Origin of the sequence: Allobosea sp. Leaf344 (genome assembly GCF_001426225.1) — a bacterium.
Taxonomy (GTDB): Bacteria; Pseudomonadota; Alphaproteobacteria; order Rhizobiales; family Beijerinckiaceae; genus Allobosea.
This window is the reverse complement of sequence record NZ_LMRT01000013.1, coordinates 447,539-502,576: the sequence shown is the minus strand read 5'-3', so window position 1 is coordinate 502,576 and position 55,038 is coordinate 447,539. Positions and strand designations below refer to the sequence as shown.

General features: G+C 68.4%; 50 protein-coding genes, 1 tRNA gene, 1 other RNA gene and 1 pseudogene (1 of these 53 running past the window's edge). 22 read left to right on the top strand and 31 right to left on the bottom strand.

Features of this window, described 5'->3' with window-relative positions; all coding sequences use genetic code 11:
* A pseudogene (locus tag ASG72_RS11035) lies at positions 1 to 208 on the top strand (NAD(P)/FAD-dependent oxidoreductase); the annotation flags it as partial.
* Positions 209 to 272: 64 nt separating this feature from the next.
* Here the strand turns inward: ASG72_RS11035 and ASG72_RS11030 are convergent.
* Together ASG72_RS11030 and ASG72_RS11025 are read right to left on the bottom strand one after the other, a co-directional pair.
* Positions 273 to 2,759 carry a hypothetical protein gene (locus ASG72_RS11030; protein ID WP_156395902.1) on the bottom strand — a complete coding sequence of 829 codons (2,487 nt, stop codon included), beginning with the start codon at positions 2,757 to 2,759 and terminating at the stop codon, positions 273 to 275.
* 167 nt (positions 2,760 to 2,926) lie between these two features.
* Positions 2,927 to 4,168, bottom strand: a complete 1,242-nt coding sequence (locus ASG72_RS11025; RefSeq protein WP_056712141.1) for a urate hydroxylase PuuD — start codon at positions 4,166 to 4,168, stop codon at positions 2,927 to 2,929.
* A gap of 213 nt (positions 4,169 to 4,381) precedes the next feature.
* Between ASG72_RS11025 and uraH the strand changes: the two genes are divergently transcribed.
* Both uraH and puuE read left to right on the top strand, forming a co-directional pair.
* Positions 4,382 to 4,738, top strand: a complete 357-nt coding sequence (uraH, locus tag ASG72_RS11020) for a hydroxyisourate hydrolase (protein WP_056712139.1) — start codon at positions 4,382 to 4,384, stop codon at positions 4,736 to 4,738.
* Between the two features lie 8 nt (positions 4,739 to 4,746).
* The gene (gene puuE, locus ASG72_RS11015) at positions 4,747 to 6,162 is read left to right on the top strand and encodes an allantoinase PuuE (RefSeq protein ID WP_056712136.1); all 1,416 of its coding nucleotides are present in this window, start codon (positions 4,747 to 4,749) and stop codon (positions 6,160 to 6,162) included.
* A gap of 54 nt (positions 6,163 to 6,216) precedes the next feature.
* On the opposite strand, the gene ASG72_RS11010 is transcribed toward puuE, so the two are convergent.
* The 3 genes from ASG72_RS11010 to ASG72_RS11000 form a co-directional block, all read right to left on the bottom strand.
* Entirely contained in the window at positions 6,217 to 6,978 is a 762-nt protein-coding gene (locus tag ASG72_RS11010; protein WP_056712131.1) for an SDR family oxidoreductase, read from the bottom strand.
* A 132-nt stretch (positions 6,979 to 7,110) separates the two neighbouring features.
* Positions 7,111 to 8,589 (bottom strand): UdgX family uracil-DNA binding protein, encoded by a 1,479-nt coding sequence (locus tag ASG72_RS11005; RefSeq protein ID WP_056712127.1) that lies wholly within the window; start codon positions 8,587 to 8,589, stop codon positions 7,111 to 7,113.
* The gene (locus ASG72_RS11000; RefSeq protein ID WP_056712123.1) at positions 8,589 to 9,833 is read right to left on the bottom strand and encodes a putative DNA modification/repair radical SAM protein; all 1,245 of its coding nucleotides are present in this window, start codon (positions 9,831 to 9,833) and stop codon (positions 8,589 to 8,591) included. The genes ASG72_RS11005 and ASG72_RS11000 overlap by 1 nt, the downstream gene beginning before the upstream one ends.
* A gap of 162 nt (positions 9,834 to 9,995) precedes the next feature.
* Here ASG72_RS11000 and ASG72_RS10995 point away from each other — a divergent pair, with 162 nt between their 5' ends.
* The 5 genes from ASG72_RS10995 to malQ all read left to right on the top strand — a co-directional run bounded on the left by ASG72_RS10995 (position 9,996) and on the right by malQ (position 18,482).
* The gene (locus tag ASG72_RS10995; RefSeq protein WP_056712119.1) at positions 9,996 to 10,175 is read left to right on the top strand and encodes a hypothetical protein; all 180 of its coding nucleotides are present in this window, start codon (positions 9,996 to 9,998) and stop codon (positions 10,173 to 10,175) included.
* Positions 10,176 to 10,336: 161 nt separating this feature from the next.
* On the top strand, positions 10,337 to 12,757 hold the full coding sequence (locus ASG72_RS10990; RefSeq protein WP_200939935.1) for a glycogen/starch/alpha-glucan phosphorylase: 2,421 nt from the start codon (positions 10,337 to 10,339) through the stop codon (positions 12,755 to 12,757).
* A 5-nt stretch (positions 12,758 to 12,762) separates the two neighbouring features.
* Positions 12,763 to 14,748 (top strand): glycogen debranching protein GlgX, encoded by a 1,986-nt coding sequence (gene glgX / locus ASG72_RS10985; protein ID WP_162246232.1) that lies wholly within the window; start codon positions 12,763 to 12,765, stop codon positions 14,746 to 14,748.
* 132 nt (positions 14,749 to 14,880) lie between these two features.
* A complete protein-coding gene (gene glgA / locus ASG72_RS10980) occupies positions 14,881 to 16,413 on the top strand; it encodes a glycogen synthase GlgA (protein ID WP_056712116.1) in 1,533 nt (510 codons plus the stop codon).
* Between the two features lie 50 nt (positions 16,414 to 16,463).
* The gene (gene malQ / locus ASG72_RS10975) at positions 16,464 to 18,482 is read left to right on the top strand and encodes a 4-alpha-glucanotransferase (protein ID WP_056712114.1); all 2,019 of its coding nucleotides are present in this window, start codon (positions 16,464 to 16,466) and stop codon (positions 18,480 to 18,482) included.
* 1 nt (position 18,483) lies between these two features.
* On the opposite strand, the gene ASG72_RS10970 is transcribed toward malQ, so the two are convergent.
* Positions 18,484 to 19,902 carry an SNF2-related protein gene (locus tag ASG72_RS10970; RefSeq protein WP_056712111.1) on the bottom strand — a complete coding sequence of 473 codons (1,419 nt, stop codon included), beginning with the start codon at positions 19,900 to 19,902 and terminating at the stop codon, positions 18,484 to 18,486.
* Between the two features lie 212 nt (positions 19,903 to 20,114).
* On the opposite strand from ASG72_RS10970, the gene ASG72_RS10965 reads away from it, so the two are divergent.
* Positions 20,115 to 21,503, top strand: a complete 1,389-nt coding sequence (locus ASG72_RS10965) for a M20 family metallopeptidase (RefSeq protein WP_056712105.1) — start codon at positions 20,115 to 20,117, stop codon at positions 21,501 to 21,503.
* Here ASG72_RS10965 and ASG72_RS10960 read toward each other — a convergent pair whose 3' ends face one another.
* The gene (locus ASG72_RS10960) at positions 21,504 to 21,758 is read right to left on the bottom strand and encodes a hypothetical protein (protein WP_056712102.1); all 255 of its coding nucleotides are present in this window, start codon (positions 21,756 to 21,758) and stop codon (positions 21,504 to 21,506) included.
* Positions 21,759 to 21,858: 100 nt separating this feature from the next.
* On the opposite strand from ASG72_RS10960, the gene ASG72_RS10955 reads away from it, so the two are divergent.
* Positions 21,859 to 22,635 (top strand): potassium channel family protein, encoded by a 777-nt coding sequence (locus tag ASG72_RS10955; protein ID WP_056712099.1) that lies wholly within the window; start codon positions 21,859 to 21,861, stop codon positions 22,633 to 22,635.
* Between the two features lie 139 nt (positions 22,636 to 22,774).
* The gene (locus ASG72_RS10950) at positions 22,775 to 23,278 is read left to right on the top strand and encodes a hypothetical protein (protein ID WP_056712095.1); all 504 of its coding nucleotides are present in this window, start codon (positions 22,775 to 22,777) and stop codon (positions 23,276 to 23,278) included.
* A gap of 177 nt (positions 23,279 to 23,455) precedes the next feature.
* Here ASG72_RS10950 and ASG72_RS10945 read toward each other — a convergent pair.
* The 3 genes from ASG72_RS10945 to ASG72_RS10935 form a co-directional block, all read right to left on the bottom strand.
* Positions 23,456 to 23,531 (bottom strand) — tRNA-Lys (locus ASG72_RS10945).
* A gap of 124 nt (positions 23,532 to 23,655) precedes the next feature.
* Positions 23,656 to 24,927: a solute carrier family 23 protein gene (locus ASG72_RS10940; protein ID WP_056712092.1), complete on the bottom strand. Its 1,272-nt coding sequence runs from the start codon at positions 24,925 to 24,927 to the stop codon at positions 23,656 to 23,658.
* 245 nt (positions 24,928 to 25,172) lie between these two features.
* Positions 25,173 to 26,738, bottom strand: coding sequence for a 2-isopropylmalate synthase (locus ASG72_RS10935; protein ID WP_056712089.1), 1,566 nt, complete (start codon positions 26,736 to 26,738; stop codon positions 25,173 to 25,175).
* 414 nt (positions 26,739 to 27,152) lie between these two features.
* Here ASG72_RS10935 and pdxY point away from each other — a divergent pair, with 414 nt between their 5' ends.
* The 4 genes from pdxY to ASG72_RS10915 all read left to right on the top strand — a co-directional run bounded on the left by pdxY (position 27,153) and on the right by ASG72_RS10915 (position 32,131).
* Complete coding sequence (pdxY, locus tag ASG72_RS10930) at positions 27,153 to 28,001, top strand: pyridoxal kinase PdxY (protein WP_056712086.1); 849 nt, start codon at positions 27,153 to 27,155, stop codon at positions 27,999 to 28,001.
* A gap of 141 nt (positions 28,002 to 28,142) precedes the next feature.
* Complete coding sequence (locus tag ASG72_RS10925) at positions 28,143 to 29,276, top strand: hypothetical protein (protein WP_056712083.1); 1,134 nt, start codon at positions 28,143 to 28,145, stop codon at positions 29,274 to 29,276.
* Complete coding sequence (locus ASG72_RS10920; protein ID WP_082540266.1) at positions 29,273 to 30,022, top strand: hypothetical protein; 750 nt, start codon at positions 29,273 to 29,275, stop codon at positions 30,020 to 30,022. The genes ASG72_RS10925 and ASG72_RS10920 overlap by 4 nt, the downstream gene beginning before the upstream one ends.
* A 39-nt stretch (positions 30,023 to 30,061) precedes the next feature.
* Positions 30,062 to 32,131: a M3 family metallopeptidase gene (locus ASG72_RS10915; RefSeq protein ID WP_056712080.1), complete on the top strand. Its 2,070-nt coding sequence runs from the start codon at positions 30,062 to 30,064 to the stop codon at positions 32,129 to 32,131.
* A 60-nt stretch (positions 32,132 to 32,191) separates the two neighbouring features.
* Here ASG72_RS10915 and ASG72_RS10910 read toward each other — a convergent pair whose 3' ends face one another.
* The 4 genes from ASG72_RS10910 to ASG72_RS10895 all read right to left on the bottom strand — a co-directional run bounded on the left by ASG72_RS10910 (position 32,192) and on the right by ASG72_RS10895 (position 35,515).
* Complete coding sequence (locus tag ASG72_RS10910) at positions 32,192 to 32,521, bottom strand: hypothetical protein (RefSeq protein ID WP_056712077.1); 330 nt, start codon at positions 32,519 to 32,521, stop codon at positions 32,192 to 32,194.
* Between the two features lie 159 nt (positions 32,522 to 32,680).
* Positions 32,681 to 33,712: an ABC transporter substrate-binding protein gene (locus ASG72_RS10905; RefSeq protein WP_082540265.1), complete on the bottom strand. Its 1,032-nt coding sequence runs from the start codon at positions 33,710 to 33,712 to the stop codon at positions 32,681 to 32,683.
* A 95-nt stretch (positions 33,713 to 33,807) separates the two neighbouring features.
* Positions 33,808 to 34,596, bottom strand: a complete 789-nt coding sequence (locus tag ASG72_RS10900; RefSeq protein ID WP_056712073.1) for an ABC transporter permease — start codon at positions 34,594 to 34,596, stop codon at positions 33,808 to 33,810.
* A gap of 55 nt (positions 34,597 to 34,651) precedes the next feature.
* Entirely contained in the window at positions 34,652 to 35,515 is an 864-nt protein-coding gene (locus ASG72_RS10895; protein WP_056712067.1) for an ABC transporter ATP-binding protein, read from the bottom strand.
* Between the two features lie 209 nt (positions 35,516 to 35,724).
* On the opposite strand from ASG72_RS10895, the gene ASG72_RS10890 reads away from it, so the two are divergent.
* Positions 35,725 to 36,249, top strand: a complete 525-nt coding sequence (locus ASG72_RS10890; protein ID WP_244488766.1) for a DedA family protein — start codon at positions 35,725 to 35,727, stop codon at positions 36,247 to 36,249.
* Positions 36,250 to 36,307: 58 nt separating this feature from the next.
* Here the strand turns inward: ASG72_RS10890 and ASG72_RS10885 are convergent, their stop codons facing one another.
* The 4 genes from ASG72_RS10885 to ASG72_RS10875 all read right to left on the bottom strand — a co-directional run bounded on the left by ASG72_RS10885 (position 36,308) and on the right by ASG72_RS10875 (position 38,628).
* On the bottom strand, positions 36,308 to 36,514 hold the full coding sequence (locus tag ASG72_RS10885) for a hypothetical protein (RefSeq protein ID WP_056712059.1): 207 nt from the start codon (positions 36,512 to 36,514) through the stop codon (positions 36,308 to 36,310).
* 24 nt (positions 36,515 to 36,538) lie between these two features.
* On the bottom strand, positions 36,539 to 36,712 hold the full coding sequence (locus ASG72_RS20725; RefSeq protein WP_156395900.1) for a hypothetical protein: 174 nt from the start codon (positions 36,710 to 36,712) through the stop codon (positions 36,539 to 36,541).
* A 219-nt stretch (positions 36,713 to 36,931) separates the two neighbouring features.
* A complete protein-coding gene (gene ilvC / locus ASG72_RS10880; RefSeq protein WP_056712058.1) occupies positions 36,932 to 37,951 on the bottom strand; it encodes a ketol-acid reductoisomerase in 1,020 nt (339 codons plus the stop codon).
* A gap of 14 nt (positions 37,952 to 37,965) precedes the next feature.
* A complete protein-coding gene (locus tag ASG72_RS10875; RefSeq protein WP_056712055.1) occupies positions 37,966 to 38,628 on the bottom strand; it encodes a TetR/AcrR family transcriptional regulator C-terminal domain-containing protein in 663 nt (220 codons plus the stop codon).
* Positions 38,629 to 38,773: 145 nt separating this feature from the next.
* Between ASG72_RS10875 and ASG72_RS10870 the strand changes: the two genes are divergently transcribed.
* The gene (locus ASG72_RS10870) at positions 38,774 to 39,319 is read left to right on the top strand and encodes a DUF924 family protein (RefSeq protein WP_056712595.1); all 546 of its coding nucleotides are present in this window, start codon (positions 38,774 to 38,776) and stop codon (positions 39,317 to 39,319) included.
* A gap of 7 nt (positions 39,320 to 39,326) precedes the next feature.
* Here the strand turns inward: ASG72_RS10870 and ASG72_RS10865 are convergent, their stop codons facing one another.
* Genes ASG72_RS10865 through ASG72_RS10845 form a run of 5 tightly spaced genes read right to left on the bottom strand, consistent with a single transcriptional unit; the run spans position 39,327 to position 43,314 of the window.
* Complete coding sequence (locus tag ASG72_RS10865) at positions 39,327 to 39,539, bottom strand: hypothetical protein (RefSeq protein WP_056712051.1); 213 nt, start codon at positions 39,537 to 39,539, stop codon at positions 39,327 to 39,329.
* A gap of 18 nt (positions 39,540 to 39,557) precedes the next feature.
* Positions 39,558 to 40,094, bottom strand: a complete 537-nt coding sequence (gene ilvN, locus ASG72_RS10860) for an acetolactate synthase small subunit (RefSeq protein WP_056712049.1) — start codon at positions 40,092 to 40,094, stop codon at positions 39,558 to 39,560.
* On the bottom strand, positions 40,091 to 40,804 hold the full coding sequence (locus tag ASG72_RS10855) for a glutathione S-transferase family protein (protein WP_056712045.1): 714 nt from the start codon (positions 40,802 to 40,804) through the stop codon (positions 40,091 to 40,093). The genes ilvN and ASG72_RS10855 overlap by 4 nt, the downstream gene beginning before the upstream one ends.
* Positions 40,801 to 41,511: an aspartate/glutamate racemase family protein gene (locus tag ASG72_RS10850; RefSeq protein WP_056712042.1), complete on the bottom strand. Its 711-nt coding sequence runs from the start codon at positions 41,509 to 41,511 to the stop codon at positions 40,801 to 40,803. The genes ASG72_RS10855 and ASG72_RS10850 overlap by 4 nt, the downstream gene beginning before the upstream one ends.
* A 39-nt stretch (positions 41,512 to 41,550) precedes the next feature.
* A complete protein-coding gene (locus ASG72_RS10845; RefSeq protein ID WP_056712039.1) occupies positions 41,551 to 43,314 on the bottom strand; it encodes an acetolactate synthase 3 large subunit in 1,764 nt (587 codons plus the stop codon).
* Between the two features lie 396 nt (positions 43,315 to 43,710).
* On the opposite strand from ASG72_RS10845, the gene ASG72_RS10840 reads away from it, so the two are divergent.
* Entirely contained in the window at positions 43,711 to 45,168 is a 1,458-nt protein-coding gene (locus tag ASG72_RS10840) for a GGDEF domain-containing protein (RefSeq protein ID WP_082540264.1), read from the top strand.
* Here ASG72_RS10840 and miaA read toward each other — a convergent pair whose 3' ends face one another.
* Positions 45,169 to 46,083 (bottom strand): tRNA (adenosine(37)-N6)-dimethylallyltransferase MiaA, encoded by a 915-nt coding sequence (miaA, locus tag ASG72_RS10835; RefSeq protein ID WP_082540263.1) that lies wholly within the window; start codon positions 46,081 to 46,083, stop codon positions 45,169 to 45,171.
* Between the two features lie 18 nt (positions 46,084 to 46,101).
* Here miaA and serB point away from each other — a divergent pair, with 18 nt between their 5' ends.
* On the top strand, positions 46,102 to 46,983 hold the full coding sequence (serB, locus tag ASG72_RS10830) for a phosphoserine phosphatase SerB (protein ID WP_056712031.1): 882 nt from the start codon (positions 46,102 to 46,104) through the stop codon (positions 46,981 to 46,983).
* A gap of 84 nt (positions 46,984 to 47,067) precedes the next feature.
* On the opposite strand, the gene ASG72_RS10825 is transcribed toward serB, so the two are convergent.
* From ASG72_RS10825 to ASG72_RS10795, 7 genes are all read right to left on the bottom strand, one after another.
* Positions 47,068 to 48,594, bottom strand: a complete 1,527-nt coding sequence (locus ASG72_RS10825) for a Do family serine endopeptidase (RefSeq protein ID WP_056712028.1) — start codon at positions 48,592 to 48,594, stop codon at positions 47,068 to 47,070.
* A gap of 130 nt (positions 48,595 to 48,724) precedes the next feature.
* Positions 48,725 to 48,910, bottom strand: a complete 186-nt coding sequence (locus ASG72_RS10820; protein ID WP_056712022.1) for a DUF2065 domain-containing protein — start codon at positions 48,908 to 48,910, stop codon at positions 48,725 to 48,727.
* An 18-nt stretch (positions 48,911 to 48,928) separates the two neighbouring features.
* Positions 48,929 to 49,885 (bottom strand): protease modulator HflC, encoded by a 957-nt coding sequence (locus ASG72_RS10815; protein ID WP_056712020.1) that lies wholly within the window; start codon positions 49,883 to 49,885, stop codon positions 48,929 to 48,931.
* Positions 49,882 to 51,054: an FtsH protease activity modulator HflK gene (hflK, locus tag ASG72_RS10810; RefSeq protein ID WP_056712018.1), complete on the bottom strand. Its 1,173-nt coding sequence runs from the start codon at positions 51,052 to 51,054 to the stop codon at positions 49,882 to 49,884. Before hflK ends, ASG72_RS10815 begins: the two co-directional genes overlap by 4 nt.
* A gap of 141 nt (positions 51,055 to 51,195) precedes the next feature.
* Positions 51,196 to 51,708 carry a dihydrofolate reductase gene (locus ASG72_RS10805; protein WP_244488765.1) on the bottom strand — a complete coding sequence of 171 codons (513 nt, stop codon included), beginning with the start codon at positions 51,706 to 51,708 and terminating at the stop codon, positions 51,196 to 51,198.
* Positions 51,705 to 52,193, bottom strand: a complete 489-nt coding sequence (locus tag ASG72_RS10800) for a GNAT family N-acetyltransferase (protein WP_056712015.1) — start codon at positions 52,191 to 52,193, stop codon at positions 51,705 to 51,707. The genes ASG72_RS10805 and ASG72_RS10800 overlap by 4 nt, the downstream gene beginning before the upstream one ends.
* A gap of 46 nt (positions 52,194 to 52,239) precedes the next feature.
* Positions 52,240 to 53,049, bottom strand: a complete 810-nt coding sequence (locus tag ASG72_RS10795; RefSeq protein ID WP_056712013.1) for a thymidylate synthase — start codon at positions 53,047 to 53,049, stop codon at positions 52,240 to 52,242.
* 151 nt (positions 53,050 to 53,200) lie between these two features.
* Between ASG72_RS10795 and ssrA the strand changes: the two genes are divergently transcribed.
* The 3 genes from ssrA to fumC form a co-directional block, all read left to right on the top strand.
* Positions 53,201 to 53,588, top strand: a transfer-messenger RNA (tmRNA) gene (ssrA, locus tag ASG72_RS20315).
* Positions 53,589 to 53,649: 61 nt separating this feature from the next.
* Positions 53,650 to 54,294 carry an SspB family protein gene (locus tag ASG72_RS10790; protein WP_056712010.1) on the top strand — a complete coding sequence of 215 codons (645 nt, stop codon included), beginning with the start codon at positions 53,650 to 53,652 and terminating at the stop codon, positions 54,292 to 54,294.
* A 10-nt stretch (positions 54,295 to 54,304) separates the two neighbouring features.
* A protein-coding gene (gene fumC / locus ASG72_RS10785; RefSeq protein ID WP_056712008.1) for a class II fumarate hydratase crosses the window boundary here: on the top strand, positions 54,305 to 55,038 show its 5' portion. Its footprint extends 661 nt past the window's final position; 734 of the gene's 1,395 nt are visible here — the first part of the coding sequence; it begins with the start codon at positions 54,305 to 54,307; its stop codon lies off the right edge, out of view.

Below are 55,038 nucleotides of genomic sequence, written 5' to 3'. Positions count from 1 at the left end.
CGAGAAATTCGAGACCTCGACCCCAGGCATCTTCGCCATCGGCGACATCAACACCTATCCCGGAAAGCTCAAGCTGATCCTCTCGGGCTTCCACGAGGCCGCCCTCGCCGCGCAGAAGATCCACCGCTACGTCTATCCCGAGAAGCGCCTGACCTTCCAGTACACGACCTCCTCCTCGTCGCTGCAGAAGAAGCTCGGCGTCGCCTAGGAAGGCGAAGCGCCGGCTGTGAGCGAGGCGCGCCGGGACTGCCGGAGCAGCCCCGCGCCGGCGCTCAGAAGGCTCGCGACGAGACCTGCTGGCGGTCGCCGGCCGGCACGGGCGGTGCGCCCAGCCGCAGGGAATCGAGGGTTTCGCGCGAGGGCACGGCGAGAGACGGGCGGAACGGCGCCCCCTGCCCGGCCACGGCCGGCGCGGTCACGGGCGCAGGAACGGGAACCTCCTCCTCGACCGGCGGATCGACCAGATCCCTGAGCTCGGCCAGCGCACCTTCGACCGGCTTGAAGCTGAACGTCACCTTGTGCGAGCCGGCCGGCACCTGCACCGCGCGGAACAGCACGTTCGCCTTGAGGATATCGGTCTCGACCCCGTCGATCGCCGCCCGCCACCAGGGGTGCCAGATGTCGTTGAGCACGACGAAGCCGGGCAGAGCGGAGGTCACCGTGATCTCGACCTCGGTATTCTCGTAGCGGGTCAGCTTCACCTCCGCCTGCGCCAGGACCGGGCCCTCGCTCAGCGCGACCGGAGGCACCGCATCGAGCAGCACCACAGCGTGGGGATCGATCTCCGGCCAATGGCCGGCCGTCTTCATCGAGTCGAAATCGGCGAGCTGCCAGCCGCCGACGAACTGCACGCGCGGCAGCGCCCGCGGATTCTCGTAGACAAAGCCCTGTTTCGTCCGGGCGACGAGCGTCAGATCGCCCTCGCGCAGCGAACGGTCCACCTGCTCGATCGGCACCGGCGAGGCGATGTAGCGCAGCCCGAGATAATCGGCGAGCGGACAGCGATAGGAGGGGAAGAGCGGCGTGAATTTGCGCTGGTCGGGCCCGGCGATGGTGTCGCGCGTGCCGACGGCCTCCGAAAAATCGGCGAGCCGCAAAGGATTATAGCCGAGCGTATGGTCGAAACCGTGCACCATCCCGGCATTGGGCCATTCGAAGCCCATGCCGAGCAATTCCACCCGGTCCCGCCGCGGCGAGCCGGAAGGCTGCGCGGTCAGCCGTTTCAGCACCTGCACCGTCTCGTTCTTGGTGTCGTGGCGCAGCACGTCGTAGATCTCCGGCGCCAGCGCGGTCGATTCATTGGGGCCGTTATTGGCGCCGAGATCGGCGGCGACGACGCCGGTGACCAGCAGCGCCGCCACGGCCGGCCCGAAGCCGTTGCGCAGCCGCGCCAGGCCCCAGACCAGCCCCAAGGCGAGGCCGAACCAGATCGTCGCGGCGGCCATCGGCTTCAGCGCCTCGACCAGCCGGTTCTGCTCCCCGGCCACCAGCACCGTGGTGACGGCGAGCGCCAGCACTAACCCGGCGGCGCAGGCGAGATCGCGCTTGGTGAGCTTCAGCCCCTCCTCGGTGAACAGCCGGTGCAGCACATAGCCGGCCATCACGGCGCCGAGCGCCCCGATCAGGAAGGTGGCGTCGGCCGGGCGGCGGAAGGCGTTCACACCCGGAAGATAGTGGTAGAACAGGCTGAAGGCCGGGGTATAGCGCCCGAGGGCGAAGAGCAGCATCAGCACGAAGAGCACCGACAGGCTGCGGATGCCCCGGTCGAGCAGCCAGCCGCGGCTCGCGCCGGGCACGATCAGCAGCAGGGCCGGCAGCGCGCCGAAATAGACCTGCCCCATATTCTGGGACAGGAACAGCTCGCTGGCGTTCCAATGCGGCGAATAGGGCCCCCAGAAATCGACCTTCGCGTCATGCGCGCCGAACAGATCGGCGACGAAGGCGGTCAGCAGCGAGGCCGGGTGCAGCGAGCCCCGCCCGGCTTCGACCAGATCCACCGCCGGCCGGGTCGTCGCTTCGGCGAAGAGCCAGGTCCAGACCAGCGGCAGCGCCATGGTGCACAGCCCCGCCAGCGCCGCCACGGCGCCGGGCGCGACGCTCGCGCGGAACGCGGCCCAGCCGCCCGAGAGCCAATGCCCCACCACCACGCCGATCAGCACATAGGCGCCGAGCAGCGCGACCTGATCGGGCTCGACCATCATCAAACCGGCGGCGATGCCGGCGAGCGCGCCCGAGCGCAGGGAGGAGCGCTGCACCATCCGCATCGTCAGCCACAGCGCGATGGCGAAGAAGGCGAGGCTGGCGATCTGCCCGACATGCTGGACGCGCCAGGCCGCCGAGGAGCCGAAGGCGAAGACCAGCGCCGCGAGCAGGCCGCCGGCGGGATGCCAGCCGCGATCGCGGAACAGCAGCAGCAGCGCCAGCCCGCCGGCCAGCAGATGGGCCAGCACATAGGCATCGACCATGCGGAAGCTGGGATCGGGGGTGAACAGCGCCAGCAGGATCGCCGGCGAGAAGATCAGCGATTGCGGATCGGCGATCTGCGGCGAGCCGCCGAAGACGTTATGCGTCCAGAAGGGCGATTGGCCGCTGTGCAGCGCCTGGGCCAGGAACTGGATCTGAGCCTGGAAATGCGCCTTCGCATCGAAGGGGATCGTCACCTCGCCGGATAGCCACGGCCAGCACAGCACGGTCCAGGCGCAGAGAAAGGCAAGGGCAGCCAGCCAGTAGCCGGCACCCCGGTATCTGAGAGCGGTCAAAGCGGACCCCCCGGTCCCATCCCACGCCGCGCCGGGATTGGCGCAATCGCGATATCGTGAACAGGTGATGCGCTGCGGGAGCTGAACCGAAACTGAACGGGGGGGGAAGGGGCAGTCGGCAATGGGCAGTCGGCAGTCGGGCAAACCTACTGCCGACTGCCCACTGCCTACTGCCTACTGCCCACTCCCTCCAGCCACGTCGCCAGCACCCGCCTCTCCTCCGGCGTGATGCCCGACAAATTGTTGGGGGGCATGGCGTGGGTCATCACGGCCTGGGTCCGGATCGCCCGCGCCTGGGCCGCGATCAGCGCCGGCTCGTGCAGCCAGACGCCCTTGGGCGCGATCTGCATCCCCGGCCAGGTCGGCTCCGGGGCGTGGCACATGGCGCAGCGGCCGGTGACGATCGTCGCGACCTCGTCCGGCGGCGGCGTCAATCCGGCCAGCATCACCGGCCGGCGCTCCGGCAGTGGCGCCAACCCGAGCCGCTCGCGCCCGCCGGGAGACGAGGCCATGGCCACCCAGAAGGCGAGCCATAGGGCCAGGATCGCCACGACCCAGGTCCACCAGGGCGATTTCGCGTGGTCGGCATGGCGGATATTGAAGAAATGCCGGATCAGCGCCCCGGCGACGATGACCAGCGCGACCAGAGCGGGAATCGTCGCGGCATTGGCATAGGTCACGGGGTAGTGGTTCGACAGCATCAGGAACAGCACCGGCAGGGTGATGTAATTATTGTGCGTCGAGCGCTGCTTGGCCCGCTTGCCGAGCCTGGGATCGGGCTGCTCGCCCGCGGTCAGCGCGGCGATCACCTTGCGCTGTCCGGGCATGATCACCATCGCGACATTGGCGGTCATGATCGTCGCCATCAGCGCGCCGGTGTGGATCAGCGCGCCGCGCCCGGAAAACACGTTGGCGAAGGCGTAGCTGGCTGCGACCACATAGGAAAAGCCGAGGATCCCGAGCACGACCTCGTTCCGGCCCAGCGGCGATCGGCACAGCCAGTCATAAAACAGCCAGCCGACCACCAGCGCCGCGATCCCCAGCGCCCCGGCGGCGAGCGGCGACAAGGCCATCACCTGGGGATCGATGAGGTAGAGCTCCGACTGCAGGTAATAGACCCAGACCAGCAGGAAGAAGCCGGAGATCCAGGTCCAGTAGCTCTGCCATTTATGCCAAGTCAGCTCCTCCGGCATGCGCGGCGGCGCCACCAGATATTTCCGCATCTCGTAGAAGCCGCCGCCATGCACCTGCCAGGCGCGCCCGCCCTCGCCCGGCGGGATGTCGGCGGCCGGACGCAGGCTCGCATCGAGATGGATGAAGAAGAAGGAGGATCCGATCCAGGCGATGGCGGTGATGACATGCAGCCAGCGCAGCAGCATCCCGCCCCATTCCAGCAGATAGGCTTCCATCATGGCGCGACCGCCTCCGGCAGCGGCCTCGCCCGCACCGCGAGATTGGCACGGGCTCGGGCTCGGCGGGCGCAGGTCGGTCCATCGCTTCGGGCACTGATTGACAAGGACGAATCCGGGGTGGAGGTTTCGGCTCGCGCCAGACTAGGGTTGCCGGCTTTCGCAAGGCAAGCTTCGGACCACGGGGCGCGTCCTCACGACAGGATCGGCAGGATGGGACGGCTGACGACACATGTGCTCGACACGATGAAGGGCGGTCCGGCGGCGGGGGTGGCGGTGACGCTCGACCGCATCCATCCCGACGGACGCCGCGAGCGCCTCGCCGAAACCGCGACCAATGCCGATGGCCGCACCGATGCGCCGCTCCTGACCGGCGATGCCTTCTCACCGGGCAGCTATGAGCTCGGCTTCGCCATCGGCGCCTATTTCCGCGCCGCCGGCGTCGCCCTCCCCGAGCCCGCCTTCCTCGATCTCGTGCCGCTGCGCTTTGGCATCGCCGATGCAGGGGGGCATTACCATGTTCCGCTCCTGGCCTCGCCCTGGAGCTACTCCACCTATCGCGGCAGCTGAGAGCGACGATGCAGACCGATTACCCGCGCGACCTCGCCGGCTATGGCCGCACCCCGCCTCACCCGCATTGGCCCGGCGATGCCCGCATCGCGGTGCAGTTCGTGATCAATTACGAGGAGGGCGGCGAGAACAACATCCTGCATGGCGACGCCGCCTCCGAGGCGTTCCTGTCGGAAATCGTCGGCGCGGCACCCTGGCCCGGCCAGCGCCACATGAACATGGAATCGATCTATGAATACGGCTCCCGCGCCGGCTATTGGCGGCTGTGGCGACTGTTCACGGAGCGCGGCCTGCCGGTCACCGTCTTCGCCGTGGCGAGCGCCCTGCAGCGCTATCCCGCCATCGCCGCATCGATGCGAGAGGCGGGCTGGGAGATCGCGACCCACGGCCTGAAATGGATCGACTACCGCGACGTGCCGGCCGAGACCGAGCGCGCCGACATCCTCGAGGCGATCCGCATCCAGAGCGAGATCGCCGGGGAGCGGCCGCTCGGCTTCTATCAGGGCCGCAGTTCCGAGCGCACCACGCCCTTGATGATGGCGGAGGGCGGCTTCCTCTACACCGCCGACAGCTATGCCGACGACCTGCCCTATTGGCTAGAAGGGCCGCAGGGGCCGCAGCTCGCCGTGCCCTACACGCTCGACGCCAACGACATGCGCTTCGCCACGCCGCAGGGCTTCAACAGCGGCGACCAGTTCTTCGCCTATCTCAAGGATAGTTTCGACACGCTCTATGCCGAGGGGGCGACGGCGCCGAAGATGATGTCGGTCGGCCTGCATTGCCGCCTCGCCGGCCGGCCGGGACGCGCCGCCGCTCTGGCCCGCTTCCTCGATTACGTCATGCAGCATGAGGCGGTGTGGGTCGCGACGCGTCTCGATATCGCCCGGCACTGGATCCGCCACCATCCGCCGGCGGGCGGCTATCGCCCGTCCCGCATGCCGCGTGCGCTGTTCGTCGAGGTGTTCGGCCGGATCTGGGAGAATTCCGCCTGGATCGCCGCCGCCACCTTCGATGCCGGCCTCGGCCCGCAGCATGACGGGCGCGAGGCGCTGCACCGGGCGATGGTCGCGATCATGCGCGGCGCCAGCCTGGAGCAGAAGACCGTGCTGCTGCGCGGCCATCCCGATCTCGCGGGGAAGCTCGCGGCGGCGGGGGAGCTCACCCCGGAATCCACCGATGAACAGGCCTCCGCCGGGCTCGACCGCTTGACCGCAGAGGAGCGGGCCCGCTTCACCGCGCTGAACGAGGCCTATAAGGCGCGCTTCGGCATTCCCTTCATCATCGCGGTGAAGGGGCGGAGCAAGGCCGAGATCGTCGCGGCCTTCGAGACGCGGCTGCAGAGCACCCGAGAGGTCGAGTTCGAGACGGCGCTCGCCCAGGTCGAGACGATTTCGATGCTACGGCTGAAGGAGATCCTGCCCTAGCTGGCGGGCGGTCTCGATCCGTGCGGCGTCCCCGAACGCAAGACCGCCGTTCCGTCAGAGCCCGCTCACCAGATGCCCGCCATCGACGGGGATGACGACGCCGGTCATGTGGCGGCCGGCATCGGAGCAGAGCAGCAGCAGCGGCCCGTCCAGATCCTCGGGGTCGCCGATCCGCCGCGTCGGGATCCGCTTGATCAGCGTCGCCGCCTCGTCGCTCGCGAAGAAGTCGCGGTTGATGTCGGTGATGACGTAGCCCGGCGCCAGCGCATTGACGCGGATCGCATGGCGCGCCCATTCCAGCGCCAGCACCTTGGTCATCTGGATCAGCCCGGCCTTGGAGATCGCATAGGGAGCGATCCGCGCCATGACGCGCTCGCCGAGGATCGAGGCTATGTTGACGATCGCGCCGCCGCCATCCTGCGTCGTCATGATCCTGGCGGCGGCCTGGGCGGCGAAGAAGCAGCCCTTCAGATTGACGTCGAGCTGCGCGTCCCACTGCGCTTCCGTCACCGACAGCGCCGGCCCGGTCTCGCCGATCCCGGCATTGTTGATCAGCACGTCGAGCCCGCCGAGCCTTGCCCCGGCCTCGGCCACCCCGGCTTCGATCGCGGGGACCGAGCCGACATCGAGCGCCAGGGGAATGATCTCGCCCGGCAGATCGGCACAGTCGCGCGCCAGCGCCTCCAGCCGGTCGAGCCGCCGCGCCGTCGCCACCACCCGCGCCCCCTGCCCGGCGAGCAGCCGCGCGAAATGCGCCCCGAGCCCGGAGGACGCGCCCGTCACCAGCACCCGCTTGCCCGCGATATCCCCGATCATCTCTCACCCCGTCGGCCGTTCGAGAGGGGCAGCGGACACGCTCGCGCGCGGGCCGTCAATCCGCAGGCGAGAGGAGCGGCCATGCGGATCTCCGCCGGTTTCACCGAGCGGCCTTTTGCCGAGCGACGCCGTTCAGGCGGCCAGGCGCAGCGCCGGCACGACCTCGCCCACGCGGTCGAGATCGGCGATGAAGCGGGCCATCTCGCGCTGCTTCGCCTCCGGATCCGGCAGGCGCAGCAGATAGGAAGGGTGGACAGTCGCCAGCAGCCGGGTGCCGTCATCGAGCGAAAGATCGCGGTCGCGCATCGACATCAGCGAGCCGGAATGGCCGGTCAGCGCGTGCAGCGCCGTGGCACCGAGCGCGACGACGAGCTGCGGCTTCACGAAGTCCCGTTCCAGCCCCAGCCAGAAGCGGCAGGCCTTGACCTCGCCGGCATTGGGCTTCTGGTGGATGCGCCGCTTGCCGCGCAGCTGGAATTTGAAATGCTTCACCGCGTTGGTGACATAGGCACGGCTGCGGTCGAGCCCCGCCTGCGCCATGGCGCGGTCGAAGAGCTGCCCCGCCGGCCCGACGAAGGGTTTGCCGGCCAGATCCTCCTGGTCGCCCGGCTGCTCGCCGACGAACATCACGGGCGCCGATAGCGGGCCCTCGCCGAAGACGGTCTGCGTGGCGTGGCAGTAGAGGTCGCAGCGCGTGCAGATCCGCGCCGCGGCGGCCGCCTCCGCCCAGCTCGCGACCGGAGCCTCGCCGCGCTGCTGCGCCTCGCGCGCCTCGTCCTGGCCCGTGTCGCTCCTCGCCGCCTGGCGCAGATGCCGCTCGGGCGGATGTGTCGGCGCCGTCATCACCATCTCCTGCGCGCGGCGGGAGGCTCCCGCGATCAGGGGAGCAATCAGCGAGGCCTCAGGCAGGTTCCGCCAGTATTTCACCGGCATCTCGGCCTTCATCGCCTTCACCTTCAGCCGCGCCGGGTTGAAGATATTGGCGTAATAGGTCCGCCAATAGGCCTCCATCGCATCCTCGGTCGGCGCCTGCGCCTGGCTCGCCCCGGGCAGCACATGCAGCTGCGCCCCGTCCCAATGCAGCGAGCGATGCGGGGTGAGGATCGACCAGCGCATCGCGGCGAAACGCTTGACGAAGAAGGAGGCGACGCGCTCGACGATGAAATGCTCGGGCTCGAACCAGGCGATGAAGGCTTCCCCGCCATCCTCGTCCGTCACCTCGCGAAACCGGACGAAGGCCGTCATCTTGTGCATGTCGCGGCGGACGCTGCGGGCCATCGCATCCGCCCGATGCACATCCGGATCCGTCGCGACCTTGAGCAGCTGCGGCTCGTCCTGCAGGCGCAGCAGCAGCCGGTAGAGCAGGCTGAAACGCTGCGGATCGCTGTGGCAGATCACCTGCTCGGCCAGCGCCGGGAAGGCCGCGGGAACGCGCAGCGCCCTGGTCTCGACCGCCCCGTTTGAGGCCGGCGCCTCCGCGAACAGATCCGCGGCCTGGCCGCCGACCTGCCAGACCACCTCAGCGGCGGGAACGCCCTGCCCGGCCAGAAGCCGCGCCTGCTCCCGCCAGCCGGCGAAATCCGCCTCGCCGGCGAGCTGCGCCACCCGCATCAGAACAGCGCCAGCTGCTGCGGCTTCGGCGCGAGATGCTGGCGCAGCCGGTCGCTGTCGAGCGTCGCCCCGGGCCGCCAATCCGCGGTGACGATGAAATTGCGCAGGGTCGTCAGCGAGCGCGCGAGCTTGCCGACATCCTCCAGCCGCAGCCTCTTGATCCGCCGCATGTCGAGGATGCGCTTGACGCTGCGCGGCCCCAGCCCCGGCACCCGCAGCAGGCTCTCGCGGTCGGCGCTGTTGACGTCGAGCGGGAAGCGGTCGCGATGGCGCAGCGCCCAGGCGAGCTTCGGATCGATCGCCAGATCGAGCATGTCGCCGGAATGGCGATCCAGGATTTCCCCGACCTCGAACCCGTAGAAGCGCGTCAGCCAATCCGCCTGGTAGAGCCGGTGCTCGCGCAGCAAGGGCGGCTCGGCCAAAGGCAGCTGGCTGGAGGAATCCGGGATCGGACTGAAGGCGGAATAATAGACGCGCTTGAGGCCGAAGGAGCCGTAGAGCTGGGCGCTGCGGTCGAGAATGGCCGCGTCGCTCGCGCCATCCGCGCCGACGATCATCTGCGTGCTCTGGCCGGCCGGCGAGAAGGACGGCGCCTTGCTGGTCTTCGCCCGCTCGGCCTTGCTCTCCTCGATCTTCAGCTTCAGCCCGCCCATGGCGGCGCTGATGTCGCGCGGCTGCTTCTCCGGCGCAAAGCTCTTCAGCGACGCCTCGCTCGGCAGCTCGATATTCACCGAGACCCGGTCGGCGAAGAGGCCGGCGCGGGCCACGAGATCCGGGCTGGCGCTGGGGATCAGTTTGAGATGGATATAGCCGCGAAACCCGTGCTGCACCCGCAGCGTCTCGGCCACCCTGACCAGCTCCGCCATGGTGTAGTCCGGCGAGCGGATGATGCCGGAGGAGAGGAACAGCCCCTCGATATAGTTGCGCTTGTAGAAGTTCAGCGTCAGCGCCACCACCTCCTCCACCGAGAAGCGGGCCCGCTGCACATTGCTCGACGAGCGGTTGATGCAGAAGACGCAATCATAGGTGCAGAAATTGGTCAGCAGGATCTTCAGCAGCGAGATGCAGCGGCCATCCGGGGCATAGGAATGGCAGATGCCCGAGCCGGTCGTCGAGCCCAGGCCTTTTCCGCCGAGGGAATCGCGCTTGGTCGTGCTGCTGGAGGCGCAGGAGGCGTCGTATTTCGCCGCGTCGCTGAGGATCTCCAGCTTGTCCATCACAGAGAGCTGAGGCAAATGCATCATTCCTTTGTTCGCTGTCTGTTCTAGCATTGCGCATTCTGTACCGATAGGCGCGGAATCGGGACGTTTCGTCGCAATCGGATCGGGGCTTTGCGGGTCGGCGAAACGCCAGGAACCGCCCGCCCGCGTCCGCGTTGTCGTCGCAGCCCGCAAAGGAAATCTCCGATGTTTCGTATTCTGCTTCTGATCGCGCTGATCGCCGTCGGCTATGACGCCGTCGTCCATGAGGGCGCCTATACCCGCGGCATCTGGTCCAACATGGTCGGCCTGACCAACTCGGCCGTGTCGGATGTGCGCGACCTGCGTCCCGACAGCCGCGTCGAGGCCGGGATGAAGCTGGACTGAGGACAATCACTCCACCCCGCGCCGATTGCGGCTGGACAGTCGGCTATCATGCCCCGACAGTCGCAGGAGAGTAACAGCCGGGACGTCGCGCCTTGACCGATCTGCACGCAGCCGCCTCGCCCTCATCATCCACCGGCCGGAGCCAGGCCGAGGCCGAGCAGATCGATCGGCTCAAGGCGGAAATCCTCCGCAAGCTGACCTTTTCGCTCGGCAAGAACCCGTCCGTCGCCCAGCCGCATGACTGGCTCACCGCGGCGATCCTGGCGGTGCGCGACCAGATCATCGACGTCTGGCACCGCTCGACGCGCGAGAGCTACGCCACCGGCCGCAAGCGCGTCTATTACCTGTCGCTGGAATTCCTGATCGGGCGCTCGCTCGCCGATGCGCTGAACAATCTCGGCCTGACCTCCGCGGTCTCGCAGGCCATGTCCGATCTCGGCGTCGACCTCGCCGCGATCGAAATGATCGAGCCCGATGCCGCGCTCGGCAATGGCGGGCTCGGCCGGCTCGCCGCCTGCTATCTCGAGGCGATGGCGAGCACCGGCGTGCCGGCGCTGGGCTATGGCATCCGCTATGATCACGGCCTGTTCAAGCAGCGCATCGACCATGGCCAGCAGGTCGAGGTGCCGGAGGATTGGCTGTCCTTCCGCAATCCCTGGGAGTTCGAACGCCGCGAAAGCGCTTATCAGATCGGGTTCGGCGGAGCCGTCAGCGGCACGCAGAAGCCCGGCGAAAGCGTCTGGACGCCGGAGGAGACGGTCTTCGCCGTCGCCTATGACACGCCGGTGATCGGCTGGCGCGGCCGCGACGCGACCACTTTGCGGCTCTGGCGTGCGCGCGCGCTCCACCCGCTCTCGCTCGACGCCTTCAACGCCGGCGACCTCTATGGCGCCGTCGCCGAGCGCAACCGCGCCGAGGCGATCTCGAAGGTGCTCTACCCCAATGATTCCACCCCGGCCGGGCAGGAGCTCCGGCTGCGCCAGGAATTCTTCTTCACCTCCGCCTCGCTGCAGGATCTGGTGCGGCGGCACGACCGGCAATTCGGCACGCTCGACAATCTCGCCGACAAGGTCGCGATCCAGCTCAACGACACCCATCCGGCGCTCGCCGTGGCCGAGCTGATGCGCCTGCTGATGGACGAGCGCGGCAAGTCCTGGGAACAGGCCTGGTCGATCACCAATGCGACGATCTCCTACACCAACCACACTTTGCTGCCGGAGGCGCTCGAAACCTGGCCGGTCGGGTTGATGGAGCGGCTGCTGCCGCGCCACATGCAGATCATCTTCGGAATCAACGCCCGCTTCCTCGACAGCGTCCGGCGCAAGGCCGGCGGCGACAGCGTCGATCTCGCCAGCATCTCCCTGATCGACGAGCATCATGGCCGGCGGGTGCGCATGGCGCATCTCGCCTTCGTCGGCTCGCACACCGTGAACGGCGTCTCGGCGCTGCATTCCAATCTGATGCGCCAGACCGTCTTCGCCCCGCTCCACCAGCTCTTCCCGGAGCGCATCACCAACGTCACCAACGGCATCACGCCGCGCCGCTGGCTGCTCAACGCCAATCCCGGGCTGACCCGCGTGCTGCAGGATGTCTGCGGCAAGGGGATCAGCGACGACATCACGCAGATCGAATCCTTCGCCGCCCATGCCGATGACCCGGCCCTGCGCGAGCGCCTGATCGCCGTGCGCCACAAGAACAAGCTGCGCCTGGCCGAGGTGGTGAAGCGCGAGACCGGTGTGATCATCGACCCGCGCGCCCTGTTCGACGTGCAGATCAAGCGCATCCACGAATACAAGCGCCAGCTGCTCAACATCCTCGAGACGATCGCCCTCTATGACGCGATCCGCAGCGCGCCCTATCGCGACTGGGCGCCGCGGGTGAAGATTTTCGCCGGCAAGGCGGCCTCGAACTACGGTACCGCCAAGGCGATCATCAACCTGATCAACGACGTCGCGACCGTGGTGAACAACGACATCACCACCCGCGACCGCCTGAAGGTGGTGTTCCTGCCGAACTACAATGTCAGCGCCGCCGAGATCATCATCCCGGCCGCCGATCTCTCCGAGCAGATCTCGACGGCCGGGATGGAAGCCTCCGGCACGGGCAACATGAAGTTCGCGCTGAACGGCGCCCTGACGATCGGCACGCTGGACGGGGCCAATATCGAGATCCGCGACCGGGTCGGGGACGGCAACATCGTCATCTTCGGCATGACCGCGAGCCAGGTCGAGGCCGCCAAGCGCGATCCCCGGCCGACGGAGGACGTCATCGCCCATACCCCGCATCTGCCCGACGTGCTGGACGCGGTCGCGGGCGGCGCCTATTCGCCGGGCGAGCGCGACCGCTATCGAGACCTGATCGACGGGCTGCGGGCCAATGACTGGTTCATGGTGCTGAACGATTTCGACAGTTACCGTCGGGCGCAAATGCGCATCGACGCGCTCTGGGCCGACCAGCCGCATTGGTGGCGGATGTCGGTCGCCAATACCGCCCATTGCGGCTGGTTCAGCGCCGACCGCGCCATCCGCGACTATGCCGACCGGATCTGGCGGGCGGGGCCGAATTTCGCGCCGCAGGGCTGAAGGCCTTGGCCGCGCCCGACCGGCTGACACCCTGCCATTTGCCGGCCGGCCTCGGCGCGACGGTCACCGATGACGGCGTCGCCTTCGCCGTCTTCTCCCGCCATGGCGAGCGGGTGGAGCTCTGCCTGTTCGACGAGGACGGCGTCGAGGAGACCGCGCGCCTGAAGCTGCCGTCCCGCAGCGGCGATATCCATCATGGCTGGCTGCGGGGAGCCGGGGCGGGCCTGCGCTACGGGTTCCGCGTGCACGGCCCCTGGCAGCCGGACCAGGGCCACCGTTTCGACCCGGAGAAGCTGCTCGTCGACCCCTATGCGAGCGTGATCGACAGGCCGTTCCGCTGGGATCCGATCCTGGCGCGGCTGGGCGCCGACAGCGCCGGGCTGGTGCCGCGCAGCGTCGTCGCCGGCGCCCTGCAGGCGCTGCCCGTGCGGCCGGAGAGCGAGGCCCCCGGGCTGATCTACGAGCTGGCGGTCAAATCCTTCAGCATGCGCCATCCCGCGGTGCCGGAGCCGCTGCGCGGCACTCTGGCGGCGCTGAGGGATCCGGCGATCCTCGCCCATCTCGGGCGGCTCGGCGTCAGCCATGTCGAGCTGATGCCGATCGCGGCCTGGATGGATGAGCGGCACCTGCCGCCGCTCGGGCTGAGCAATGCCTGGGGCTACAACCCCGTCAATTTCTTTGCGCTCGATCCCCGCCTCGCACCGCGAGGCACGGCCGAGCTGCGCGCGCTCTGCGAGGCCTATGCGAAGGCCGGCATCGGCGTCATCCTCGACATCGTCCTCAACCACACCGCCGAGAGCGACGCGCATGGCGCCACGCTCTGCCTGCGCGGCTTCGACAATGCCGTCTATTACCGCCATAGCGACGCCGATCCCGGCCTGCTGGTCAACGACACCGGCTGCGGCCACACTCTGGCCCTGGATCGCGCGCCGGTGATTCGCATGGCGATGGATTCGTTGCGCCATTGGCGCGGCTGCGGCGTCGCCGGTTTCCGCTTCGATCTCGGCACGGTGATGGGCCGCACCGCCCAAGGCTTCACGCCGGACGCGCCCCTGCTCGGCGCGCTGCTGCAGGACCCGCAGCTCTCCCGCGCTTTGCTGATCGCCGAGCCCTGGGACATCGGCCCGGGCGGCTACCAGCTCGGCGCCTTCCCCGCCCCCTTCTCCGAATGGAACGGGCGCTATCGCGACGATGTCCGCCGCTTCTGGCGCGGCGATGACGGGTTGGCGGGCGCCCTGGCGACGCGGCTGGCGGGCTCCGCCGACCTGTTCGCGGCCCGCCATCGCGGCCCCCGCGCCAGCATCAACTTCATCGCCGCGCATGACGGCTTCACCCTGGCCGATCTCGTCAGCTACGAGCACAAGCACAACCACGCCAATGGCGAGCACAATCGCGACGGCGACAATCTCAACCACTCCTGGAACAACGGTCAGGAGGGTCCGAGCGACGATCCGGATGTCCTCGCCCGGCGCCGCCGCGATCTCCTCGCCCTGCTGGCGACCTTGTTTCTCTCCCGCGGCGTGCCGATGCTGACCGCAGGCGACGAGTTCGGGCGGACTCAGCATGGCAACAACAACGCCTATGCTCAGGACAAGACTGAGTTCTGGCTCGATTGGGAGGAGGTCGACGAGGCGCTGCTGGCCGATGTCGCGGCGCTGTCTTCCCTGCGCGCCGCGACGCCGCTGCTGCGCGGCGACGGCTTCTTCGACGGCACGATCGACCCTGCTTCGGGCCTCGCGGACGTCACCTGGCTCGGCCCGGACGGGCGCGAGCTGCAGCCGGCGGATTGGGAGCGCTGCGACGTCTTCGCGATGCTGGTGGCGGCCGGCGGCGACGCGGTACTGGCCGCCTTCAACCGCGGCGCGGCCACGGTCAGGCTGACCCTGCCGGCGCTGCGCTCCGGCCGATCCTGGCGGCGCCAGATCGATGCGGCGGCGGGCGAGGAGGATCTGCTCTGGCCGCGCTCGGTCGCCATCTTCCTGGCGGCTTGAGCCGAGCCCTTTGATATCGCGCCACATTCGCGCCACGGCGTCGGCCCGGCTCTTGCATGAAATTTTGATGCGACTGCACGGAACGCCCGCCTCCCGCGTGCGTTTCTCTCGTGATCGAGAGGGGATCGGCCGATGGCTGAAGCGTTGAAACAGGCGGTCGTCGAAGCAGCTTCGACGACGTCGGGGCATGCCTTGACCTATGCGGCCGTGGTCAAGGACGGGACTCTCGAAGAACCTCCGAGTCTGGCCTCCACCACCAAACTGCTCTTCGTCACCTCGGAAATGGGCGATTTCATCAAGGCCGGCGGCCTCGGCGAGGTCTCCTCCGCGCTGCCCCGGCAATTGCGCAAGCTCTGCGACGTGCGCGTGCTGATCCCCGGTTACCGCGCCGTCCGGGCCGCCAGGCCGCAGATGGATGTCGTCTCGCGCATGCCCGGCACCGCCGAGCTGCCGCCCTGGTCGCTCGGCCGTTTCGCCATGGCGGATGGGCTGACCGTCTATGCCGTGCTCTGCGACGAACTCTATGACCGCCCGGGCTCGCCCTATGGCCCGTTCGGCGGCGGCGATTTCCACGACAACGACATTCGTTTCGCGCGGCTCTCGCTGGCGGCGGCCGAGATCGCGGCCGGCGAGGCGGATCCGAACTGGAAGCCGGACGTCCTCCATGTGAACGACTGGCCTTCGGGGCTGGCCCCCGGCTATCTCAGCTGGAAGGGGCTCTCCACGCCCTCGATCATCACCATCCACAACCTCGCCTATCAGGGGCTTTACGAGCCCTCCCGCATGGGCGCGCTCGGCATTCCCGACGGTGCCTTCTCGGTCGACGGGGCAGAATTCCACGGCCGCCTCTCCTTCCTCAAGGCCGGCATCTTCTACGGCTCGCATGTCACCACGGTCAGCGAGACCTATGCGCGTGAGATCACCACCCCCGAGCATGGCTGCGGCCTGGAGGGGCTGTTGAAGCTGCGTCATGACGAGGGCCGGCTGACCGGCATCGTCAACGGGATCGACGACAGCTGGAACGCGCCGCTCTCGGGCGAAGCCTCGCCCGCCAGGCTGGTGCGGCAGTGGAAGCGCCAGCACGCGGCCGCCATCCGCAAGAGCTTCGCGCTGCCGGCCTCGAACGGCCCGCTCTTCTCGATCATTTCGCGCCTCGTCCATCAGAAGGGCATCGACCTCTCGATCGAGGCGGCGGAGACCATCATCGCCCAGGGCGGCCAGCTCGTGGTCAAGGGCCGCGGCGACCCGCGCCTCGAGGAAGCCATCCAGAAGCTGGCGCAGCGCCACCCCGATTCCGTCGCGGCCCGGATCGGCTTCGACGATGCGGAGGCGCGCCGCCTCTTCGCCGCCAGCGACTTCCTGCTGATGCCCTCGCGTTTCGAGCCCTGCGGCCTCAGCCAGATGTATGCGCAGCGCTTCGGCGCCCTGCCGATCGCCTACCGCACCGGCGGACTCGTCGACACCATCGAGGATGGGCGCTCCGGCTTCCTGTTCAGCTCGCCGACCGGGCCGGGCCTGACCGGCGCCGTCACCCGCGCCCTCACCGCCTTCCGGTCGCGCGCCGCCTTCAAGCGGATGCGCGACCACGCCATGTCGAAACGCTTCGACTGGACGAACCCGACCAGTCGCTATGCCGCTCTCTATGCCAGGGCGTTGGCGGCCTGACCGGGACCGGGCCTGCCCGGTTTCCGCCCCGAGGACGGCCGGAGTGCACCATGACCGATGAAGCGCTGAGAGAGCTGGCGCGCCGCGCCGGCGTCGCTACCGACTGGCGCGATCAGACCGGGGTCCATCGCGAGGTCTCGCCCGCGACGCTGCGCGCCATCCTCGCGGCGCTCGGCGTGCCGGCGCTCAGCGACCCGCTGCACGCCCAGGACGGCGCGCGCCCCGCCGGCGCGCCACGCTTCGTGACCGCCCGTATCGGCGAGCCCGTGCGCCTTCCGGCCGCCGGCGCGCAGCCGGCGCGGGTCGAGATCACCTTCGAGGACGGCAGCAGCACCGCCGTCACCACGCAAACGGTCGAGGGCGGCCTGCTGCTGCCGGGCTTCGCGACGCCAGGCTATCACAGCGCTGATCTCGCCGACGGGCCGGTGACCATCGCGGTGGCGCCGGCGCGCTGCGTCACCTTCGCCGATCTCAACGAGGGCCGCAGCGGCTGGGGCCTGTCCTCGCAGATCTATGCGCTGCGCCGCGGCGGCGATGGCGGCATCGGCGATTTCGGCGGGGTCGCGGCGCTGGGCCGCGCCGCCGGCGCGTTGGGTGCCGATGCCCTGGCGATCAGCCCCGCCCACGCCCTCTACGGCGCCGATCCCCAGCGCTTCAGCCCCTATTCCCCCTCGACGCGGCTGTTCTACAACCCGCTGCATGCCGATCCGGCTTCCGTGCTGCCGGAGGATGCGGTCCGCGAGATCGTCGCTTCCTCCGGGCTCGACCGGGAGATGGCTGCGCTCGAGGCGCTGCCGCAGGTGGATTGGCTGCGTGCGACGCCGCTCAAGCTGAAGCTGCTCCGCGCGGTCTACCAGCGCCTGCGCGATCCCGCGGCGGGGCTGGATGCCGCGCGCAGCGCCTTCGCCAACGCGCTGACCACCGCCTCGCCGCTGCTGAGGGCGCATGCGACCTTCGAGGTGCTGCACGCGGCCGAACTCGCCCTGGACAAGGCGGCCTGGGATTGGCGCAGCTGGCGGCCCGCGCATCGCGATCCCGACAGCCCGGAGGTCCAGGCCTTCGCCCGCAACCATGCCGGCGAGGTCGAGTTCCAGATCTTCCTGCAATGGCTCACCGGCCATTCCTACACCCAGGCCCATCGCGCCTGCCGCGAGGCGGGCATGAAGGTCGGGTTGATCGCCGATCTCGCGATCGGCATGGACAGCTCCGGCAGCCACGCCTGGAGCCGCCAGGAGGATGTGCTGGTCGGGCTGACGATCGGCGCGCCGCCGGATTACTATGCCAGGGACGGGCAGAATTGGGGGCTGACGACGTTTTCCCCGCGCGGCCTCGCGGCCAGCGGCTTCGCCCCCTTCATCGAAACGTTGCGCGCGAGCCTGCGCCATGTCGGCGGCATCCGCATCGACCATGTCATGGGGCTGAACCGGCTCTGGCTGATCCCGGAAGGCGCCAGCGCGCTGGAGGGCACCTATGTCGCCCTGCCCTCGGAGACGCTGTTCGCGCTGGTCGCGCTGGAATCCTGGCGCCACCAGGCGATGGTCATCGGCGAGGATCTCGGGACGCTGCCCCATGGTTTCCGCGAGGAGCTGCAGCAGCGCGGCATCGCCGGCATGCGGGTGCTGCGCTTCGAGCGCGACGGCGACCGGTTCATCCCGCCGCGCGACTGGGATCCGGCCGCCACCGCCCTGACGACGACGCATGATCTGGTCCCGACAGCGGGCTGGTGGGCGGGGTCGGATCTGCCCGAGGACGACCGGCAGCAGCAGGATGGCAGGGCCTGGGACCGCGGCCTGCTCTGGGACGCCTTCAGCCGCGCCGGGGCGGCCTCCGGCGAGCGGCCGGCCCCGGAGCGGACCGACCCCGTCGTCGACGCCGCCATCCGCTATGTCGCCGGCTCGCCCTGCACGCTGAAACTGATCGCTATCGAGGATGCGCTGGGCGTCCGCGACCAGCCGAACGTCCCGGGCACGACGACCGAGAAGCCGAACTGGCGACACCGTCTCGCCGGGGATGCGGCGAGCTTGCTCGATGGCGAGCCCGTGCGGGCGAGGCTGAAGCCGCTGGGCTAGGTCAGAGCGCCGCCCGCGCCTCGACCACGCCGGCGATCGCCTCGAGCAGTTGCGTATCGTCGCCCGCCAGCCCGTCCATCGCCGCCATGCGCTGGATCACCGTCGCGGCCACCCCCTCCTCCACCGTATCCTCGGCATAGGCGTAGAAGATCGTCGCATGCTGGCCGTCGCGGTGGCAGCGCCCCTCGATCTGCTGCAGCTGGATGGCGCTGTGGCGCATGTCGTGGACGACGAGGCTGCGCTCGCGCTCGCCCCCCTCCATCTCGCCGCGATGCAGCGAGATCGACTCCGTCACCGTGAAGATCACCGCATCGAGCCGCCCGGTCTGGAAGGCCAGCCGCGTCTCCTCGTTGGCCGCGCCGGAGTTCTCGCCATTGATCTCGCCGACGGCCCAGCCATGGCCGCGCAGCCTTTCGGCCAGCATCGCGCTGGTTTCGAGGAAGGCGACGGAGATCGCCACCTGCTGCCCATTGCCGAGCAGATCGTCGCAGAACTCCACCGTGCCGGGGATGCGCAGCAGGCTCGCCTTCTGCCGGAAGCGCAGATCCGCCGCCCAGCCCTGCGGCTTGCGGGTGGAGCCGCCGGCGAGGCCGAGCTCGCGCCGGAATTCGCGCCAGGTCGCCTCGTAGAGCTTGCGGGCCGGCGCATCGAGCGCGATCGGGGCGAGTTCCCGCTGCACCTCGGGCCAGCCGGCGATCTCCTCCGGGCGCCGCCGCAGCCCGATCGCCCTGGTGCCGCGGTAGAGCAGATCGCTCATCAGCCGGCGATCGGCCTCGTTCGGCTCCCAGCTCCAATTCTTCCAGCGGCCCTTGGCCCGGCCGATCTTCAGCCGCTTCATCAGCTGGCGGAACCCGTCGAGATCGGCGCTCGGCGCATCCGCAGCGCGGGCCAGCAGCGCCGCCAGATAGGACAGCTCATGCGGAGACTGGCCGGCGGTCGCGCTCATATAGATCGTGAACTCGGCCGCAGCGGCGACCTGCCGGCAGACCAGACCCTGCTGCGAGGCGGGATTGCGGATGCGATGCGCCTCGTCGATCACCACGAGCGGCCAGACCCGCCGCAATGTGCCGTGCCTGGCGAGCTCATTGTTCTTCGCCCGCACCGAGCGCCTGGTGCTGGCGGCCGGCGGCGCGAGCAGGCTCTTGGTGCGCTCGAAATTCATCAGCGTCACCTGCTTCGCCGGCAGGCCGGACAGCGCCATGGTCCGCCGCCATTGCGGGATCGCCCCCTTGGGGCAGATCACCAGCACCTGCGCCTCCGGCATGGCCGAGAGCGCGAGCCAGGCGGAGAGCGTCTTGCCGAGCCCGGTCAGGTCGCCCAGCAGGAAGCCCGGCGCACCGGCGGCCCGCGCCGCGAGGATCGCCTCGCAAGCCTGGCGCTGATGCGGATGCGGGACGAAATGCGGTTCGGGCGGGGTCACGGGTGCAGCCTGGGTTCGAAGCCGGTGCTCGGACCATGCCGGGGCGCGGCAACGGCATCGGCGGACGCGATCATGCGGTGCTCTCTGGCGCAGACGCGCCCCGGCCGCAATGCGGGAGGCGGCGCCGCGTCCGGCGTTCTTTGCACTGGCGGCGCGCTACGGGATGCGCAAGATCGGGACGAGACCCGATCACCAGCCTCCGGAGCCCCCGCATGACCCGCGCCGCCGCCATCGCCCTCGCCCAGGATTATTTCGACAAGGGCGGCTTCAAGAGCGATCTCGCGCGGCTGGTCGCCATGCCGACCGAGAGCCAGAACCCCGACCGCGCTCCGGCTCTCGCGGCCTATCTGGAAACCGAGATGCGGCCGCTCTTCGAGAGCCTGGGCTTCACCTGCCGCATTCTCAACCATCCGCGGGCGAAAGGCCCGTTCCTCTTCGCCGAGCGGATCGAGGATCCCGCCCTCCCCACCATCTTCGGCTATGGCCATGGCGACGTGATCCGCGGCCTCGACGCGCAATGGAGCGAGGGCCTCTCGCCCTGGACGCTGACCGAGCGCGGCGACCGCTGGTACGGCCGCGGCGTCGTCGACAACAAGGGGCAGCATGTCATCAACATCAACGCCTTGCGCTGCGTTCTCGAATCGCGTGGAAAGCTCGGCTTCAACGCGAAATACCTGATCGAGATGGGCGAGGAATGCGGCTCTCCGGGGCTCAAGGAGATCTGCGAGGAGCAGAAGGAGCTGTTCCGCTCGGATGTGCTGATCGCCTCCGACGGCCCGCGCCTCAACGCCGAGCGGCCGACGCTGTTTCTGGGCGCGCGCGGCGGCGTGACCTTCGACCTCTCGATCACGGCCCGCGAGGGTGGCCATCATTCCGGCAATTGGGGCGGCATCCTGTCCGACCCCGCGATCCAGCTGGCCCATGCCATCGCCTCGATCACCTCCCCCACCGGGCAGATCCGCATCCATGAATGGGTGCCGAAGGACTTGCCGGCCGCGGTGCGCAAGGCCCTCGTCGATTGCGAGATCGATGGCGGCCCCGACGGGCCGGTGATCGATCCCAGCTGGGGCGAGCCGGGCTTGAGCCCGGCCGAGCAGGTGTTCGGCTGGTGCTCCTTCGACGTGCTGGCGATGAAGGCCGGCGTCCCCGAAACTCCGGTGAACGCCGTGCCGCCGAGCGCCTGGGCGCGCTGCCAGCTCCGCTTCGTCGTCGGCATCGATCAGCACGACGTGGTGCCGGCGCTGCGCCGCCACCTCATCCGCCACGGCTTTCCGATGGTCGACGTTCAATATGCGCGCGACGAGATCTTCAACGCCACGAGGCTCGATCCCGAGGATGCCTGGGTGCATTGGGCGGTGGCCTCGGTGGCGAAGAGCACGAACAAGAAGCCGGCTCTGCTGCCCAATCTCGGGGGATCGCTGCCCAACGACATCTTCGCCGATATCCTGGGATTGCGGACGATCTGGCTGCCGCATTCCTATCCCGGCTGCTCGCAGCACGCCCCCAACGAACATCTGCCCGTCGCGATCGCGCGCGAGGGGCTGACGCTGATGGCCGGGCTGTACTGGGATCTCGGCGAGGGCGACACGCCCCGGCTCTGATCACTCCATCGGCTGGCGCGGCTCGCGGCCGGGCGGCAGCTCGATCGGGTTGCCGGGCGGCGATTCCGGCGGGGCATCGGGCGGGAGCTCCGGCGGCCGCTCGACCGGGATCCCCTGCGGCGGCTCATCCGTCGGATATTCGACGGGCGGCGCGGGCGGGACCTCGTTCGGCATCTGCGGCGGCAGTTCGGGCGGCGCCGGCGGAATGGCTGGCGTACCCGGGTCGGCAGCCTGGAAAATGCGTCGTTCGACCATGATGAAATCCTCTCGCCGGGAGAACGCCCGATGGCCGGGATTGTTCAGAGACTTAGGGAAGGCTAGGGCTAGCAGGCCCTTCCGCGGCAAGGAGCTCTTCGTGGTCGATCTCGACGCCCTCCGGACCCGTCTGCGCGGCCTATATTTCGGCGAAACGCCGCAGGCCAGGCGCTTTCGCTACGGGCTCGTCGTCTTCGATCTGCTGACGATCGGCATCTTTCTGCTCGAAGCCTCGATCGTCGACCAATGGTGGATCGCCCCGCTCGACATCCTGCTCGCGGTGCTGCTGACCATCGAGCTCTCCGCCCGGCTCTATGCCGAGCAGGACCGCAAGGCGATCTACAGCCTGGCCACCCTCAGCGACGTCATCGTGATCGTCTCGCTGTTCCTCGCCGCCTTCGTCGACAATCTCGGCTTCCTGAGGATCGTGCGGGCCCTGCGCCTCCTGCGCTCCTACCATCTGCTGCGCGATCTGCGCTCCGATTCGCGCTGGTTCAAGCGCTCCGAGGACATCATCCAGCGCACGGTGAACCTGCTGGTGTTCATCTTCATCGTGACCTCGCTGGTGTTCGTCTCGCAGCACAACATCAATCCGCAGATCGGCACCTATGTCGACGCGCTCTATTTCACCATCACCACGCTGACCACGACCGGCTTCGGCGACGTCACCCTGATCGGCATCGGCGGCCGTCTGCTCGCCGTCATCATCATGATCGTCGGCGTCGCCCTGTTCCTGCGCCTGCTGCAGGCGGTGTTCCGACCCAACAAGGTGCGCTTCCCCTGCCCCGACTGCGCGCTTCAGATCCATGACGTCGACGCCGTGCATTGCAAGCATTGCGGCCGCGTCCTGGCTATACCGGATGAGGGTGTCTTATAGGCTTCGTCGCCATCACATTCGTATTCTGTACAGTCGGAGCGCGCGATCCGTGTTGTTCCCGATTTGACGTTTCGGATATGAAATTTACCCTGGGTAAAGGGCTGTGTGATTAAATCATCGCAACTCGCGGAGTTGCGTGATGGCCTTCGACAATGAAACGCGTCCCCTACGGCTCGACGGGCGTTACATGACGCCCGAGCGGAGCGAATTCCCGTGCCATACGCTGGCCGTCTCGCCGCTGCATCTGCACATCTCGGCTGCCGGCTGCCCCTATCGCGGCCAGCGCGTCGTCCTCTATCTGCAGCAGGCCGGACGGATCGAGGGCGTGGTGACGGCGGTGGCGCGCGATGAATTCTGGGTGCGCATCGACGTCAGCGAGCGCAAGCGCGAACAGCTGGTCGCCCTGTGGAGCAGCCTGCTCGGCGGCGAGCAGCCGAGCGGCTGGAACCCGAGCGCGGTCGCGATGCCGGCACCGTCGCGCCCGCGGCGCCAGCTCTCGGCGGCCTATGTCGCAGCCGTCGCCGAGGCGCTCGACCTCACCTGCCCGGTCGCGCCGCAGGAGGCGGAGCAGGAGCAGAGGTCGAAACCGACCGTCGCGCCGGCGCCGATCGACGCGACACGCCGCTATCTCGACTTCATCTAGCGGAGGGGCCCGCCTAAGCCTGCCGGACAGGCGCTACGTCGCCGAGGCGGAAGGGCCGGAGCAGGCGCTCCGGGCGATGAGTACAGGTCATGCGTCAGCGGAGGCGCGGCCCTCGGCCGCCAGCAGCACGCATGCGCGATCTCGGATCCGGGCTGTCGATGGTCTGGAGAGAGGTCGTGGTGGGTGATGTAGGGCTCGAACCTACGACCCGCTGATTAAGAGTCAGCTGCTCTACCAACTGAGCTAATCACCCATACGCCACGAAGCGTCGCCGTTTCGCGGCGAACCGCGTCGGGCAGGCCGGCGATGTAGCAAAGCCCCCTGCCCCTGTCCACCCACCGCGGTCATAAAAATTTCGCAACCGCACAAGAGCCGGGTCAGGCCGCCTTGCGGTCGAGCAGATGATAGAGCGCGATGGCGCCGAAGGTCGCCGTTCCGATGCCGCCGAGCTCGAAGCCGAAGATCGGCAGCTTGAGATCGCCGGCGCCGAGAATCAGCGCCGGCGCGACGGTCAGCAGGTTCTTCGGCTCCGAGAAATCGACCTTGTTCTCCACCCAGATCCGGCCGGCCGTCGCTGCGATGAGGCCGAAGACGACGATCGCCAGGCCGCCCAGCACCGCGACCGGGATCGTGCCGATCACGGCGCCGAATTTCGGGGAGAAGCCGAGGATCAGCGCGATGCAGCCGGCCGCGACGAAGACCAGCGTGGAATAGACCCGCGTCACCGCCATCACGCCCATATTCTCGGCATAGGTGGTGACGCCGGTGCCGCCGCCGGAGCCCGCGATCATCGTGGCGACGCCGTCGGCGATGAAGCCGCGCCCGATCAGATGATCCATGTTGCGGCCGGTCATCACGGCGATGCCCTTGATATGGCCGAGATTTTCCGCGACCAGGATGATCGCGACCGGCGCGATCATCGCCATCGCCCTGGCATCGAAGACGGGTGCGACGAAATTCGGCAGGCCGACCCAGGCGGCGGCGCCGATCCGGCCGAAATCGACGGGCGGCGCGCCGAAGCTGGAGGCGGTCACGGCATAGAGCGCATAGGCCGCCAGCCCGCCGATCAGTACCGGCAGCCGCTGCGCCAGCCCGCGCCCATAGACCGCGACCAGCGCCACCGCGACAACGGTGAGCAGCGCGATCCATTTGGTGTAGGCGCTGGCGGAGATCATGTTCATCGCCACCGCGGTCAGGTTGAGCCCGATGGCGGCGATCACCGCGCCGGTCACGACCGGCGGCAGCAGCCTCTCGATCCAGCTGGTGCCGACCGCCTGGACCAGCAGGCCGAGCGCCGCATAGAGCGCGCCGCAGGCGATGATGCCGCCGAGCGCGATGCCGATATTGGGGTTCGGCCCGGAGCCGGCATAGCCGGTGGCCGCGATGACCACGCCGATGAAGGCGAAGGAGGAGCCGAGATAGCTCGGCAATTGCCCGCGCGTGACCACGAAGAACAGCAGCGTGGCGACGCCGGAGAAGAAGATCGCGACATTGGGGTCGAAGCCCATCAGGATCGGCGCCAGCGCCGTCGCGCCGAACATGGCGACGACATGCTGGAGCCCCGCAATGGCGGTCTGGCCCAGCGGCAGCCGCTCGTCGGGCATGACGGCCCCCGAGCGCTTCAACGTCCAGTTCGGAAAATAGCCCATGGCGAACCTCCAGCCGGCACGCGGCGCGCGCGCTTCGTCTCGAGGACTACAGGCAAAGATTGCGCCGCCCGCCAAGACCGCGAGACGCGGCATCCACCGGATTCATGGCGCAAGCGGGTGGCCGGGGGGCTGATAGGCACGGGACGCAAAGCGAAAGGCGGAGCCTGCGCCCCGCCTTCCCCTATCTGTCCTGGTCAGCGGTCCGGAGCCCGGCTCGGCCCCGCCGCCGGACGCAAGGCGGGACCTTACTCCGCCGCCGCCTGCGAATGCAGCCTGCCGCCCTTGGCGACGAGCTTGTTCAGCGCGACCAGATAGGCCTTGGCCGACGAGACCAAAGTATCGGGATCGGCGCCGCGCCCGGTGACGGACGAGCCGTCCTGCGACAGCCGTACCGAGACCTCGGCCTGCGCATCGGTCCCCTCGGTCACGGCATGGACCTGGTAGAGTTCCAGCATCGCCTCATGCGGGACGATCGCCTTGATCGCGTTGAAGACGGCGTCGACCGGGCCGTTGCCCTCGGCCTCCTCGGTGACGACGCGCCCTTCGACGTCGAGCCGCATCGTCGCACGCTGCGGCCCGCGCGTGCCGGCGATGACGGTCAGCGAAACCAGCTTCACCCGGTCATGCGCGGAGGCGATGTTCTCGTCCACCAGCGCCTCGATATCCTCGTCATAGACGTGCTTCTTGCGGTCGGCGAGCGCCTTGAACCGCGTGAAGGCGTCCTCCAGCTGGTTGTCGCCGAGATCATAGCCCATCTCCTTCAGCTTGGAGCGGAAGGCGGCGCGGCCGGAATGCTTGCCCATCACCAGCGAGGTCTTGGAGACGCCGACCGATTCCGGGGTCATGATCTCATAGGTCTGGGTGTGCTTGAGCATCCCGTCCTGATGGATGCCGCTCTCATGCGCGAAGGCGTTCCGCCCGACGATCGCCTTGTTGTACTGGACCGGGAAGGAGGTCGCGGTCGCGACCAGCTTCGAGGCGCGGTTGAGCAGCGTCGCGTCGATGCCGGTCTCGAAGGGCAGCACGTCGGAGCGCGTGCGGATCGCCATCACGATCTCCTCCAGCGCCGCATTGCCCGCCCGCTCGCCGATGCCGTTGATCGTGCACTCGATCTGCCGGGCGCCGCCCTCCAGCCCCGCCAGCGTGTTCGCCACCGCCAGGCCGAGATCATTGTGGCAATGCACCGAGAAGATCGCCTTGTCGGAATTCGGCACGCGCTCGCGCACCGTCCGGAACAGGGCGCGATACTCGTCGGGCGTCGTATAGCCCACCGTGTCGGGGATGTTGATCGTGGTCGCGCCGGCCTTGATCGCCGTCTCGACGCAGCGGCACAGGAAATCGATCTCGGTGCGGGTCCCGTCCTCGGCCGACCACTCGACATCCTCGACCCAGTTGCGCGCCCGCGCCACCGAGGAGGCGACCAGCGCCAGAACCTCTTCCGGCTCCTTCTGCAGCTTGTACTTCATGTGCACCGGCGAGGTGGAGAGGAAGGTGTGGATGCGCGGCTTCACCGCCGCCTTCACCGCCTCGCCCGCCCGGTCGATATCCTTTTGCCCGGCCCGCGCCAGCCCGGCGACGGTGGCCCGCTTGACCCGTTTGGCGACAGCGGACACCGCCTCGAAATCGCCGTCCGAGGCGATCGGGAAGCCGGCCTCGATGATGTCCACGCCCATCGCGTCGAGAAAATCGGCGACCTCCAGCTTCTCCTCGAAGGTCATGGTGGCACCGGGGCATTGCTCGCCGTCGCGCAAAGTCGTGTCGAAGATCAGCACCCGGTCCTTGGGCGATACGGTCTGGTTATGGTCGGTCATGGTCTCGGATCCTGGAAAGATCGCGCCGCGCGGGAGATGCAGGCAGGCGCAGGGGCTCTGAAGGCGGTTCTCGTCACTCCCCTGAGCGCCCAGGCATGCATGCCCGGCCGGCCCTCAGGGGCGGCTAAGGAGAAGAAGCAGGCCGAGACCCGGGACGGCGCGCATGTCGACGGCGCGCGCTGCGGCGCGGCGGCTGATGTCGACAGGGGTGGCGAATGCGGCCACGAGCGATCCTCTTGGGTTGCTCCCTGCATAACCGATCGGCACGGGGCAATGCAAGCGCGGCATCGGGCGCAGGCGCGGCCGGGCTCCATGCGGCGGCGCCGGGGCCATTCATCACCGCTTTGCATTGGTTTCGGCCGCGCCAGCGGCTAGGTTGCCGCGACATTACAAGCGGACCCGCATTCCACCATCATGAACATCCTCTCGATCCAGTCGCATGTCGCCTTCGGCCATGTCGGCAACGCCTCCGCCGTTTTCCCGATGCAGCGCCTCGGCGTCGAGGTCTGGCCGATCCACACCGTGCAATTCTCCAACCACACGGGCTATGGCGCCTGGAAGGGCCGGGTCTTCGACGGCGGGATGATCGAGGAGGTGATGGAGGGCATCAGCGAGCGCGGCGTGCTGCCCTCCTGCAACGGTGTGCTATCCGGCTATATGGGTTCGGCCGATATCGGCCACGCCATCCTCGGCAGCGTGGAGCGGGTGCGCGCCTCCAACCCCAAGGCGCTGTATTGCTGCGATCCGGTGATGGGGGATGTCGGCCGCGGGGTCTTCGTGCGCCCGGGCATTCCGGAGTTCATGCGCGAGCAGGCGGTGCCGGCGGCCGATATCGTGACGCCGAACCAGTTCGAACTGCAACTCCTGACCGATATCGAGATCCGCACCGTCGCGGATGCGCATCGCGCCGTGGATGCGCTGCGCGAGGCCGGGCCGAAGGTCGTGCTGGTGACCTCGCTCGACACCGAGGAGACACCCGATGGTTCGCTCGACCTGATGGCCGCCGATTCACGCGGCGCCTACCGGGTCCGCACGCCGAAGCTCGACGTCAATGTGAACGGTGCCGGCGATGCGATCGCGGCCCTGTTCTTCGTGCATTACATGCGCGAGAGCTCCGCCGCCGCCGCACTCGGCAAGGCCGCCTCCTCGATCTACGGCCTGCTCAAGCGCACCAAGGAGGCCGGTTCCCGCGAGATCCTGACCGTGGCGGCACAGGACGAGTTCGTCACGCCGAGCCAGCTATTCGTGCCGGAGGCGCTCTGAGCCGGTGATGCGCCCCGCCCCAGCCCGCCTCTCCCGCCACGCCCGCTCCGGCGCATCGCGAAGCCGTGCCGCGTGGACTGCGCAAGCAGGCGCCTCGGATCCAGGACGCAGGACGCGCGGCGGCCGGGGCGACGCCTGCCCATGAAGCTGCGCCTCGGCACGTTCAACGTCGAGAACCTGCTGACGCGGCAGCGTTTCCAGCCGCAGGGCGGGCGCACCGAGACCGATGCGGCGATGTCGCTGTTCCATTTTCCCCGCGCCGAGGAACGCGCCGCGGTCGAGCGCTCCCTGGCCGTCGCGCTGGAAGACGACAAGCGCCAGATGACGGCGCTGGCGCTGGCGGAGGCCAAGGCCGATCTCTGGATGCTGCAGGAGGTCGATTCGCTCGCCAGCCTGCAGGCCTTCTTCGCCAATTACGTGCATCGCATCGCCGATCATCGCTATGGCCATTTCACCCTTCTCGGCGGCAATGACCGCCGCAATATCGAGATCAGCTTCACGGCCCGGCGCGATCTGCTGACGCCGGAGCAGATCAGCGTCCGCTCCTATCGCGATATGAGCTTCGCCGAGGCCGGAATCCGCGATCCGGCGCTGCGCAGCTTCGGCATCGGCCCGCATCACAAGGTGTTCGCCCGCGATTGCCTCGAAGTGGCGCTGGATTTCGGCGATCGCAAGCTCAGCCTGTTCGGCTGCCACCTCAAATCGATGGATGCCGGCCGTGCGGAAGGGCGCCAGGCGACGCTGCCGCTGCGCCGGGCGGAGGCGCAGGCGGTGCGGCGCATCGTCACCACCCGCTTCGGCGAGGGCTGGCGCGAGGCGAATTGGGCCATCCTCGGCGATCTCAACTGCTATCGTTACGGGCTCGGCCCGCTCGCCGCCATCACCGACGAGGGGGAGAGCGGGCTCGAACCGCTGCTCGAGGATTTCGCCGTGGATCCGATGGGTGCCCTGCCCGCCCATGAGCGCTGGACGCATTTTCACCGCGGCTGGTCGGAGAGCCTGCAGGCCCTGACGGAAACCCATGCGCCGCTCGATTACATCCTGCTGTCGCCGGCGCTGGCCGCCGCCAATCCCGACCCGGCGATGCAGATGATCCGGCGCGGCCTGCCCTATCGCGTCCCGCTCGATCCGCGCGCGCCGGACCGCTCGATCGCGACGCTCGCGACCAGTGGCGACCGCTATCCGCGCATCGGCTGGGACAGGCCGAAAGCCTCCGACCATTGCCCGCTGACCATCGACCTGGTCATTCCGGCCGGCCGGCGGAGCGCGGCATGAGCGCGAGCGAGGCGGGAGAATCCGGCGTAGCCGGCGTGCAGGACGATGTGGTGCTGGCGCTGTCGCATCTCGAGGCGCGGGTCGAGCCCTATGACTGGCCCTTCGCGCGCGAGCGCGCGCAGGAGATCGAGGCGCATTGGCGCCGCGTCAGCGCCGGCAAGCCCTCCATGTTCAACGGCCGGGTGCTGCTGCAGCACCGGCTGTCGCTCGCGGACGGTATCTGCCGCGCCGGCTATTTCGCCGTCGATTACGCCGCCTTCCTGACCTGGCGCGACAGCGGCCATCCCGGTCGCGGCCTCCGCAACGGCTTCGCCATGGCGGCGCTGCGTGCCAGGGACGGGGCCTTTCTCTGCGGCGTGATGGGCGAGCACACCGCCAATCCCGGCAAGGTCTATTTCGCGGCCGGCACGCCCGATCTCGGCGACACCCGCGCCGATGGCTCGCTCGACCTGGCCGGCAGCGTGACCCGCGAGCTCTTCGAGGAGACCGGGCTCCTGCCCTCCGAGGTGACGGTGTCGCAGGAATGGCAGGCGGTGACCGCGCCGGGGCGCATCGCCTTCATGCGCCCGGTCGCGATCGACCTGCCGGCGGAGAAGGCGCGCGCGCTGATGCTGGAGCGGATGGCCCGCCAGCAGGAGCCGGAACTCGCCGACATCGCCATCGTCAGGGATGTCCGCGACGCCGCGGCGCTCGACATGCCGCCTTTCATGCGCCGTTATCTCGACCATATCTGGACCGGCGGCTGACCGCCGCGCCAGCCTCGCCCCTCTCGTCCGGACATCGCCATGACGCTCGCGCCCGAAGCTCTCGATCTGCCCGCCGACAACCCCTTCGCCCGCGTCTGGACGACGCCGTTCCGCCTGCCGCCTTTCGCCGAGATCACCACCGATCATATCCGCGCGGCGTTCGAAGCGGCCCTCGCCAAGCACCGCGCCGAGATCGACGCGATCGTCGCCGATCCGGCGGTGCCGGATTTCGCCAACACGATCGAGGCGCTGGAACGCGCCGGCCGGGCGCTGTCGCGAGTCGGCGGCGTCTTCTACAACCTGACCGGAGCCCATACCAACGAGGCGCTGCAGGCGATCGAGCGGGAGATGTCGCCGCTGACCTCGCGCCATTGGTCGGCGATCATGATGGACCCGAAGCTGTTCGCCCGGGTCGATGCCGTGAACGCCCGGCGCGAGGCGCTCGGCCTCGATGCCGAGCAGGCCAGGCTGCTGGAGCGCACGCATCGCGGCTTCATCCGCTCCGGCGCGCAGCTCGACGCAGCGGGCAAGGCGCGGCTGGCGGCGATCAACGAGCGCCTGGCCGAGCTCGGCACCCGCTTCGGCCAGAACGTCCTCAAGGACGAATCCTCCTATGCGCTGGTCATCGCGGATCAGGACGGCCTGGCCGGGCTGCCCGGCTTCGTGGTCGCCGCCATGGCGCAGGCCGCTTCCGATCGCGGCCATGAGGGCAGGCACGCGGTGACCCTGTCACGCTCGATCATCGAGCCCTTCCTGACCTTCTCGACCCGGCGCGACCTGCGCGAGGAGGCCTTCCTGGCCTGGAGCCGGCGCGGCGAGAACGGCGGCGAGACCGATAATCGCGCGATCGTCGCCGAGATGGTGCGGCTGCGCGCCGAGAAGGCGACGCTTCTCGGCTTCCGCACCTTCGCCCATTTCAAGCTCGACGACAGCATGGCCAAGAGACCGGAGAATGTCCGCGAGTTGCTCGAGCTGGTCTGGCGGCCGGCCAAGATGCGGGCGGCGAGAGAGGCCGCCGAGCTCGCCGCTCTGGCACAGTCGGAAGGCGAGAACGGGCCGATCCGGCCCTGGGACTGGCGCCACTACGCCGAAAAGGTGCGCCAGCAGACCTACGCGCTCGATGAGGCGGTGCTGAAGCCCTATCTCCAGCTCGACCGGATCATCGCCGCCGCCTTCGACGTGGCCGGCCGGCTGTTCGGGCTCAGCTTCGTCGAGCAACGCGATCTGCAGGGCTATCACCCCGATGTCCGGATCTGGGAGGTGCGCGAGGGCGAGCGCCATATCGGCCTGTTCATCGGCGATTATTTCGCCCGCGCCTCCAAGCGCTCCGGCGCCTGGATGAGCGCCTTCCGCGGCCAGCGCAAGCTGGACGGGGAGACGCGGCCGATCATCGTCAATGTCTGCAATTTCGCCAAGCCGGCCGAGGGCCAGCCGGCGCTGCTGTCGGTCGACGATGCCCGGACGCTGTTCCATGAGTTCGGCCATGCGCTGCACGGGCTGCTCTCGGATGTCCGCTATGGCTCGCTGGCCGGCACTTCGGTGTCGCGCGATTTCGTCGAACTGCCCTCGCAGCTCTACGAGCACTGGTTCCTGACCCCGGAGGTAATGCAGCGCTATTGCCTGCATGCCCAGACCGGAGAGCCGATCCCGGCGGAGCTGATCGAGACGATCAAGCGGGCGCAGACCTTCAACCAGGGCTTCGCGACAGTCGAATACACCTCCTCCGCGCTGGTCGACCTCGCCTTCCATTCGCTCGAGCAGCCCGGGGAGATCGATGCGCTGGGTTTCGAGGCGGCGGAGCTCGCCCGGCTCGGCATGCCGGCCGAGATCACCATGCGCCACCGCACGCCGCATTTCACCCATGTCTTCTCGGGCGACGGCTATTCCGCCGGCTATTACAGCTATCTCTGGTCGGAGGTGATGGATGCCGATGCCTTCAACGCCTTCACCGAGACCGGAGACGTGTTCTCGGCCGAGATCGCTGCGCGGCTGAAGCGCTACATCTATTCGGCGGGCGATACCCGCGACGCGGCCGAGGCCTATACGCTGTTCCGCGGCCGGCTGCCGACGCCCGACGCCCTGCTGGCCAAGCGAGGCCTGGCGGCCTAGCGGCCGGCGGCGGCGAGGCGCCGCGGCTCACATCGGCTGAAGGCGGGGTGCCGGCCCGGCTCAGGGGTAACCGAACCGCGCCTTGGTCGCGCGGATCTGGCTGGTCGCGCCGGCATCATTGCCGCCGGCACAGCTCTGGCGGGCGGCGGCGATCTGGGCGCTGACCTGGGCGTGCACGCCCTTGGTGGTGTGTCCGGTAGCGAGGTCATTGTCCATGACCGCCTGGAAGCGCTCGACCTCGCCGGAGCAGCCCGCGCCCGACGGCATCCGGAAGCTATTGGGCGTGACCCCGGCGGCGGCCTGCTCCGGCGGCGGAGCGGCCGGCGGCGCCGCCGTCTGGCAGGCGGAGAGCGCGAAGGCGCAGAAGACGATGGCAGGCAAAGCGCGCATGGGCCGGACTCCGGAGATCAGCGGCGCATCATTGGCTGATTCCCGAAGCGGGGGGAATGGGCCTGGCCCAAGCCCCCCTTCTCAAGCGCCCGGTCGGCGAAGCCGGGTCCTGCGATTGCCCCGAGGCGAAGACTCGCCCCGGGGGGTGGCGCGGCCGGCTCAGCTGCCGGCATTCGCCTTCTTGGCGAAGCTGTCGATGAAGGTCTTGCCGAGATCGACGTCGGACTTCGCCATTTCGGGGTCGAGCAGCTTCAGCGCGTCATACATGCTCTTCATCCCCTCGGGCGTGGAGACGCCGGTGCGGGAATAGCTTTCGAGCGAGTTCTTCACCGAGCGCAGATAGAGCGGCTTGTCGCCGAGATGGTATTCCGCCGGCACGAGATCGGCGACATCCTCCGGCTTCGCCGTCTCCAGCCATTTCAGCGCCTTGACCAGGGCGTTGGTCAGCTTCTGCGTGGTGACGGGGTTCTTCTCGGCGAAATCGTTCTTGAGATAGAGCACGGCCGCGGGGTTCGAGCCGCCGAACAGCGCCTTGGTCCCGGCCTCGGTGCGGGTGTCGATCAGCGCCACGACATCGCCATCCGCCTCCAGCTTGGAGGTGACGGGGTCGAGATGCGAGATCACGTCGACCTGACCCTGCTTGATCGCCGCCACCGCGCTGGCCCCGGCACCGACGCCGATGATCGGCGCGTCGGTCGCCTTCAGCCCGGCCTTGACCATGGCGTATTGCGCGGTCAGCGCCGTGGAGGAGCCGGGCGCGGTCACGCCGATCTTCAGCCCCTTGAAATCGGCCGCCGACTTGACCTTGTCGGCGAGCTCCTTGCGCACCGCGATGGTGATGCCGGGGAAGCGCCCGAGCTCGACCACCGCGCGGATGTCCTGGCCCTTCGCCTGCATGCGGATGGTGTGCTCATAGGCACCGGTGACGACGTCGACCGAACCGCCAACCAGGGCCTGGAGCGATTTCGCGCCGCCGCCGAAATCATTGATCGTGACGTCGAGCCCCTGCTCCTTGAAGAAGCCCTTCCGCTCCGCCACGGTGAGCGGGAGATAATACAGCAGCGCCTTGCCGCCGACCCCGAGGGTGACGTTGGGCTTTTCGGCATTCTGGGCCTGCGCCCCCGCAGGCGCGAAGCCGAGCGAGGTGGTCAGAGCGAGCGCAGCCAGCGCGGCGCGACGAGAGATCGTCATGGATGTTCCTCCGGTTGAACGAATTGCGCTTCTCAAGAGCGCATTGGCGGCGAGGATAGGCGCGATCGCACGGTCTGGGCAACCATGCCGCCCGCCTACACGGTCCGCGCATTCTGCTGCGGCTTCCAGACCAGCAGGCGCTTCTCGATCAAAGTGACCAGCGAATCGATCGCGATCACGAAGATCATCAGGATGACCATGCCGGAGAACACGCCCGTGACGTCGAAGACGCTCTCGGCCTCGTGGATCTTGTAGCCGAGCCCGGCCGAGGAGCCGAGATATTCCCCGACCACCGCCCCGACCAGCGCGAAGCCGACCGAGGTGTGCAGGCTGGAGAACATCCAGGTCAGCGCCGAGGGCCAGTAGACGTGGCGGAACAGCTGGCGCTCGTTCATCCCCAGCATGCGGGCATTGGCCAGCACCGTCGGCGAGACCTCGCGCACGCCCTGATAGACGTTGAAGAACACGATGAAGAAGACGAGCGTGAAGCCGAGCGCCACCTTGGACCAGATGCCGAGCCCGAACCACAGCGCGAAGATCGGCGCCAGCACCACGCGCGGCAGCGCGTTCGCCGCCTTGATATAGGGGTCGAACACCGCCGCGAGCAGCTCCTGCCGGGCGAAGGTGAAGCCGAAGAAGATGCCGGCGGCCGAGCCGATGACGAAGGCGAGCACGGTTTCGGTCAGGGTGATGCCGAGATGGTAATAGATCTCGGTGCCGGTCAGCTGCGTCCAGGTCCGGCCGATCACCGCGGCCGGCGTCGAGAAGAAGAACTGGATCGTCTTGACGTCGCCGAGCAGCGGGTAGGCGGTCACGACGTGCCAGATCAGCAGGGCGACGACCATCACCATCGCCTGGAGGAAGAGCAGCCTGGCGCGCTTCATGTCGCGGCTCCCGCACGCGCCATCGGCTTTGCGCAAGGACGATCCATCATCCCGCTCATGCCCCCGCCCCCTCGACCAGCTCGCGGCCTTCACCCATCGCATAGGCCTTCTGCACCTCGACCCTGAGCGACGCCCAGATGTCGCGATGGATCTCGTGGAAGGCGCGGTCCAGCCTGATCTCCGCGATATCGCGCGGACGCGGCAGCGAGACCCGGTAATCCGCCACGATGCCGGCGGCCGGCCCGGCCGACATCACCACGACACGGTCCGAGAGCGAGATCGCCTCCTCCAGATCATGGGTGACGAAGATCAGCGCCTTGCGGTCCTTCGACCAGAGATCGAGCAGGAGATTGCCCATGATCTGCCGGGTCTGCGCGTCGAGCGGCCCGAAGGGCTCGTCCATCAGCAGGATTTCCGGGTTGCGGATCAGCATCTGCGCCAGGCTGACGCGCTTGCGCTGCCCGCCCGACAGCATATGCGGGTAGCGGTCGACGAAGGCGCGCAGGCCCACCCGGGCCAGCCAGTCGCGCGCCTGCCGGTCGGCCTCCGCATCGGCGACGCCCATCGGCTCGAGCGCCACTTTCACATTCTCGAGCGCCGTCTTCCACGGCATCAGCGCATCCTGCTGGAAGAGATAGCCGGCGCGCCGGTTCAGCCCGGCCAGCGTCTCGCCGAAGATCGAGACCCTGCCCGCCGACGGCGCCAGCAGCCCGGCCGCGGCGTTGAGCAAGGTGGATTTGCCACAGCCCGTCGGCCCGACGACCGAGACGAACTCCCCCGCCGAAACGGTGAGGTCGATCCCCGTCACCGCCTTGTAGCGCTGGCCGCCTTCGATATGGAAGGTGATGTCGATGCCGGCGAGATCGACGGCTGCCGCTGCCGGTGCCTGCGCGCGGGCGCCCCCTTGCGGCTGTGCCATGGCGTCCAAAGCGTATCCCCATCCTGCGCGGGCGCGCGTGGCCGATGGCCCGGCGCCCGTCCCGTTTCGATTTGGCCGGGACAGTAGAGCATCGGGGGGATCGGAGGGAACCCCTGCGCGGCTGCGCCGCTTGACCGGAGGTTTGTCGATTGCTTCTCGCCTCCACAGCGGCGATAAGCCAGCGCCCTCACCGCTTGGTACAATCTGACATGGCTCAACTTGAATCCTGGATGCACTGGCTCGTCGAGTTCATGCGGGCCAATCAGGAATGGGCTGTGCCCATCGTCTTCCTGGTGGCCTTCTGCGAGTGCATCGCCTTCCTGTCATGGCTCGTCCCGGCGACCGTGTTCTTCACGGCCTTCGGCGCGGTGGCGGGCGCTTCTGGGCTGAACCTCGTTCCGCTCTCGCTCGCCGCCACGGCGGGCGCGGGCATCGGCTTCTGGCTGTCCTATTGGGCGGGGCGGGTGCTGGGGCCGCGCGTCGGCGATTTCTGGCCGCTGAACAAGAACCCGCAGCTCCTGGAGCGCGGCCATGCCTTCTTCGAGAAATGGGGGTTCGCCAGCATTCTGATCGGCCATTTCTTCGGGCCGATGCGCGCGGTCATCGCGATCGTCGCGGGCATCGTCAACATGCCCTTCGTGCCGTTTCAGATCGCGAACTGGCTGGCCTCGGCGGCCTGGGCCTTCAGCCTGCTCTATGGCGCGGGCCGCATCACCGAGATGATGACGCGCTGAACCGGCGCGGCCGGCGCTGTCGTCGACCCGCCGCGTTCCGTCTCCCGGCCTGCGTCGGTCAGGTGCCGACGCCGACGAGCAATCCGGCGATCACCGCCAGCACCAGGCCGACGCCGAGGACCATCAGGACCGGGAAACCCCGGCGGCCCGCCTTGGCCTCGACGGCGGTCTCGACCACCGGCCTATCCTGAACCTGCTCGGGCTGGCTCGGCGCCTCACCGGTCCGCGGGACGGGCCGGTGCGTCTGGGCGTTGTAATCGGTCATGATTCGTCTCCGTGTTGGAGCGGGTCAGCTGGCCATCAGGCCGAGCGACGTGGCGAGCAGCGCAAAGGATGATGCGCCGAATACGAGCGTGGCCAGGGTCAGGCGATCGGCGTCCCTCTGCCGCGTCGCTGCGATGGCGCGTGCCTGGCGTGCGAAATGCGGCACGATGCGCCGGTCGTCGAACGGTCCTCTCATCATCAAGAAGCTCCCCAGGTGACCCCGCCTGAGCCCTCAACGCCTGCGGCCTCCGGCTGTTCCCTCGTTCTCGCGCCAGCGCCTCCTCGAACGCGAAAGCGGGCGCATCGCTGCGCCCGCTCCCCATGGCGGATCAATCGGATCAAGGCGTTGCGCGCTCTTGCTGAATCACCGGCGCAAGCGCCTGATTCAGATCCTCAAGCGCGCCTCGCCGGGCCGCGTTCAGTTCTTGCTCTTGTCGACCAGCGCCTTGGCCTTGATCCAGGGCATCATGTCGCGGAGCTTGGCGCCGACTTCCTCGATCGGATGGGCGGCGTAGCGGGCGCGGGTCGCCTTGAACGAGGTCTGGTTGACCTTGTTCTCCAGCATCCAGTCGCGGGTGAACTTGCCGGACTGGATGTCGGTGAGGACGCGCTTCATCTCGGCCTTGGTCTCGGCGGTGATGATGCGCGGGCCGGTGACGTATTCGCCGTATTCGGCGGTGTTGGAGATCGAGTAGTTCATGTTCGCGATGCCGCCCTCATAGATCAGGTCGACGATCAGCTTCACCTCGTGCAGGCACTCGAAATAGGCCATCTCCGGCGCATAGCCGGCCTCGGTCAGCGTCTCGTAGCCGGCCTTGATCAGCTCGACCAGACCGCCGCAGAGCACCACCTGCTCGCCGAACAGATCGGTCTCGCATTCCTCCTTGAAGGTCGTCTCGATGATGCCGGCGCGGCCGCCGCCATTGGCCGACGCATAGGAGAGGCCGAGGTCATGGGCGTTGCCGGTGGCGTCCTGATGGATCGCGATGAGCGTCGGCACGCCGCCGCCACGCTGATATTCCGAGCGAACGGTGTGGCCGGGGCCCTTCGGCGCGACCATCAGCACGTCGAGATCCTTGCGCGGCTCGATCAGGTTGAAATGCACGTTGAGGCCATGGGCGAAGAGCAGCGCAGCGCCCTGCTTCATGTTGGCGTGCAGCTCGTCGCGATAGATGTCGCCCTGCAGCTCGTCGGGGGTCAGCATCATCATGATGTCGGAGACCTTGGCGGCCTCGGAGGGGGTCATCACGGTGAAGCCGGCCTCCTCGGCCTTCTTGCGCGTGGCGGAGCCGGCCTTCAGCGCGATGACCACGTCCTTGACGCCGGAATCGCGCAGGTTCAGCGCATGCGCATGGCCCTGCGAGCCATAGCCGACGATGCAGACCTTCTTGCCCTTGATCAGATTGATGTCGGCATCACGATCGTAATAGACGCGCATGGTTTTCTCCTGTGTCACGCGTTGGCTCTGTCCAGGCCCGGACCGGCTTCGGCCGCGCCGTAGAGGGTGAAGAACTGGGTGGTGGCGCGCTCGGCATCGCGCGCGATCTCCGCGGCGGCGAGCGTCAGCGTGTCGCCGAGCAGCAGGCGGATCTGCACGTCGCGTCCGACCAGCCCCATGAAGCTGCGGAAGGCGGTTTCCGTATCCTCGAAGGCGAGCAGCCCGGCGTCGCGGCCGGCCTCCAGCACCGGCTTCAGCCGCTCGCCGATGGCGAAACGCCCATTGGCCAGCACGATGCGGCCGAGATCGCCCTCGCCCGAGGCCGCCTGGCTGATCGCGATGCGGTTCAGCGCGATCGAGGTGCTGCTGGAAATCACCTCCAGCCAATTGGCGGCGAAGCGGACCAGGCTGTCGCGCAGCGCCGTGGCATCGAGCGCCTGGCGGTCGAAATTGCCGGCGCGAACCTTCGAGGCCTGCCATTGCACCGTCGCGGTCAGCAGCCCGTTACGGTCGCCGAACCATTTGTACAGCGTCTCCTTGGAGCAGCTGGCCCGCCGCGCCACCGCGGTCATCGTCAGCTGCGCACCCTGCTCCACCATCAGGCCGAGCACGGCATCGAGCACCGCCTGCTGGCGGGCCGTCAGGCCTTCGCTCGGGGTCTCGGAGGGGATGGTCATGGCGTCGCGTCAGTACCGTACGTTACGGTTCTGCCAATAGCGGGGCTCGGCGCTCCAGGCAAGAGAAATAGCGCAGCCGCGCTTTGCATCGCCAGGGTGTTCAGCGCCGGCCCGCTCCGCGCTATGAGTGCATCAGGAGGACGCGATGCCGCAACACCAGCCCGACGACATCATCCGGTTCTGGCGCGACGCTGGACCCGAAAAATGGTTCGCCAAGGACGAGGCTTTCGACGCGGCCATTCGCAGCCGCTTCCTCGCAGACCATGAGGCCGCTGCTGCGGGCGCATTGTCGGCCTGGGAAGCCACGCCCGAGGGCAGCTACGCCCTGCTGCTGCTGCTCGACCAGTTCCCGCGCAACCTGTTCCGAAATTCCGCGCAGGCCTATGCCAGCGATGAGGCGGCACTCGCCGTCGCCGATCGCGCCATCGCACGGGGCTTCGACCAGGCCTTCCCCCTCCCCGAGCGGCGCTTTTTCTATACGCCCCACATGCATGCTGAGGATCTGGCCCAGCAGGAGCGCTGCATCGCGCTCTGCGCCGCTAGCGGCGATGCGGAAGGTGTGACCTATGCGGTGATCCACCGCGACATCATCCGCGATTTCGGCCGGTTTCCCCATCGCAACACGGTGCTCGGGCGGGAGACCACGCCGGAGGAGCAGGCCTTCCTGGACGCCGGCGGCTTCAGCGGCTGAGCCCGGCTCAGCTTCCGGCCTGCAGGGCATAGCGCTGCAAAGCGAGCGCCGCGATCGTCAGCACGAAGCCCGCCCACCAGAGCGGCGAGCGCAGGCTCCTGCCGCTGCCGGCCGGCTCGGCGGGTGCCCGCCCGCTCACCCGCTGCACGATCGGCCAAGCGAAGCAGGCGAGGCCGAGAATGCCGAGCCCGATCGCGAGATGGTTGAGGTCGAGAGTCATCAGGCGCGATCCGCCCGGTCACATGGCGTCGGGCCCGCGGCTCATCGCGGCGATGCCCGTCCGGGAGACTTCCGTCAGCCCCACCACCGTCATCAGCTTGATGAAGCGCTCGATCTCGTCGGTGGAGCCCGTGAGTTCGAAGACGAAGGAGGTGAGCGACGCATCCAGCGTGCGCGCGCCGAAGGCCGCCGCCAGCCGCATCGCTTCGACACGCTGCTCGCCCTTGCCCACCACCTTGACCAGAGCGAGCTCCCGCTCGAGCGCCTCGCCCTGCAGGGTCAGGTCGACGACGCGATGCACCGGCACCAGCCGGTCGAGATGCGCCTTGATCTGCTCGATCACGTTCGCGGTGCCGGAGGTCACCACGGTGATGCGCGAAATATGCTTCTCATGCTCGGTCTCGGAGACCGTCAGGCTTTCGATGTTGTAGCCGCGGCCGGAGAACAGCCCGGCGATCCGCGCCAGAACGCCCGGCTCGTTGTCGACGATCACCGCCAGCGTATGCCGTGCGCTCGGCTGGATCTTCGGCGCGTTGGGGTAATGCGAGGTGTTCATCGATCGGCCTGGCTCTTGCTGAGGTGAGGTCTGTGGTCGGTGAGGACGGGCTCGTCGGCCTCGTCCTCCGGAATGATCCAGGGCTCGGCGAGCGCGCCCATGCGCCAGCTCCTGAAGCCGGCCGTGTCCTTCACGGCGGCGACATAGGCGGCGCAGACCGCGTCCAGCGGCACCGAATAGCCGGCGAACCGCGCCACCACGGGGGCATACATGGCGTCGGCGGCGGAGAACGCCCCGAACAAGAAGGGGCCGCCCTGCCCGAACCGGCTGCGCGCCTCACGCCAGATCTGGGCGATCCGCGCGACATCCGCCGCGACCTTCGGCCCCCGGTCCCGCTCCGGATGGACCCGGGCGATGTTCATCGGGCAGGCGCCGCGCAGGGCGCCGAAGCCGGCATGCATCTCGGCCGCGATCGAGCGGGCCATCGCACGCGCGGCGCCCTCGCGCGGCCAGATCGCGCGATCGGGAAAGCGATCAGCGAGATATTCCATGATCGCGAGCGAGTCCCAGACCTGGATCTCGCCATCGACCAAAGCGGGCACCTTGCCGGCCGGGGTGAAGGCGGAAATCGCGCGCTTCCATTCGGGGTCGTCGAAACTCGGCCCGAACGGGATCAGCACCTCCTCGAAGGGAACGCCGAACTCGGTCATGAGCAGCCAGGGCCGCAGCGACCAGGAGGAGTAATTCTTGTTGGCGATGATCAGCTTCATGCGGCCCGGCTCGCAGGTTCGGCGATGAAATCGAGAGCCGCATCGACATGCAGACGCGTGGTGTCGAAGACCGGCAGCGCCAGATCCTCCTGGGCGATCAGCAGCCCGATCTCGGTGCAGCCCAGAATGACGCCGTCGGCGCCCTGCCCCGCCACCGCCTCGCCGATGATCTCGAGATAGCGCGCCTTGGAGCCGGGCTCGATGCGCCCGCGGCAGAGCTCCTCATAGATGATCCGGTGCACCTCGAGGCGCTGCGTCTCGTCGGGCAGCAGCGTCTCGACGCCATGTGCCAGCAGCCGGTCGCGGTAGAAGCGCTGCTCCATGGTGAAGCGGGTCGCCAGCAGCAGCGGCCGCCGGCTCGTGCCGGCGCGGATCGCGCGGGCCGTGACGTCGGCGAGATGCAGGAAGGGCGTGCGCGTCGCGCCCGTGATCCGGTCGGCGAGCTTGTGCATCGTGTTGGTGCAGAGAAGGATGCAGCGCGCCTGCGCCCGCTCCAGCCGGCGCGCGCTGTCGGCCAGCACATCGCCCGCCGCATCCCAGTCGCCCTGCGCCTGCATCTCGGCGATCGGGGCGAAATCGAGCGAATGCAGCATCACATCCGCCGAATGCAGCCCGCCGCCACGCGCGCGGGCGCCCTCGTTGAGCAGCCGGTAATAGACCGCAGTCGATTCCCAGCTCATGCCGCCGATCAGGCCGATCGTGGTCATCGGTGCCGTTCCCCCAGCCTTCGAAGCGCGTGCGGCCGGTCAGACCAGCTGCTTGCCCTTGGCGTCGATGATGTCGCCCGTATCGCCCTCGAAATCGGGCAGGATCATCTCGTTATGCGCCTTGCCCGACGGGATCATCGGGAAGCAGTTCTCCTGCTTGGCGACGAGGCAGTCGAAGATCACGGGCTTCGGCGTCTCGATCATTTCCATGATCGCATCGTCGAGCGTCGCCGGATCCGAGCAGCGTATGCCATGGCCGCCATAGGCCTCGGCCAGCTTGACGAAGTCCGGCAGCGATTCCGAATAGCTCTCGGAATAGCGCCCGCCATGCAGCAGCTCCTGCCACTGCCGCACCATGCCCATATATTCGTTGTTCAGGATGAAGATCTTGACCGGCAGGCGGTACTGCACCGCCGTCGACATCTCCTGCATGTTCATCAGGATCGAGGCCTCGCCGGCGATGTCGATCACCAGCGCCTTGGGATGCTTCATCTGCACGCCGATCGCCGCCGGCAGGCCGTAGCCCATGGTGCCGAGCCCGCCCGAGGTCATCCAGCGATTGGGCTCCTCGAATTTGAAATACTGCGCCGCCCACATCTGGTGCTGGCCGACCTCGGTCGTGACATAGGTGTCGCGCCCCTTCGTCAGCTCATAGAGCCGCTGCACCGCATATTGCGGCTTGATGATGTCGGTCGTGTTCTTGTAGCCGAGGCTGTTGCGCGCCCGCCAACCCTCGATCTGCGTCCACCAGGCGGTCAGCGCCGTCTTGTCGATCTGCGGGCTGGTCTCGCGCCAGATCCGGACCATGTCCTCCAGGACATGGGCGCAATCGCCGATGATGCCGATATCGACCTTGACGTTCTTGTTGATCGAGGACGGGTCGATGTCGATGTGGATCTTCTTCGAGCGCGGCGAGAACGCATCGAGCCGCCCGGTGATGCGGTCGTCGAAACGCGCGCCGATATTGATCATGACGTCGCAATCATGCATCGCCAGATTGGCTTCGTAGGTGCCGTGCATGCCGAGCATGCCGAGCCATTGCCGGTCGGCCGCCGGGAAGGCGCCGAGCCCCATAAGCGTCGAGGTCACGGGATAGCCGGTCAGCCGCGCCAGTTCGCGCAGCAGCGCCGAGGCGTGCGGGCCGGAATTGATCACCCCGCCGCCGGTGTAGAACACCGGCTTCTTCGCCTTGGCGATCAGCTCCACCGCCGCCCGGATCTTCGAGAGATCGCCCTTGACCACCGGCCGGTAGGTCTTGTGCTGGTTGTCCCGCGGCCGCGAATAGCTGCCGGTGGCGAACTGGATGTCCTTGGGGATGTCGACGACGACCGGGCCCGGCCGGCCATTGGCGGCGACATAGAAGGCCTCGTGCAGGATCCGCGGCAGGTCCGCGATGCTCTTCACGAGGTAGTTGTGCTTGGTGCAGGACCGCGTGATGCCGACCGTATCGCATTCCTGGAACGCATCCGAGCCGATCAGATGCGTCGGGACCTGGCCGGTGATGACCACGAGCGGGATCGAATCGAGCAGCGCGTCGGTCAGCCCGGTGACGGCGTTTGTCGCGCCCGGCCCGGAGGTGACGAGGACGCAGCCGACCTTGCCCGATGTCGAGCGCGCATAACCCTCGGCCGCATGCACCGCGCCCTGCTCGTGGCGGACGAGCACGTGCTTGACCTTGTCCTGCTGGAAGAGCGCGTCGTAGATCGGCAGCACCGCGCCGCCGGGATAGCCGAACAGATGTTCGACGCCCTGGTCCTGAAGCGCGCGGACGACCATCTCGGCTCCGGTCATCATCTCGCTCATAACTGTTCTCCTGCAGCGGTCGGGTAGCGGGTCGGAAAGGCGGGCGGAAAGCGGGCAATAAAAAAGGCCCTCTCGGGGCCTGGACGTGCGCTGGCGTCGGGGACGCGCGGTTCTGAAGAACCGGCCCCTAGCAGCGCACCCGTACGATAATAAGCTTGCGCATCACGCCATCAGCCTTTCGGAAAGTTGCTGGACGCTAAACGAGCTTTCGAGCCCGGTCAAGAGCGTCGCGCTGCAGCCGGGGGCCGCGGCTGGCCCGCTGGATGCGCCGTCAGGCTTCGGGCTAGCTACGCCCCTCCATCCGATTTCGATCGGCTTATCTCGTCTTCCGCAGGATTCGGGAACACTTTTTCAACGCGGGCGGTGTAGCTTACCGTGAGTTGTGCCGAGAACGACATGTATCAGGAAGTTCACACCGATAACATCCCTCTCCGGGCTCATGCGCCCGAGGTGGCGGAACTCCTGCGCATCTTCGCCCTCGAGCAGCCCGGCCCGGGGGGTGCGCGCCATGAGACCCTGCTCGCCCGGCTGATGCCGGACTATGGCGAGGAGCTGATGGTGATCGCTCCGACCGGGGATGGCGACTACGAATATACCCATTACGGCCGCGAGATCACCCGCTATATCGGCGGGTCGCGGCTCGGCGACCGCATCTCGACCATGACCCCGCAGGTCGCGAAATTCACCCGCGCCTGCTATGACCGGGCGCTCGCCGACGGCCGGCCGACCTACACCGTCCACCGCTCTCTCAAGACGATGCGGGTGGCGCTCTGGGAGCGGCTCATCCTGCCGACCACGGCCGAGGACGGCCGGCGCTTCCTGATCGTCTTCAGCCGCCCGCTGCAGTTCCGCGAGGAGCTGCTGACCACGGTGCTCGACACCTCGCCCTCCGGCATCGTCGCCATCCGCGTCCAGCGCGACGAGGACGGCAATGTCGACAGCGCCATCATCATCACCGCCAACCAGCGCGCGGCCGCGATCGGCGGGGTCAGCGACAATCTCCACGACCAGGAGCTCCGGCAGGCCCTGCCCTTCCTGGCCGATCCGACGATCTGGCGGCGCTGCGTCTATGCGATCGAGCTGCGCCGGGCCGATCTGATCGAGACCTCCTTCGAGCGCGACGGGCGGGCGGTCTGGCTGCAGATCGCGCTGGCGCCGCTCGGCGACGGGCTGGTCCTGACCATCACCGACGTCTCCGAGCTGATGATCGCCAACCAGACCTTGCAGAGCCGCGCCGCGACGCTGGCGCTGGAGATCGGGCGCGAGCGCGCCACCCGGCGGGCGCTGTCGCAGGAGATCGGGCAGCGCGAGGAGCGCGAGAAGGAGCTGCGCCGCCTCGCCGAGACCGACCCGCTGACCGCGCTCCTGAACCGGCGCTCCTTCATCGAAAAGGCCAATCAGGCGATCGAGGCGAGCGAGGCCGAGCGCCAGGCGACCTCGCTGATCATCATCGACCTCGACCATTTCAAGGCGGTCAACGACAGCCATGGCCACCCGGCCGGGGACGCCGTCATCCGCGCCTTCGCCGATCTCCTGCTCGGCAGCCTGCGCTCGCCGCGCGACCTGGTCAGCCGCTTCGGCGGCGAGGAATTCGCGGTGTTCCTGCCGAATTGCCCGCGGCAATGCGCGCTGGCGGCGGCGGAGACGATCAAGCAGGCGCTCGCCGGCCGCGACCTGCCGGTGTCGGAGACGCTGGCGCTCAACGTCTCCGCCAGCTTCGGCGTCGCCACCAGGCGTCAGGGCGAGAGCTTGACGCAATGCATCGAGCGCGCCGACAGGGCACTGTACCGGGCCAAGCACGAGGGCCGCAACCGGATCTGCGAGGCCGAGGATCCGGTCTCCGTCGCGGCCTGATCAGCCGCCGAGCCGCGCCAGGGCCAGCGCAAGCGCATCCTCCGGCGCGACCGCCTCCCAACCCTGCATCTGGTGCCGGAACCAGGTCACCTGCCGCTTCGCATAGGCACGGGTATCGGCCTGGCCGCGCGCCACCGCCTCCTTCAGGCTGCAGTCACCGTCGAGATGGGCGATCAGGCCGGGCACGCCATGGGCGCGCATCACCGGCAGCAGCGGATCGAGCCGGCGCGCCCGCAGCGCCGCCACCTCCTCCAGCGCGCCCCCGGCCATCATCGCCTCGAAGCGCTGGTCGATGCGCGCGCGCAAGGCCTCCCGCTCCGGCATCACGAACAGCCTGAGCAGCGGCAGGCCGGAGAGCGGACCCGGCCGCCGCGCTCCCTGGAAGGAGGCCAGCGAGCGCCCCGTCGCCAGCACGATCTCGAGCGCGCGCATGATCCGCAGCCGGTCGCTCGTGCGCAGCCGCGCCGCCATTTCCGGATCGCGCTGCGAAAGCTCCTCATGCAGCGCCTGCGTCTCCAGTCCCGCGACGCGCTCGCGGAACTCAGCGCGCAGCGCCTCCGGCACCGGCGGCATGTCGGAGAGCCCCTCGGTCAGCGCCTTGAAATAGAGCCCGCTGCCGCCGACCAGCACCGGCAGCGACGCGCTCTGCGCGAGCTCGCCGAGCAGCGGCCCGATCTCGGCGGCATAGCGCATGGCGGAATAATTCTCGGCGCCGTCGACATGGCCGTAGAGCCGGTGCGGCACGCTCGCCTCCTCCGCCGCGCTCGGGCGCGCCGACAAAACGCGGAGATCGCGGTAGACCTGCATGGAGTCGGCGTTGATCACGGTGCCGCCGAAGCGCCTCGCCAGCGCCATCGCCAGCGCCGACTTGCCGCTGGCGGTGGGACCTGCGATGAGCACCGCCCTGATCGTCATGCTGTCCCGGTGCTCCCCATGTATGTCGCCACGCTCGTTTCCGCCCATGGCGAAGCCCTGATCGACGAGCGCCTGCTGTCCGGCCTCGCCGCAGCCCTGCCTCTCGCCCGGACGGAGCGGCTGGACGGCGCGGTCGCGGTCGATCTCTTCGCGGAAGCGGCCGATCCACGCAAGCTCGAAGCGGATATCCGCGCCGGTCTCGGCGAGGCGAGGATCGACATTCTGGTCCAGCCGGCTGCCGGCCGGCGCAAGAGCCTGTTCCTCGCCGACATGGATTCCACCATGATCGGCCAGGAATGCATCGACGAGCTCGCGGCCTTCGTCGGGCTGAAGGAGATGGTGTCCGAGATCACCGAGCGGGCGATGCGCGGCGAGATCGCCTTCGAGCCGGCCCTGCGCGAGCGCGTTTCGCTGCTGAAGGGGGTCAGCCTCGGCGTGGTCGACGAGATCATCGCCGAGCGCATCACCCTGACCCCGGGCGGCGCCGCCCTGGTGCGCACCATGCGCGCGAATGGCGGCTATACGGCGCTGGTTTCGGGCGGCTTCACCGTCTTCACCGGGCCGCTCGCCGGCATGATCGGCTTCGACGAGCACCGCTCCAACACGCTGCTGGCGCAGAACGGCATCCTGACCGGCGAGGTCGCGGAACCGGTTCTCGGGCGGCAGGCCAAGCTCGACGCGCTGCTGGAGCTGCGTGGCAGGCTGGGGCTTTCGCCCGAGCAGACGCTGGCGGTCGGCGACGGCGCCAATGATCTCGCCATGCTGGCTGAGGCCGGGCTCGGCGTCGCCTTCCGCGCCAAGCCTGCGGTCGCGGCGGCGGCCCATGCCCGGCTCGACCATGCCGACCTCACCGCGCTGCTCTATGCGCAAGGCTATCGCGGCGACGAGATCCTGCGCTGATCCCCCAGCCGCCGCGCGGCCCGCGCCACGAAAAAGGGCGGCCCCTGCGGGCCGCCCTCGTTTCTGCCCGTCCGGGCAGCCGTCTCAGTTCGTGGAGACCGCCACGAAGCGGACCTCGCCCTGCGCGTTGGACACGAGCAGCAGGACCGACTTCTTGCCTTCCTTCTTCAGCGCATCGAGGCGCCTGGTGACCTCTTCGGGGGTGTTGACCGGCTCCTGGCCGATCTCGACCACGAGCTCCCCGACCGAGATCCGCTTGTCGGCGGCGTTGGAGTTGGGCTCGACCTTGGTGATGACGACGCCCTTGGTGCCTTCCTTGATCGAGTAGCGCTTCTTCAGCTCCTCGGTCTGCGGCGAGAATTCGAGGCCCAGCGCCGTGGTCACACTCGGCTTCGCCGGCTCGGTCGGCGTCTTCTGCGAGGCCGCGACGACCTTCTCGCCATCCTCGAGACGGCCGAGCTTCACCGTCTTGATCATCTCCTTGCCCTTGCGGACCACGGTGACCGGCACGTCCTTGCCGACCGGGGTCGCGGCGACGATCCGCGGCAGGTCGCGGGAATCCTTGACGTCCTTGCCGTCGAACTTGGTCACGACATCGCCAATCTCGAGCCCTGCCGGCTTGGCGGGACCCTTGTCGTCGACGCCGGCGATCAGCGCGCCGCGTGCCGTGCCGAGGCCGAGCGCCTCCGCCGTCGCGTCGTCGACGCTCTGGATGCGCACGCCGAGCCAGCCGCGGCGGGTCTCGCCAAACTCGCGCAGCTGCTCGATGATGTTGGTCGCGAGCGACGAGGGCACCGCGAAGCCGATGCCGACCGAGCCGCCGGTCGGCGAGAGGATCGCGGTGTTGATGCCGATGACTTCGCCGCCCATGTTGAACAGCGGGCCGCCGGAATTGCCCTTGTTGATGGCCGCGTCGGTCTGGATATAGGTGTCGTAGGGACCCTGGCTGATGTCGCGGTTGCGGGCCGAGACGATGCCGGACGAGACCGAGCCGCCGAGGCCGAAAGGGTTGCCGATCGCCATCACCGGATCGCCGATGCGCATCGCGTCGGAATTGCCGAACCTGACGAAGGGCAGCGGCTTGTCGTGCTTCACACGCAGCACGGCGAGATCGACCTTGGCGTCCTTGCCGATCACCTCGGCCTTGAGCCGCAGGCCGCTGTTGAAGATCACCGTGATCTCGTTGGCGTCGCCGATGACGTGATTATTGGTCACCACGATGCCGGAGGCGTCGATGACGAAGCCCGAGCCGGCCGATTGCGAGCGGCGCTGCTGCGGCGGCTGCCCCGGGCCCTGACCCTGGCCCTGCCCCGGCTGGCCCTGGCCGCGACGGTTGAAGAACTCCTCGAAGAGGTCGCCGAAAGGCGTGTCGGGCCCGAGCTGCGGCAACTGCGGCAGGGTCCGCCCGCGGGTCTCGGCCGTGGTCACGGCGGCGATGTTGACGACGGCCGGCATGACCCGCTCGACCAGATCGGCGAGGGAGGCGTGGCCCTGCTGGACCAGCGGCGCAGGGGTCTGTGCCGGTGCGAGCGCGGGGAACGCGACCACGGCAGCGCAGGCGGCGCCGGCGAGCAGCGCAGTGCGGGTAGCCTTGAAGGAGTGAACTGCCATCTGTGTCCTCGTCGAGAAAAACTGGCCCAGGCAGAATTATGTCGGCTCATGGGACAAGTGAACAGCTTGAACCGCAAAATGCGGCGGAAGGGCGACGCACGATCGCGTCATGTTCCCTTCGGGCGGGCGCTCAGCCCCGCACCAGCCAGACCAGCAAGACGCCGAGCACGGCCGAGCCGAGCCCGATGAGGCGCATCACGTCCGCGGGTGTTTCGGAGGCGCTGCGAAGCGCCTCCTTGGCCAGATTGGGCGCCGCCGCGAAGAGGATGCCCTCGATGGCGAAGACCAGTCCGATCGCCGCGACGAAATCAAGCATGCGGCGACCGGCCGGGCATCAGGGCCGCGCCGGCGCCGCCGGAGCGGCCGGCGCGGGCGTTGCGGGCGTTTGCGTCGAGGGGTTCGCGGCCGCTGCCGCCCCCGCCGATTCCCCGCCCCTGAAGAAGCGGAAGAACGGCATGTCCGGCGTCAGCACCATGCGGGTGTCCCCGGCCTTCAGGCTCGCCTCATAGGCCTGCATCGAGCGATAGAAGGCGAAGAACTCCGGATCCTTGCCGAAGGCCTCGGCGAAGACGCGGTTGCGCTCGCCTTCGCCCTCGCCGCGGATCTCGTCGGAGCGCCGCGTCGCCTCGGCGACGATGATCGTCGAGTCCCTGTCGGCACGCGCCCGGATTTCCTGCGCCTGCTGGGCACCGAGCGCGCGGGCCTCGGCCGCCTCGCGCTGCCGCTCGGTCTGCATGCGCTGGAACACCGCCTGCGAGTTGGCCGCCGGCAGATCGACGCGCCGCAGCCGGACATCGACCACCGTCATGCCGAAGCGCGCCGCCTCGCGGTTCACCTCGTCGCGGATGCGGTTCATCAGCCGCGACCGGTCGATCCTGACCATCGAGGTGAAGCTCGCCTCGGCCAGCACGCTGCGGACATTGCCGTTGACGATCGAGGCGAGCTGCGAATTGGCGCGCGGGATCGAGTTCACCGCCTGGTAGAAGCGCAGCGGATCGGAGATGCGGTAGCGCGTGAACGCGTCCACCACGAGCCGCTTCTGGTCTGAGGCGATGATTTCCTGCGCCGGAAGATCCAGATCGAGGATCCGGTTGTCCAGGAAGGAGACCGTCTCGAACGGGGCCGGCAGCTTGAAATAGAGCCCCGGCGTGGTCGCGACCGTGCGGACGCGGCCGAATTGCAGCACGATGGCCGATTGGGTCTGCGACACCACGAAGGTGCCGGCATAGAGCAGCACGGCGACCAGGCCGAGGATGACGAGAAGGCTCAGCCGAACGACGGGATTGTTCATCGGGTCGCTCCCTGCTGCTGGCCGGGCTGGGCCGGGCGCCTGGGCTGCTGAAGCTCGTTCAGCGGCAGATACGGCACCACGCCCTGTCCCCCATTGCGCTGGTCGAGGATCACCTTGTCGGTGCCGCCCATGACCCGCTCCATGGTTTCGATGAAGAGACGCTCGCGGGTGACGCCCGGCGCGTTCTTGTACTGCTCATAGACCGCGTTGAAGCGGCTGGCCTGGCCGAGCGCTTCGGCGACCGTCTGGTCCTTGAAGGCTTCCGCAGCCTGGACCAGCTGGGCCGAGCGGCCGCGCGCTTCCGGCACGACGCGGTTGGCATAGGTCTCGGCCTCGTTGCGCAGGCGCTCCTGGTCGGCACGCGCGGCCTGGACGTCGCGGAATGCGTCGATGACCTGCTGCGGCGGGTCGACCTTCTGCAGCTGCACGAGGCGGATCTGCACGCCGGCCTTGTAGCTGTCGAGCGTGGTCTGCATCAGCTGGCGCACTTCGGACTCGATCGCGCTGCGATCGGTGGTCAGCACCGGCTGGATGTTGCGGCGGCCGATGATCTCGCGCATCGCGCTCTCGCCGACGGCCTTCACCGTGCCCGGCGGATCCTGGATGTTGAAGACATAATTCTCCGGCAGCACCGGATCGATCTGCCACTGCACGATGACGTCGACATCGACGATGTTCTCGTCGCCGGTCAGCATCAGGCTTTCTTCCAGAACGTCCGACTGGCGCGAGGTGCGCACCGCCTCGACCGTGCGGAAGCCGATCTCCGTGGTGACGACATTCGTCACCTGCGGCTTGATCACGTTGCCGATCGGATAGGGCCAGTTCCAATTGGCGCCTTCGCCGGTCTTGCCGACGAATTTCCCGAAGACGACGTTGAGGCCGACCTCGTTCGGCCGGACGAAATACACGCCGGTCGCCAGCCACAGCAGGATCAGCGCCAGCAGGCCGAGCACGATGCCGCGCCCGCCGATATTGCCGCCCGGTACCAGGTTCTTCAGCCTGTCCTGGCCGCGACGCAGCATCTCCTCGAGATCGGGAGGTGTTCCTCCGCCACCGCCGCCACCACCAGAACCGCCCCCCCAGGGACCGCCACCGTTGCCGCCGCTTCCTCCGCGCTGGCCCCAGGGTCCCCCCCCGCCACCACCGCCGCTCTGGTTGCTCCAAGGCATGCCTGTGCCGTTCCCTTCCGTTCTTGACCGGCTGAGCCTTAAGCGAAGCCGCGCGGTTTGTCAGCGCCCTCAAGGGGCTGTGGCGCTGACTTGGGCATGGGCCATGGATTCGTCAACGGCGCAACCTGCGCGACGGCGACCCTAGGAGCGGCGGCGAAAGGTCGCGAAGCTGAAGGGGTGTTCGTCCTCCGGCCCGGCGGGGTGATCCTCCCAGCCGCTCCGCTCATAGGCGACGCGCGGCCAGTCCGGAAACAGCGCGTCTCCCGGGGGCGATGCGTGTACGTAGGTCAGCTCGAGCCGGTCGGCCAGCGGCAGGGTCTGCGACCAGACATCGGCGCCCCCCGCGACCACGACGGAATCGGCCTGCATCGCAGCGGCCAGGCGCTGCCCCAGCGCCATCGCCTCCTCGACGCCATGCGCCACATGCACGCCATCGGCCGCGAAGCCTGCATCCCGGGTCAGGACGATGGTCTCACGCCCCGGCAGCGGTTTTCCGATCGACAGGAAGGTCTTGCGGCCCATGACCACCGGGCGGCCGAGCGTCAGGCTCCTGAAATGGCGGAGATCGCTCTTCAGCCGCCAGATCAGGCGGTTGTCGTCGCCGATCACCCCGTTATCGGCGATGGCCGCGACGATGACGACCGGCACCGTCACGGCCGTGCCCCCTGCCCCAGCGCGCGCAGGGCCTCGCCCTCCAGCCGCTTCACGGTCCATTCGTCCTGGGCCTTCGCGCCGATGGCGCGGTAGAACACCCGCGACGGCTCGTTCCAGTTCAGCACCCACCAGGCCAGGCGCGGCAGGCCCTCCTCGACGCAGCGCTTCGCCAGCCCCGCCATCAGCGCCTTGCCGATGCCGCGCCCGCGCTGCTCGGGCTGCACATAGAGATCCTCCAGCCAGATCCCGTGGCGGCCGGAAAAAGTGGAATAGGTATAGTACCAGACGGCGAAGCCGACCGGCTCGCCCTCCCAGAAGGCGAGGTCGCAGAAGGCGCGCGGATGCTCGCCGAACAGCGCCGCCTCGAGATCGGCCTCGCTCGCCACCACCTCGTCGAGCAGCTTTTCGTACTTCGCCAGCGCCCTGATGAAGCCGAGGACGAGACCGGCCTCGCCGGGGCGGGCGGAACGGATGGTGAGGGACATCGGACGGGTTCCGGAATGGCTGGGGACGGGCGCCGGCGCGGCGGCATCAGACGGCGATCGGCGCCTTGATGGCGGGGTGGGGATCATACCCCTCGATCCTGATGTCCTCGAAGCGGAAATCCTCCAGCCGCGTCACCTTCGGGTCGAGCACCAGCCTCGGCAGCGCCCGCGGCTCGCGTTCCAGCTGCAGCCGGGCCTGGTCGAGATGGTTCACATAGAGATGCGTGTCGCCGAGGCTGTGCACGAAATCGCCCACCGCCAGCCCGGTCACCTGCGCGACCATATGGGTCAGCAGCGCATAGCTCGCGATGTTGAAGGGAACCCCGAGAAACACGTCGGCCGAGCGCTGATAGAGCTGGCAGGAGAGTTTCGCCGGCCCCGCCCCGGCCGGCTCGACGAAGAACTGGAACAGGCAATGGCAGGGCGCCAGCGCCATCTTCGGGATATCCGCCGGGTTCCAGGCCGAGACGATCAGCCGGCGCGAATCCGGATTGCGGCGGATCTCGTTCACCAGCCAGGCGATCTGGTCGAGGCTCTGCCCGTCCGGCGCCGGCCAGGAGCGCCATTGCCGGCCATAGACGGGACCGAGCTCCCCCTCCGCATCGGCCCATTCGTCCCAGATGGTGACGCCGTGCTCCTTGAGATAGCGGATATTGGTGTCGCCGCGCAGGAACCAGATCAGCTCGTGGATGATCGATTTCAGATGCAGCTTCTTGGTGGTGACCAGCGGAAAGCCCTGGGCGAGATCGAAGCGCATCTGGTGCCCGAACACGGCGAGCGTGCCCGTCCCGGTGCGATCGTCCTTGCGGACGCCCTCGGTCAGCACGCGTGTCAGGAGGTCGTGATACTGGCGCATGGCGATTCCCGTTGGAGCGCGGCGACATTAGCCCGTCCCGCGTCACGGCGCGTCAGCAAAGGCATGCGCATCCACAACTCGCACGGGCGATCGCGGCGATAGTGCCGCCGAAAACCGGCCTTCGGCGAAATTCGCGCGGTGTCGGCTCATATCCCTTCCCCCGCCGCCATCGACCCCCTATATTGGACTTGCCGTTCGCAAGACCGGCTATGGCGATAAACGGACTTCGTAATAAGCCTTTCGGACCCGGGGGCGGTACCCGGCGCCTCCACCACAGCCCTGTTGCGCGAGCGGCAGGTCGCCTTGCCATCCTCGGGCGGCAGGGCTGCGGCGGGGGCGAAATAGGATCGACGAGGGTGTAAAGGTTGTTCTTTTGCCCGGCATGGTACCGCCGTTATCGGGCCTAACGCATAGTTGCCAACGACAACAATGCTCGGGTTGCTGTCGCCGCGTGAGCGGTGCTGGTACCCAAACCTAAGTCCTTGCGTTTAGCGATGTAAGGCGGGGCCCGGAGGCGCCTGGCAACAGAAGCCTCCACTTTTTTTCAGGCCTGCCGGCTGTTTCCGCCGGAGCTGCCCACGGAAGCGGATCGACGACCAGATGGCCAAGGACATTCTTCGCTACGATCTCATGGTGCAGGATGCACTGAAGGGTGTCGTGCGCAAGATCCTGACCGAGGCCGGGCGCGACGGGCTTCCCGGCGAACATCATTTCTACGTCACCTTCCGCACCGGCGCGCCCGGCGTGCGCCTGTCGCAGCGTCTGCGCGACAAGCACCCGGAAGAGATGACCATCGTGCTCCAGCACCAGTTCTGGGATCTGAACGTCAGCGAACACGCCTTCGAGGTCGGCCTGTCGTTTTCCGGCGTGCCGGAACGGCTGCTCGTGCCCTTCGACGCGCTGACGACCTTCTTCGATCCCTCGGTGCAGTTCGGGCTGAAATTCGAGACGCAGGAGGTGCCGCAGGAGGCGCCTGCGAGCGAGCCCGCCCCGAGCGGCAAGGCCCTGCGCGGTGCCGGGTCCGAGCCCAATCTCGCCCCCGCGGCGCCCATCGCCTTGCCCACCAAGGCGGCTCCGGCCGGGCTGCCGGCGGTCAAGGGCAAGGCGGCCGAGGCCAAGGGCGATGCCGCGAAATCGGCCAGGCCGGATGCGGCGGCCAAGGAGACGGGCAAGGAGGCGAGCGAGGCCGGCGAGGAGGCCGGGGCCCAGGTCGTCAGCCTCGACGCCTTCCGCAAGAAGACCTGACGGGACCGGCATGTCCGAGACCCGCACCGAAACCGACTCCTTCGGCCCCATCGCCGTCCCGGCCGACCGCTATTGGGGCGCGCAGACCCAGAGATCCCTCGAGAACTTCAAGATCGGCGGCGCGCGCGAGCGGATGCCGCTGCCTCTGCTCCACGCTCTCGTCATGGTCAAGAAGGCTGCGGCGCGGGTGAATGCCGGGCTCGGCCTGATCGACAAGCGCCTCGCCGGCGCCATCGGCCAGGCCGCGGACGAGGCTCTGGCCGGGCGTTTCGACGAGCATTTCCCGCTGGTGATCTGGCAGACCGGCTCCGGCACCCAGACCAATATGAACGTCAACGAGGTGCTGGCCAACCGCGCCAACGAGCTGCTGGGCGAGGCGCTCGGCGCCAAGAGCCCGGTGCACCCGAACGACCACGTCAATCGCGGCCAGTCCTCGAATGACTGCTTCCCCACCGCCATGCATATCGCGGGCGCGACCGAGGTCTCGCGCCGGCTCCTGCCGGCGCTGCGGGCGCTGGAGGCCGCGCTCGAGAGCAAGGCGGAGGCCTTCGCGGATCTGGTCAAGATCGGCCGCACCCATCTGCAGGACGCCACGCCGGTGACGCTCGGCCAGGAATTCTCCGGCTATGCCGCGCAGATCCGCCTCGGCATCGGCCGGATCGAGGCGGCGCTGCCGGGGCTGCATGCGCTCGCCCAGGGCGGCACCGCCGTCGGCACGGGCCTCAACACCCATCCGGATTTCGC

Coding starts and splice junctions, on each gene's coding strand:
- ASG72_RS10910 (WP_056712077.1), bottom strand. CDS start 32,521: ATGCGCGCTTTGCCTGCCATCGTCTTCTGCGCCTTCGCGCTCTCCGCC.
- ASG72_RS10855 (WP_056712045.1), bottom strand. CDS start 40,804: ATGAAGCTGATCATCGCCAACAAGAATTACTCCTCCTGGTCGCTGCGG.
- ASG72_RS10800 (WP_056712015.1), bottom strand. CDS start 52,193: ATGTCCCTCACCATCCGTTCCGCCCGCCCCGGCGAGGCCGGTCTCGTC.
- ASG72_RS10820 (WP_056712022.1), bottom strand. CDS start 48,910: ATGCTTGATTTCGTCGCGGCGATCGGACTGGTCTTCGCCATCGAGGGC.
- ASG72_RS20725 (WP_156395900.1), bottom strand. CDS start 36,712: ATGATGAGAGGACCGTTCGACGACCGGCGCATCGTGCCGCATTTCGCA.
- ASG72_RS10920 (WP_082540266.1), top strand. CDS start 29,273: ATGAGCGCGAGCGAGGCGGGAGAATCCGGCGTAGCCGGCGTGCAGGAC.
- serB (WP_056712031.1), top strand. CDS start 46,102: ATGTATGTCGCCACGCTCGTTTCCGCCCATGGCGAAGCCCTGATCGAC.
- miaA (WP_082540263.1), bottom strand. CDS start 46,083: ATGACGATCAGGGCGGTGCTCATCGCAGGTCCCACCGCCAGCGGCAAG.
- ASG72_RS10965 (WP_056712105.1), top strand. CDS start 20,115: ATGACCCGCGCCGCCGCCATCGCCCTCGCCCAGGATTATTTCGACAAG.
- glgA (WP_056712116.1), top strand. CDS start 14,881: ATGGCTGAAGCGTTGAAACAGGCGGTCGTCGAAGCAGCTTCGACGACG.
- ASG72_RS10960 (WP_056712102.1), bottom strand. CDS start 21,758: ATGGTCGAACGACGCATTTTCCAGGCTGCCGACCCGGGTACGCCAGCC.
- ASG72_RS10840 (WP_082540264.1), top strand. CDS start 43,711: ATGTATCAGGAAGTTCACACCGATAACATCCCTCTCCGGGCTCATGCG.
- ilvC (WP_056712058.1), bottom strand. CDS start 37,951: ATGCGCGTCTATTACGATCGTGATGCCGACATCAATCTGATCAAGGGC.
- ASG72_RS10890 (WP_244488766.1), top strand. CDS start 35,725: ATGGCTCAACTTGAATCCTGGATGCACTGGCTCGTCGAGTTCATGCGG.
- ilvN (WP_056712049.1), bottom strand. CDS start 40,094: ATGAACACCTCGCATTACCCCAACGCGCCGAAGATCCAGCCGAGCGCA.
- ASG72_RS10995 (WP_056712119.1), top strand. CDS start 9,996: ATGTTTCGTATTCTGCTTCTGATCGCGCTGATCGCCGTCGGCTATGAC.
- ASG72_RS10905 (WP_082540265.1), bottom strand. CDS start 33,712: ATGACGATCTCTCGTCGCGCCGCGCTGGCTGCGCTCGCTCTGACCACC.
- ASG72_RS10940 (WP_056712092.1), bottom strand. CDS start 24,927: ATGGGCTATTTTCCGAACTGGACGTTGAAGCGCTCGGGGGCCGTCATG.
- ASG72_RS10795 (WP_056712013.1), bottom strand. CDS start 53,049: ATGCGCCAGTATCACGACCTCCTGACACGCGTGCTGACCGAGGGCGTC.
- ASG72_RS10935 (WP_056712089.1), bottom strand. CDS start 26,738: ATGACCGACCATAACCAGACCGTATCGCCCAAGGACCGGGTGCTGATC.
- ASG72_RS11010 (WP_056712131.1), bottom strand. CDS start 6,978: ATGATCGGGGATATCGCGGGCAAGCGGGTGCTGGTGACGGGCGCGTCC.
- ASG72_RS10895 (WP_056712067.1), bottom strand. CDS start 35,515: ATGGCACAGCCGCAAGGGGGCGCCCGCGCGCAGGCACCGGCAGCGGCA.
- ASG72_RS10885 (WP_056712059.1), bottom strand. CDS start 36,514: ATGACCGATTACAACGCCCAGACGCACCGGCCCGTCCCGCGGACCGGT.
- ASG72_RS11025 (WP_056712141.1), bottom strand. CDS start 4,168: ATGGAAGCCTATCTGCTGGAATGGGGCGGGATGCTGCTGCGCTGGCTG.
- ASG72_RS10915 (WP_056712080.1), top strand. CDS start 30,062: ATGACGCTCGCGCCCGAAGCTCTCGATCTGCCCGCCGACAACCCCTTC.
- ASG72_RS10815 (WP_056712020.1), bottom strand. CDS start 49,885: ATGAACAATCCCGTCGTTCGGCTGAGCCTTCTCGTCATCCTCGGCCTG.
- ASG72_RS10790 (WP_056712010.1), top strand. CDS start 53,650: ATGGCCAAGGACATTCTTCGCTACGATCTCATGGTGCAGGATGCACTG.
- pdxY (WP_056712086.1), top strand. CDS start 27,153: ATGAACATCCTCTCGATCCAGTCGCATGTCGCCTTCGGCCATGTCGGC.
- ASG72_RS10900 (WP_056712073.1), bottom strand. CDS start 34,596: ATGAAGCGCGCCAGGCTGCTCTTCCTCCAGGCGATGGTGATGGTCGTC.
- ASG72_RS10875 (WP_056712055.1), bottom strand. CDS start 38,628: ATGACCATCCCCTCCGAGACCCCGAGCGAAGGCCTGACGGCCCGCCAG.
- ASG72_RS10870 (WP_056712595.1), top strand. CDS start 38,774: ATGCCGCAACACCAGCCCGACGACATCATCCGGTTCTGGCGCGACGCT.
- puuE (WP_056712136.1), top strand. CDS start 4,747: ATGCAGACCGATTACCCGCGCGACCTCGCCGGCTATGGCCGCACCCCG.
- ASG72_RS11005 (WP_056712127.1), bottom strand. CDS start 8,589: ATGCGGGTGGCGCAGCTCGCCGGCGAGGCGGATTTCGCCGGCTGGCGG.
- malQ (WP_056712114.1), top strand. CDS start 16,464: ATGACCGATGAAGCGCTGAGAGAGCTGGCGCGCCGCGCCGGCGTCGCT.
- ASG72_RS10850 (WP_056712042.1), bottom strand. CDS start 41,511: ATGACCACGATCGGCCTGATCGGCGGCATGAGCTGGGAATCGACTGCG.
- ASG72_RS11000 (WP_056712123.1), bottom strand. CDS start 9,833: ATGATGCATTTGCCTCAGCTCTCTGTGATGGACAAGCTGGAGATCCTC.
- hflK (WP_056712018.1), bottom strand. CDS start 51,054: ATGCCTTGGAGCAACCAGAGCGGCGGTGGTGGCGGGGGGGGACCCTGG.
- ASG72_RS10825 (WP_056712028.1), bottom strand. CDS start 48,594: ATGGCAGTTCACTCCTTCAAGGCTACCCGCACTGCGCTGCTCGCCGGC.
- ASG72_RS10925 (WP_056712083.1), top strand. CDS start 28,143: ATGAAGCTGCGCCTCGGCACGTTCAACGTCGAGAACCTGCTGACGCGG.
- ASG72_RS10865 (WP_056712051.1), bottom strand. CDS start 39,539: ATGACTCTCGACCTCAACCATCTCGCGATCGGGCTCGGCATTCTCGGC.
- uraH (WP_056712139.1), top strand. CDS start 4,382: ATGGGACGGCTGACGACACATGTGCTCGACACGATGAAGGGCGGTCCG.
- ASG72_RS10845 (WP_056712039.1), bottom strand. CDS start 43,314: ATGAGCGAGATGATGACCGGAGCCGAGATGGTCGTCCGCGCGCTTCAG.
- ASG72_RS10950 (WP_056712095.1), top strand. CDS start 22,775: ATGGCCTTCGACAATGAAACGCGTCCCCTACGGCTCGACGGGCGTTAC.